We start from the raw sequence: 57,671 nt of genomic DNA, 5'->3' as shown, positions 1-57,671 counted from the left end.
GTGGCAACATCGAGTCGCCGTGCAATCGCAGAAGAATATCTCATCAATGCCAATGTGTATAAGTTCTTTGATGTCTTAGTCTGTGGCGATGAAGTTGAAAATGGTAAGCCACATCCTGAAATATTTATGCGTGCTGCCGCAAAGCTGAATTTAAATCCTGCTGATTGTTTGATGTTTGAAGACTCGGAAAATGGTGTGACTTCGGCCTTTGAGGCTGGCGGTATTACCGTACTGTTTAAAGATATTAAATCGCCCAATCAAAACATGCTGTCCAAAGCCAAATATTATTATGAATGTATGTATGACTGTTTGACGGAACTTGACCCGTTCACTGCGCATTTAGAGATGCCGCATGTGCAAGAGGCTTTTCCACAAACCCTTAATCAGCTCACTGTCGGTATTCATGGTTTTGGAGCGATTGGTGGTGGCTATTTAGCTCAAATTTTGTCGCATTGGGATGGTTATACTCGCCCGAAAAAAATCTATGCTTCGACACGTAACCCTTTATATCGCTCTGCGGTCAATGCATTTGGTACCTATTGTATTCGCTATGGTCAATTGTCTTATGACGAACGCATTGAAAACATGGCAGTCATTGATGCTGAAAATATTCAGCAGATGCAAGAGATGTACACAGAGTCGAGTTTGGTTGCCATCTGTTTGCCTGAAAAAGCGATTGCGGAAGAAGCCAATACCATTGCACAAGGCCTGTATGCACGACATATTGCACATGATGAGAAAGCCATCGAACCCCTAACGATGCTCATTATTTTGAACAAAGTCGGGGCAAAACATTTATTAATGACACATTTAAAACAGGCTTTAACTGAGCTTGCAGGGGCGGTCGTTGCTGAGAAAATCATGCAACAACACTATTTTTGCGATACCGTGGTCAACCGCATGGTATCTAAGTTGAGTGACCAAAATTTATATCGTCAGCTCCGTATAAAATATAATATTTTCAAACAATTTCAATTAGATGAAGTTGAAGTGGATGCTCAATTAGACTTAGAAGATGCGACGAAATTAAATCCTGATCAGGAGCGTCAAGCTACTTTATATGTTGAGGATATGCGACGCAATTTTCACCCAAGTCATATATTGCAAAGCATGGATTTAATTTTATTTAACGCAGAATCTGACATGCCGATCTATGTAGAAAATAACAGTCCTTTGTTAGAAAAAATGCGTCAAATGATTTTGGTCGATCATATTGAAGATATCCAGTTAATTAAAAATCGCTTATGGAATGGCGTGCATGCCATGTTGGCTTGGCAATCTGCACTGTTCAATCATCAAACCATAGGTGTGGCACTTGCAGATAATCGCGTTGATCAATTTATGCATGAACTCATTGGCGAGGTGCAGGCTGGTTTAGCACGATGCTTACCAAATCGTGCTTTTGATCTAACACGACTGGCAGAAAGCTTTATAAACTCTTGTGAACATGCGTATAAAGATCCATGTGCGCGTGTGGCACGAGATCCTTTACGTAAACTTGCAATTAATGAACGAGTGTTGGGCTCGTTGGCGACCAATGTGAAATATGGACTGGAGACAACACATCTACAACAAGGGATTGTCTATGGTTTGATGTATGCCGTGAGTGTAAATCAATGTACGATGGATCAGGCTATCAACTTTATCCAGTTGCAATTTTCAGAACTGAAAAAGACCAACGAGCTTGAACAACTGGAACGTATTGAACAGATTGAGGCCAATGTAATGATACAGTTGCAGCATTTTTCTGATCAGTCCACAGAGCAGTTTACATCTTGGAAAAACCATGCTGTAACGCAAGATCAGAAAGATACTGCGAAATTTGCCTAAAATATAATGCTTATCTGTGCGCAATGTATATTGAATCAAAATGCTGAGTATGACTCGGCATTTTTTTCTTACAAAGAAGCTTTAGATGAATGAATTTCAGCTTTAAATGAATATTACTAAATCAAAATTGGGCAAAGTCTGTTTTGATTCATGCTTTAATAAAGCAGATTGAATTTAAAGTGATTTATCTGTGTTTTTAAAACCCTCAATGCAAGTCGTACCGACGCTCAATCAGGATTATCCCGATTGGCATCAAGGTCGTCAGCACTATGCTTTGTGGTATATAGAAATACAGGATCCTGAATTATTGGCGTATCTCGCAGCACTTCGAGCGCAGTTTTCAGATCTTTTATACACGCCAAATACGCGCCAATTTCATATTACCGTGTTTATTTGTGGCTTTATTGAAGAGTTAAATAAAACCCAATTAATAGATCATTCTGAACAACGATGGAATGATAATTTCTCAGCAGATGAATTGGCACTGCACCGACAACAACTTCGACAGTTATCGCTATCTAATATTCGGTTACGTACAGGTCAGATCAATAGCTTTCAAAGCGCGCTGTTTATTGAAATTGTGGATTTAGATCGTAAGTTAGAGCATCTACGTCAAGCTTTTAATTTAAGTTCGAATGAAATTGCACCGATCGAATATTGTCCGCATATCACATTGGGCTTGTATAAACAGGCATGGAATAGCGATGATATTTTTGAAAGAATCCAACAAGTTGAACAGCACTGCTTTGATTTTGAAAGCGAGCAACTGACTTTTGGTCATTATCAGGCTCAAGTACTACAAGGGGCATTAAGTCCTTATTATCAACATCAGTTTAGACAAAATATAGAGATGGCACAGTCATGATTCATTTCATTTTGGGTGGGGCGCGTTCAGGTAAGAGCCGACTTGCAGAACAAAAAGCCAAAGAAAGTGCTCAAGCCGTGATCTATGTGGCTACAGCACAAGCCTATGATGATGAAATGCAGGAGCGAATTCAGCATCATCAAGCAGACCGACCTGAACATTGGGGGCTGATTGAAGAGCCTCTATATTTAGCCGACCGCTTAGTTGAAATAGACCAAGCTCATCAAACCATTCTTATCGATTGTTTAACGCTGTGGATGAGTAATTTATTGCTGCATGAACAAGCAGACTTTCAACAGCATCAATGCCAAAAATTACTTACGGTGCTGCCAAAATTAAAGTCAGACATTATTTTAGTCAGTAACGAAACTGGGCTGGGCGTTGTTCCTATGGGACAAATCAGTCGAAAATTCGTCGATGAATCTGGGCGCTTACATCAACAAATTGGTCAAATCGCTGACCATGTGGTGTTTTGTGTTGCAGGTTTTCCAATGATCTTAAAAGGAGATAAAGCATGAACTGGTGGCAAGAACCCTGTCAAAATCCAAGTATCGAAGCTAAGCAACAGGCGTCAAATCACCAGTTACAGCTAACTAAACCTACGGGCTCGCTTTCAGAACTTGAAAATGTTGCGGTGCAACTTGCATCATTACAAAATACAGATCAGCCTAATATGGATTTTCCATGGATCACCATCTTTGCAGGTGATCATGGTGTGATGGAAGAAAATATTTCGGCCTATCCTCAAGCTGTCACACGCCAAATGCTACAAAACTTCACGACCGGTGGTGCATGTATTAGTGTCATTGCACGTGAGTATCAAGCCAAACTACAAGTGATTGACTGTGGTTCGGTGGGTGAAGCCTATGAATATGCAGGGGTAGAGCGCCACTGTATTGCCGCAGGTACGGCAAATTTTGCTAAAACTGTTGCGATGACCGAATCACAATGTATTGAAGCGATGAATCTTGGCCGTAAAAGTGTTGAAGATGCTATCGCTGCAGGTGCGTCTATTTATGTCGCAGGGGAAATGGGCATTGGCAATACCTGTTCGGCTTCTGCTGTCGCATGTTTTTTATTTAATGAGCCGGCCGAAAAACTGACAGGTGTTGGTACAGGTATTCGTGCTGAACAATTGGCACATAAGAAACAAGTGATTGATCAAGCTTTAGCTTTACATCAGGACTATGTCGGCCAAGATGTCTTTAAAGCTCTATGTGCTGTAGGTGGTTTGGAAATTGCCGCGATGGTTGGAGCGTACATTCGCTGTGCGCAATTGGGTCTGGCAATGGTCGTGGATGGATTTATTAGTACGGTTTCTGCCTTGGTCGCTGTTCGTTTAAATCCTGCTGTACGTGAGTGGATGCTTTTTGGTCATCAATCGGCTGAATATGGGCACCAACGTTTACTCCAAGCCCTTGAAGCTGAACCACTCTTAAAGTTGAATTTACGTTTAGGTGAAGGCAGCGGTGCCGGTGCGGCCTTGGGTTTAATTCGTTTGGCATGTCGCTTACATAATAACATGGCGACTTTCGCACAAGCTGCTGTGATTGGTGAAAAAGTTTAAATGGAACATTTCCGTTTAGATATATTGCGTCATGGTGAGACTGAACTGAGCCATACCTTACGTGGCTCTACAGATGATGCTTTGACGCAAAAAGGTTGGCAGCAGATGCAGCAGACCATAGATGAAGCATTAGACGGTACGTATACATACGGTTTAGCGAGCTGGGATGTCATCATCACTTCTGACTTACAGCGTTGCCGTTTATTTGCTTTGGAACTGTCTCAACAGCTTGAACGTCCAATGTTTGAAAATGCGAAGTTTCAAGAAATGCATTTTGGTGACTGGGAAGCAGTATCAACCAAGCATATCTATGAAAACACCCCAGAGTTACTCGCACAGTTTTGGCAAAGTCCAAGTACATTTACGCCACCGAATGCAGAAAGTCTTCAGCAATTTCAACAACGGATATTAAGCGGTCTAGATGAGCTAGTTTTGCAGGCTCAACAGCATCATTGGGACCGCGTTTTATTGGTTTCCCATGGTGGTGTGATTAAATTATTAAAATGTATGGCACAGCAAAGTCATTTAGATGATTTATTAAAAATGACTGCCGAATTGGGACAATTAAATTCATTCATTGTGAAAAATCGTGCAAATATTCGTATTTTGGAGCAAAGTGAATGACACCTTTTTGGATTGCTCTCCAGTTTCTCACGACTTTCCCGATTCAACTCAAAGCGATGCCATCGAAACAGCAAAATGGACAGTCTTTGCTGTTTTATCCAGCGGTGGGATTGTTGATTGGCGGCATTCTTGCCTTGCTTGCTTTCACATTTCACAGCCTGCCGATCATCTTACTTAGCAGTATTTTGCTTGTGGTCTGGATTTGGCTCACAGGTGGTTTACATCTAGATGGTTTAGCAGATACGGCAGATGCGTGGGTCGGTGGCTTTGGTGATGCCGAGCGTACACTTAAAATCATGAAAGACCCTGCATGTGGGCCGATTGGTGTGTTGAGCCTCGTCGTGATTTGCTTACTCAAATGGTCGGCACTTTATGTTTTGCTACAACAGCAAATGTATTTGGCATTGATTGTATTTCCAGTATTAGGTCGTTTAGCCCCTTTATTTTTGTTTTTAACAACTCAGTATGTCCGTGAAAAAGGCTTAGGCTCATCGATAGCAGCAACTATTCCACGAAAGTCGGCATACATGATATTTACACTCTGCCTAAGTGCATGTTTGTATTTTAGCTGGCCTGGAGTTGTGAGTATATTTACGTTTATTTGTACTTTACTGTATTTACGATGGAAATTTATTCAGCGTATAGGTGGCGTGACGGGCGATACAATTGGTGCAGCGATTGAAATCACAGAGGTGTCGAGTCTTTTAGCGTTTGTCATAGCACTTCATTATGTAATTGCTTAGTTTTACAGTGAAATGACTTAACTCCTGATTTAAAAAAAGCCCAGCTAATGCACTGGGCTTTTTATTTTATCCTAATAGATAAATGACCAAATGAATAAGTGATGGCCCAAGCAATACCATAAAGACCCCAGCTAGTACCATGCTCAAGCAGGCTGCAACACCTTCTTCTTTATGACGTGATAACGCCTTACTTGTACCAAATCCATGTGCAGCATTGCCAAGAGCCGCACCTTGCGCAAAGCGTGAATGCAATTTAAGCCCAGCCAAAACTAGGTCAGCCAAAGCCACGCCGGCAATCCCAGTAATCATGGTAAATAGAATCACCAATTCGACTGAACCCCCAATATTCGAGGTAAGTTCCATGGCAAAGGGGGTAGAAATGGAACGTGCCATTAAGCTATAAGACGTTTCTTGGTCAAACTGAAACAACTGTGCCAAATAAAAAGCACTGATAATTCCTGCTAACATGCCAATCACGATGCCCAAACTAATACTCAGCGCATGCTGACGGATAATTTGTCGATATTCATAGATGGGAATAGCAAAGGCCACAGTTGCCGGGCCGAGCATCCATACAATCCATTGGCTTTCTTGCATATAGGTGTCATATGAAATATGAAAGCAAAGCATGAGTATAATCAGCACAAACGGGACGAATAGTGCAGGGGAAAGAACCATATACGGTAACTTACGATGTAGCTTTTTCGCCAAAATATAACCGACAAGGGTCAGGACGAAAAACAATACAGAGATGCTGTTCAACCCAAAATCGTTCATAAGGTTTTACCTGCTGTGTTGACATCATGATCTGTCGCAGTTTGGTGTTTCGCTTTAAGTTTTGCCTCGAGTTTAAAGCCCCAATAAACCGTAAATGCTGTAAACACCATGACACAGACGGTACCCAGTACCACGGCTAAAATTAACTGCCAGCCAGAGCTGAGTAATAAATCTTGATATTTAATTAATCCAACTACACAGGGGATAAAGAATAGAACCAGTTCAGCCAAAATAAAATCTGAGCCTTGTTTGATCCACTGCATTTTAAATAAACCACTCAACAATGCGGCTAAAAGGAGCAATAAACCAATCACGCCAGCAGAGATCGGCAAGTTAAACCAAGATTGAATGCAAGAGCCAATCCACCAGATCAATATCAATAAACTTAGCTGCGCTAAAGTTTTAAGAAACTGGGTAAATTTGGAAGTAGATTGTGGAAACGTATCCATGAGACGACAGTAGAATAGGAGATGACGCTATTTTAAAAGTGCATACCCTGTATAATTATGAATAATTAATTATTAATTATGCTTAAATGGAATAATAATGGACATTAAAAGCCTAAAAGTCTTTGTGACCATCGTACAAAAACAGAGTTTTAGTCATGCAGCAGAAGCGCTTTTTGTCACTCAGCCGACCATTAGTAAATTAATTCGTCAGTTAGAAGACGAGATCGGCGTGCCTTTATTTCATAAAGGAGAAGCAGGTCGAAAAAGGGAAGCACAGCTCACCTATATGGGAGAGCAGATTTATCAGCATGCCTTAGTGATATTGAATGAACAACAACGGATGCTTGATACCGTTACCCAAGTTCGTGCCTTAAAACAAGGTAAATTGACCCTAGGTTTACCGCCATTGGCATCAGTGTTGTTCAGTCAGTTAATCGCGCTGTTTCATAAAAAATACCCCAATATTGAACTGAGCTTTTTTGAGGTTGGGGCGACAGGTATAGAAAGTGCCATTTTAAAAAAACAGGTCGACGTCGGGATTATTTTGGGTCACTTGAAACCGGTGCTGAGTGGTATTCCAGTGATGGAGTCACCTTTGTGTCTATTGTCCAAAAAAAACTCACAGTGGCGTAAGCGAAAAACAGTATCGCTGATTGAATTAAAAGAAGAATCCTTTTTATTATATGATGATACCTTCACACTCAATGACATCATTATACAGGCGGCAAATTACGTCGGATTTGAGCCCAATGTAGTGTGTAAAAGTAGCCAGTGGGACTTCATCGCCAAAATGGTAGATTCAAATGTCGGGATTGCACTCCTGCCTAAAATTTATTGTGAACAACTTGATGCGGCAAAATACCATATGGCTGAATTAGAAAATCCAAACCTAGACTGGAAACTCAGTATGGCCTGGAATACCACTGTTGCCATGAGTCCCGCAACGCGTGCTTGGCTAGAAATAATTGAGGACAATAAAGACAAAATACATTTTTAGTTCATTCTCAGATCAATCCGATGAAATAAATGATTGGAAATGAAGGTCGATTTATGATTTGTATATCAAAGATTATTGAAAAGGATTTTGCAAAATCAACAGGCATGAATTAAATTGGGTGTTGGTCGTTATTTTTGATGGTTCATAAAATGAAATGGGATGATATTGGTCAACAACCGTGTTCAATCGCTCGTGCGCTTTCAGTGCTAGGGGATCGTTGGACCATGTTGATTATCCGTAATGCATTTATGGGCATTCGACGTTTTGATGACTTTCAACAAAATCTCGGTGTGACGCGTCATGTGTTATCCGACCGATTAAAGCGTTTGGTTGAAGAGGGTATTTTAACCAAAGTTGCTTATGTCGAGCGTCAGGAACGTTTTGAATATCGACTGACGCAAAAAGGCTTAGACTTGTATCCAATCCTTTTAGCTATGACCCATTGGGCCGATCAATATATGGATCAGGGCTTAGGATCACCTGTTGAATATGTCCATCAGGCATGTGGGCAAAAATTTAAACCGGTTTTAGTGTGCTCATGTTGTGCTGAACCGATCCAAGCCAAACAGGTCAAACCGATATTTACCCAAGCCTATTACATCGCTCTAAATCAATTAAAACCTGCATAAGCTGTTTTTATGGCTTTCTTCAAGATGCTGATTTGCATCTATTTAGCCAAATTAGCCTAAGCAGTATTTGGGTTGCTTTAAAATCACAAACAATTTGCAGGTTTAGGGATGCCCGCTAAACGACTTAAATGTCGAGCGACCAAACCGGTGTTAAATTTGTCTTGTAACACCGCATTATTAATATCAGCGCTCACCGTTTTCATTAAAAATTTAATGAGTGGGCGAGTTGCTGGCGAGTGACCAAACTGTTGATAAAACTGTCGCACAGCTTGTAAAACTTCAAAATGCCAAGGGCTTAACTCAAGTTCTAAACTTTTAGCCAGTTCTTGGGCAACAGCTTCATTCCAAATAGTGTAATCCACCAAATGGCCATCTTGGTCTAATTCAAGATTCATATTCGTTCCAAAAGAGAAGATTGTAGAAATGGATCGCTTTCACTCAAATTATTTGAGTGAAATACATCTTTTAAATCTGAGGCATAGATCAGCAAAAGCGGCATAGTCGATCACTTTCATATGACTATAATTCATACTTTTACCTAAAATTTCAGCATCATTTTCAAGTACATAACATGTGCCAAATTGCTGAATTTGTTCATCTGCAATATGTAAGACTGCTTCACCCATCAGGATGATTGCATCTTCAGGGTTGATTAAACTGGCTAACTGCTGGATGTGCTGTAGGGTATTGGCATAGCTGGCTTGGACTAAATACAGCGTAGAATTTGACATCATCATTCCTCTTTTTACCAATACAACACATGATCGAATTGTTGAATCAATTCGGTATTGAATTGAACAAATTCGAGTTCTTGTTCACTGTTGATCACAAAAGGATGCTGTGAATTTTTTTGTTCAATATAAATCGGGGTGAGATCATAAAACTCAAAGCTATCAACCATGTTGGATGCGAGTTTAAATGCATGCTTGAGCTGATTAAACTCTTGTTCTGCCTGAAGTAAGCTCAGCGCAGCATCTTTGAGCAACACTTTAACGTCACAGCCGAAGGTTGCAAGCACCATGGTTGCAGAAAGACTTTCATGTACTTGTAAGCTTGCAAGATTTGCATGAGTTAAAACAACCAGTACAGATTTCACGTAATTTTCCTTTTCAATGCTACAAATGCGCGGCAATCAAAATACTTAGAATTGCAATAAACGGTCAGCAGCTTGTACGGCATCGGCGAGTTCGCCTAGGCCCACAAGTTCAAATTGCTCAGCTAGATTATGTTGCTGAATATTGTGACGCTGTGCATTTTCCTGATCTGTGATCCCACGTGCGAGAGCTGCACTTACGCAAACAGGTAAACGAATGCCGAGTTTTTGCCATTCACTACTGAGTTTGCGTTGATCATCTGGCACCCATTGCAGGGCATTTGCGACATTTACACCATCTTGATAGAAAAAAACCCGAAAGTTTTCGCCTTTTTGCTTCAGCGCTTGGGCAAGACCCAAAGCATGCCAAGCCAATATCGAAGTGGGTGAGGAGGTAATTAGTAATAGAGTACTCATCGAAATTCACTAAATGAATAAACGGTCTAGATCGACAGTTTGTTCTGAGTTCAGAAGAAAAAGCTAGTATACAATGATTTACTAAATGATCTGAATATTTGCACAGTTTTGCTTATTTAGGCAGCACTGCCATTGCAAATTTTTCTTCAAATAGAACGATTGGTATAACATTGGGTTTAATTTGGATTCAGCCTCGAGCCATCACTTTTTCATAAATAAACTCTACGGTTACATACTGAAAAATCTTTATATGAATAAAACGCAATTTTTGATTTTACAGAGTGCTATGATCTTTTCATTTTTTAAACCATCTCATGAATATAGAGAAATTTAATTTAAGTTTATTTAATTCAATCAATGCTTCGGACAATGCTTTAGATTTCACTATTTCTTTTGCCATATTTATTGCCAATGATCTATTTTATATCGTGATTCTTTTGATGTTTTTGGCTTGGTTTAAAGGCAGTTTTGACACCAAAAAACAAATCGTTAAAGCCACTGTTTTTACAATTGTCGCTTTTCTTATCAGCCAAGTGATTTCGAGTTTCTTTTACTATCCTAGACCCTTTGTCTTGGACGTCGGACGCACGATTATAGAACATTCACCGAATGGATCCTTCCCGAGTGATCACATGCTGTTTTTTAGCACGATTGCATTTTCTTATATATTTTCAAAGCAAAAAACCGTCGGCTATGTATTTCTCGCATTCGCTTTTCTTGTGGCGTGGTCGAGAGTCTATTTAGGTGTGCATTATCCAATGGATATGGCGGGCGCGTTGATCATCGCTGTTTTGCTTAATTTTGTCGGACTGTCTTTATGGCGAAAATATGGGTTTTATTTGGTGAGCATGATCTTAAAAGTTTACGAGTTCCTATTCTCAGCCATGATCAAAAAAGGCTATATCCGCTAAATTAAGTTGCTTAGATATTTGCGATTTCAAACGTTTGCTGCTGTTATAGTTACATTGCCAACATCTTGCCAGATGAATATTTATGATGATTCATCTGGCGTTCACATCCAGATTCTATACCTCAAAAAATAGTCAGACTGCTCAATTCCATTTGCTCATTCGAGCAGGTGTTTTCTAGTTCGACTGTCCTACATCAAATATTTAGTAGTGCGAATTTTTTTAAATATCTTCTTCTAAAAGCGTTCACTCAAATACCACGTAATCTTGAGATTTCTTCAAAATTGATTGGCTAGCGAGGTCATTTGTCGTAAATCAAATACAGTTAATATTCATAACTGCAACATAGTCAAAATTCCAAAGCAGTAAGATAAAACTAGAATGCTCTTGCAGATTATTCGGCTCATGAAAAATGCTGAGGCGAAGTTTCAAAATTTAGATCTGTAGATAAGTTGGTGACGACACCAAGATGATGCCAAAGAGTTGTAAAAGCTTGATAACTATAAGGAGTATCTAAACAATGATTTTAGTGACTGGTGGTTTAGGCTTTATAGGTTCACATATAGCCTTGAGTTTAATGGCTCAAGGTCAAGAAGTCATTATTGTGGATAATTTATCCAATGCAAATTTACAAACACTTGAACGACTAGAATTTATTTCAGGCATGTATGTGCCTTTTGTCAAACTCGATATTCGCAATACTCCCGCACTCAATAAAGTATTTGAACAATATACCGTCGATGCTGTCATTCATACGGCAGGCTTTAAGTCATTGGAAGAATCCGTCCTTAAACCACTTGAATATTATAATGATAATGTCAGTTGTATCATGAGTTTGCTGCGTGCCATGCAGCGAACAGGTGTACGAACACTGATCCATTTATCAAGTTTGGCGGTATATGGTCAGTCTTCGGCAGATTTAACAGAAGACACAGAAATCAATTTTACTTATCCAAATCCCTATGTGAAATCTCAACAAATGGTGGAAGAAATTATACGGGATACCGCACGTACTGATAACGAGTGGAAAATTGCGATTTTGCGTTTAGGAAACGTCGCAGGTGCATTCGAACATGCAGTTTTAGGTGAGTTTGTTGCGCCATTGCCAAAAAATATCGTGCCGCTTGCGATGCAAGTCGGGGCTTTACAACGAGACTTTATTGAACTTCGCAAACAAGCCAAAACTGAAGATGGTACTGTGGAACGGAGTTTCTTGCATGTACTCGACTGCTGTAAGGCGGTGTGGCAATGTTTACAATGGTTGTCGCAGCAACAATTTACTTGCGAGGCCTTTAATATTTCAGGTGAGCTTGTTTCGATACAGCAACTGTTGGATACACTTTCAGAAGTGACACAGGCAGAGATTAAGACGGTCGAATCTACTTTTTACCCAAGCCATGAATATGACCAGCTTGGGGCAAGTACACAGAAAGCGAAAAGTACTTTTGATTGGCAGCCTGAACAAGATTTAAAGAAAATGCTAGAAGATGAATGGCGTTTCTATCAACAAACATTAAGAGGGAATTAACTCGTCTTGTATTCGGTAAATTTAATCGTCGTGCATGATTTTCTTTATAAAATCACGATAAAGATTATCAAATAAACCACTTATAATTGATAATGGTTATTATTTACAAATCTAAGCAAGTTACCTAAACTGTATTTATCAGCAGAATTTGATTCTGCACAGACGTTCAAGTTTATAGATAAGGATATGAGGTCATTTATGCAAACACGTATTGAACATGACACAATGGGCGATGTTGAAGTACCTAGCGATGCGATGTGGGGTGCACAAACACAGCGTAGTTTGCAAAACTTTAAAATTGGTGGTGAACGTTTACCACGTCCGATGATTCGTGCGATGGGGCTCGTTAAAAAATCAGCAGCGATTACTAACGCAGCATTGGGTCAAATCCCTCAAGAACTTTCTGGTTATATCGTCAATGCAGCCGAAGAAGTGATCTCAGGTCAATGGGATGCACAATTTCCACTGGTAGTTTGGCAAACTGGTTCAGGTACGCAAAGTAACATGAACTGTAATGAGGTAATTGCCAATATTGCCAATCAAAAACTAGGCAATCCATTGGGGTCACAAAAACCTGTCCATCCCAATGATCATGTCAATCGTGCTCAATCGACCAACGATTCATTCCCAACTGCAATCCATGTGGCTGCAAGCCTACAAATCAATGAGCTTTTAATTCCTGCTGTAACGAAACTGCGTAATACTTTAGAAGCGAAATCTAAAGAATTTAAAGATATTGTTAAAATTGGCCGTACACATTTACAGGATGCAACGCCTTTAACATTAGGCCAAGAGTTTAGCGGCTATGTTTCACAGCTCGATCATGGTTTGAAGCGTTTAAATCAAGCTTTAGAAGGACTGTATGAATTACCATTAGGTGGTACAGCGGTCGGCACAGGTCTGAATGCACATCCTGAATATGCTGTAAAAGCAGCAGCAGAACTTGCGAAACAAACGGGTCTGCCATTTGTCACTGCGCCCAATAAATTTGAAGCACTTGCAGGACGTGATGCTGCTGTATTTGCATCGGGGGCGTTAAAAACACTTGCTGTAAGTTTAAATAAAATCGCTAATGATGTGCGTTGGTTAGCCAGTGGCCCACGTTGTGGTTTTGGTGAGCTACGCATTCCAGAAAATGAGCCAGGCTCAAGCATCATGCCAGGTAAGGTCAATCCAACTCAAAGTGAAGCCATGACAATGGTGGTTGCTCAAGTACTTGGAAATGATACAACTATTAATGTTGCGGGGGCATCGGGTAACTTTGAATTAAACGTGTTTATGCCTGTTATTGCCTTTAACTTATTGCAATCTATTCAACTCCTCGGTGATGCATGTAATAGTTTTAATGACCACTGTGCAGTAGGCATTGAGCCAAACCGTGAAAAAATCGATCATTTCTTACATGATTCATTAATGTTAGTTACGGCACTCAATCCTGTAATTGGTTATGAAAATGCTGCGAAAGTTGCTAAAACTGCATATAAAGAAGGTAAAACTCTAAAACAAGTTGCGGTAGAACTCGGTTTAGTCACTGCAGAGCAATTTGATGAAGTGGTTCGTCCTGAGCAAATGGTTTCACCAAATACCAAATAAATTGTTTTGAGATCATTCATCTAGAGTGTTTGAAAATAAAAAGAGGGGCTGATTCATATTCAGCCTCTCTTTTTATTGGATATATGATTGAATTATTTTTCAACTAGTTATTGCCTAACACAGATTCTTTGGATTCATATTCATCTTGAAATGTATGTATAGAAACCAGACGATTTATTAAAAATAGGGGAACGAACAAAATGAAGAAAGGCCTGATGATGAAGCGAGTAATTCATTGGATTGGGCTTTGAATTCATTGGCACACTTGTTAAAATGCCTTTCTTTTTCTGTTTTCGTTGCTATTTGACATTTGTTTGAATAAATATTTGCAAGACAGTGTTTTATTTAAGGATTTCCCCCAATGCTCACCATCTATTTGACAGATGTCCAAAAGAACGTTCAATTTAAAGACTATCCGGGCGAGCATCCTGTTAAATTTGTATTGAATTTTAAAAAGATTTTTCCAAGCGTTATGGAGCTTTTGCTACCAGTTTTGCCTGAAAATGAAAATCTTGAAGAAATGAGCTGGGAATCGACAACGCCAGATTTTGAAAAATTTAAATTGCTACTCAGTGGTTGGGGCGTAATTGAACTACGTTTGAATGCTATTGCCCAATATAAAGACCGTGCTTATGCAGATAACTTGGTAAAAAAAGCACAGCAAAAGCGCAAAGAATATAAAAAAGTACAGTCAAAATTACAAACTGTTGAACTAGATTATCTATTCATGCACGAAGTTCATGGTTTGATTGATGCAGAGTTGGTTGAGTTAGGTGAAAAATTCTATCTACCGACGTTACGTGAGCTTTGGAAAAACCAAGTGTCAGCGAATGTGCTAGAAGCAAAATTCTAAACTTCATAAGGTTTTAGTCGAAAAATCCTCCGCTTAGGAGGATTTTTTATATGTACAGCAGAACTTCAGATTTACTTCGACAAGTGACTGTTTCATAGTGACCCATCAAGCAAGAGAAGCATTCCAACATTTGGAAAGTCGCGATACTTATTATTCCAAATGTATCTGATTCATCTACACATTATATTCTAAAGGACCATTTTATATGTCAAATCAGTTTATTGACCTGATTAGCAAACGTCGCACTATTTATGCTATTGGGGACAATGTAAGCCAAAGCACAGAATATTTAACTGATTTGATCCAAACAGCGATTAAACAAAGCCCGTCTTCATTTAATTCACAATCTTCTCGTGCTGTTATTTTATTTAATGGTGAAAGCGAAAAATTTTGGGGCTTAGTCGCTGACAAATTAAAATCTTATGCAAAAGATGAAGCAAGTGCTGCGAAGACGACAGCTAAAATGGCAAGTTTTGCAGCAGGTTTAGGTACAGTTCTGTTCTTTGAAGATTTGGATGTGGTCAGTGGCCTACAAGCACAGTTTCCTTCTTATGCAGAAAACTTTCCGATTTGGGCCGAACATTCAACTGCCATTGCCCAATTTGCGACTTGGACCGCATTGCACACCGAAGGTTTAGGCGCATCATTACAGCATTACAACCCAATTGTGGATGAACAAGCGCATGCTGAATGGGACATTCCTGCGCATTGGAAACTTCGTGCTCAATTGGTTTTTGGTTCAGTGGAAGGTGAAGCGAAAGAAAAAGGCTATATGGATGATGCCGCTCGTTTTAAAGTCTTCCAATAATTGCGGTGTATAGCACTCAATTTTGATAAATAAGGAACGAAATCTAAGTTCCTCTTTTTATAGCAGTTTTTATTGAAATAGAAAGGGTTGGACAAGATTTTCATTCGTGAAAACCTTGTCCAGATTAGCCCATTGAGGACTGAGCTAAACGGGTGACTAGAACCAACTTTCTTGCATGTTGAGGCAAGTATCATCAAGTTCTAGCAATAACTTGGCTTGGTGCTCTATTTCAGGTAATTCCCAGCGGATAAAATATTGCGCGGCTTGTAATTTACCTGCTAAGAATTGTTGATCTTCAGCTAAATCTGAATGTTCAAATTTCACAAGGGCTTGATTGGCCATTTCAAGCCATAGCCATGAAATGATGACTTTGCCCATCATGTCTAGATACAAGGCAGAATTACCCAGTGCCTGATCGACACGACCTTGTGCGAGGACTTGTCCCAAACTTTGTGTGGTTTTCTTCACCGTGTTTAAATGCGCTGAAAAAATTGCTGCAAGCGCTTCCGTTTTTGGATGTTGAGCTTGATCAATTGTATTTTGCATACGTTGTAATAACAGCATCAAACCTTTACTGTTGTGCTGCCAAAGCTTACGACCCAACAAATCCAAAGACTGAATGCCAAATGTGCCTTCATGGATCGGATTTAAGCGGTTGTCGCGATAGCATTGTTCAAGTGGATATTCACGGGTATAGCCCGCACCACCTAAAACTTGGATGGCTAAATCATTGGCTTTGGGTCCATAGGCAGAAGGGAATGATTTGACGACAGGGATAATCAAATCTAATAACAGCGCGCTGTTTTCATTGTTAGCGGCTTGATGTTCATCAATTAATCGTGCAGCAAATAAACATAACGCAAGTGCGCCTTCTACATAGGATTTTTGCGCCAAAAGCATCCGTTTAACATCTGTATGTTGAATAATATTGACAGGTTTTGAGGCAGGATTTTTATCTGATACTAAGCGACCTTGTGGACGGTTTTTGGCATATTCGAGTGACTCTAAATAGCCACGGTATCCAATCATGGCTGCACCTAAGCCGACACCGACTCGTGCTTCATTCATCATCTTAAACATATATTTAAGACCAGCACCTGCTTCACCAATCAGATAGCCTGTACATTGGTCTTTTTCACCAAAGCTCAGTACCGTCGATGTAGTACCTCGGTAGCCCATTTTATGTAATAAGCCGGCCAGTTGAACGTCATTGGCGCCTGCAAGTGAACCATCGCTCAGGGTTTTAAACTTCGGAACAATAAACAGAGATATACCTTTTACGCCCTGAGGTGCATCTTGGATGCGAGCAAGGACCAAATGGACGATATTTTCAGTGATGTCTTGGTCACCCCCTGAAATAAACATCTTTTGGCCTTTGATGAGGTAGGTACCATCGGCTTGCGGTATAGCTTTTGTGGTCAAATCACCTAAAGATGAACCCACATCAGGTTCAGTCATGGCCATCGTTCCTGCAAAGCGACCACTGAACATATGCGGTACAAACCTATCTTTTTGTTCAGTCGTACCGAAAGCTTGAATCACATTTGCAGCCGCAGCGGTTAGAAATGAATAAGCCACTGATGAAGGATTTGCTGACATGAAATAAGCATTTGCAGCCATGTTGATCAAAGTCGGAAGTTGCATACCGCCTGCATCATAATCATGCTGTGCACAAAGCAAGCCGGCATCTGCAAATTGCTTCCATGCCGTTTTGACTTCAGCAATGGTTTTAACCTGTTGACCATCAAACGTAGGTTCGTTTTGATCGGCTGTTGCGTTATGGGGTGCAAAAAAGTCTTGAGCAATACCTTGTGCAGTTTCTAGGATGCTTTTGAAGGTTTCAGCATCATGCTCAGCAAAACGTGGGTAATGCGTTAAGTCTTGCGCTTTAAACACGTCAAATAGCAAAAAATTTAAATCTTTGTCATTGATTAACTGCGCCATTGCTCAATCTCTAATCGGGTCGAATTTTATGCCTTAAGCCTAGCAGTTGATTTTTAGATATAGAATTGTCAATAATGACACTTAATAAGTCAAAAATGACATTTTGATAATTTGAACTTTAAATGAAGAAAATCATAATTTTAGCATTTGATGGTGCTTTGGCTTCCGCGATTACTGGGGTTGTTGATCTATTTGCAATGGCGGGTGTCAGTTGGAACCGGATCCAAAAACAGAATGTGCAGAGGCTATTTCAGGTTAAAATTGCCTCACAACATGGTCAAGCTGTGCAATGTATTAATGGCATCAAGCTTTATGCAGATTTAGCATTTTCTGAAATAACAGATGCAGATATCATCATTGTTCCAACGATAGGCGCGGCGATTTTAGATGTTTTAGCGCAAAATTCAGCACTAATCGAGTTATTAAAAACTCGGCAATTGCAAAGCGGACTGATCGCAGGAAATTGTACGGGTAATTTTTTTCTGGCAGAAGCAAGGCTTCTAGATGGCAAGCAGGCAACGACGCATTGGGGCTTTCAGCAAATGTTTCGTGAACGCTATCCTTTGGTAAGACTGAATGCAGATCAGCTCATTAGCCATGATCAAAATATATACTGTGCTGGAGGTGGCTTAGCATGGTTTGATTTGGGACTGCACCTGATAGAACGTTTTTATGGTTTTGAAACGGCAATCCACACGGCAAAATCATTTGTATTGGATTATCGTCGTGATAGTCAGTTGTCCTATTCATTATTGAAAATATCTAAACCGCATCAGGATGGTTTGGTGCAAAAAGTTCAAGATTGGTTGGAACAGCATTATCATGAAAATATTGTCTTAGATGAACTTGCGGCGCAGTTTAATGTCACAACGAGGACATTGATTCGTCATTTTAAAGCGGCTTTGGATATGCCTCCCAATCAGTACTTACAATCAATACGGATTGAAGCTGCACGAAAGCGTTTAGAAGAAACGGGACATGCTTTAGATCTGATTATGCGAGAGGTCGGCTATAGTGACCCAAGCTCATTTCGACGGTTATTTCAAAAAAAAACGGGGCTGAGCCCCTTAGAATATCGTCGACGTTTCAGCCGACGATTTGATGTTTAGTTATAGTTTAAGCGGTTCGAACGGTATAACGACCATGTAAAATGTAGTAGGCACCAATACATGCAAAGGCAGCAAATGCGCTATACAAATACAATTGTGAATAGCCAATATGGTCGAGCAATTTACCGATAAAGTATGGTCCAAAGCCTAAGCCTGCATCCAAAAAGATAAAGAAAGTCGAAGTGGCAAAGCCCATACGTTCAAGCGGAGCACTTTTTACTGCAACTGTTTGGCAGACCGACTGAATATTGCCATAACCGAGTCCAAGTAGGCCTGCACAAAGTAAAAGCATCCATGAACTCTGAGTGATGCTGAGTAATACCAATGCCACGCCCATAATCACAAAAGCAGGGTAGATCACTACATTTTCACCTTTACGGTCCATTAACGGGCCTGTAAATGGGCGAGAAATTAAAATCGCAATGGCATACATCAAAAAGAAAAACGAGGCTGTTTCAACCAAATCGATTTCTTTGGCGTAGAAGTTAATGAAAGATAAAACACCTGAATAGCAGATTGAAGCGAAAAGCATGATGAATGATATCGGTAATGCTTTAGGTTCTACAAATTGAGCAATCCAACTCGGTTTTTTGACGGCTTCAACAGTATCGAAGGGTTTATTGATTTTGGGTAAATCGGGCACTTGAATCAGCAAGGCAACCAATAGGCAGCTCAATGCGATAATCGTAGAAACGATAAAAATCGCGTGATAACCAATGTGTAACATCATCCAAATGGCAAGAAATGGCCCAATAGCTGTACCTAAAGTACTACTCATGCTGTAGTAGCCAATGCCTTCACCGCGACGTGTCGCTGGTAAGATTTGGGCAATTAAGGTACCCAGCACTGTTGATGCCATACCCATCATAAAGCCATGCATAAAGCGTATGAAAAGCAACATGCCGACGCCAAACTGAATGAAGTAAAAACCAGAAAAGACTAAAAAGCCAATTAAACCAACGATCAGTGTTGTTTTACGACCAAAACGTTCTAGGAACTTGCCCACCAATAAACGCCCGACCAATGTACCGACAATGAACAAGCCTGAAACTAAACCAGCTTGGGCTGTAGTCGCACCCAATTCAGCCACCGCATAGCCCACGATCACCACAACCAAGAGATAAAAGGTTAAAACCAATTGGAAGTTAATGGCGCTGACTAAAATAAAATTTCGAGTCCAAAGTGGTGCTTTATCTTGCATGATCATCACCTACAGTGTTTTGTTCAAGTTCTTGCATGACACGGTGTAAAATTTGAATGGAGTGTTGGATATCTTGGCTTGCTAATGGCGCGATCAGGCGCTGCTCAAAGGCATCTATGTCTTTTGCACATTGCTGAAATAACTCACGTCCAGTCTCGCTGAGCATCATTTTCTTTTGACGTTTATCGTCAGTTTGCACATGTGCCAAAATATCCATCTGAGCAAGAATTTTGACACGCTTAGTGATGGATGGCTTGGATACATTTAAATATTCCGCCATTTCAATAGATGTACAAGCAGTTTTTTCACGGATGACAAACATGACTTGCCAAAGTGAATAGTTCAATTGATAGGGCAATAAAATCGTGTTGATTTCATCACTCATCAGACGCGCACAGCGCAGAAGAGAAGAGCGGAAACCTAATGTGGAATTCATGATAGTTAACTAGGGTAACTAAATTGTCGCAACTTTACGCCTAATTTATTTTGAATTCAAGTGAACAACTCAAAGCATAAAAAACAGGTATAAAAAAACCTGTGCGCACACAGGTTTTCTTGCAAAACATTTCATTTAAAGCTTATCGTTCAATGCATATCGTTGAATTGATACCTTAAACAATACGTGTTTATTCTACAGAAGCTTCTGCAGCTGCAATTGCTGCATCTTCCGCTGAGCTGTCTGCATTTTCTGAAATTTCTACACTTTCACCATCTGCATAAGCAAGTTCTTCACCTTCTGATTCAGCTTGCTCTAAATAAGCCGCAAGTTGTTCATCCGTTAATTCAGGTTCACCTTCAGACATCATTGCTTGTTCTTGTAATTGTGCTTGTTCTAAATTGCTCATCATACTTTGCATATTGAACATCAATGGAATCATAACCAATAAATAAACAATCATCAGGATCAGATACAGTGACCCAATGACTTTCTCTGTTTGTTCAGTTGGACGCTTAATACCATATTTATTTTCACCTTCAGTGCCTTTTGCAGCCATCACATAAATGCTAAAGATGGTACCGACCAGAGGGATGAGAAAAATTAAGCAGAGCCAACCGCTTTTATTTAGATCATGTAAACGACGAATCGTAATGCAGATCATTGCGACAAACATTGCAACGATAGAAACGACAATCAGTGCGATCGCACTGAGTCCTAAGAATGAATTAAAAAGTGCTTCAATACTACGTTCTGCTGAATTGAAAAATGCAAAAAGTCCCAGTGCGACGCTGATGCCTAATAGGCAGGTATAAATCATACTAATGATAAATAACCACGCTAAATAGGACAGGCGGCCAAAACGTCCTTCAGGAGACAGTGGATGATCGGCTTTTTGAATTTGAGGCTGAATATTTTGATCTTGTTGAAACGGATTCAATTCGCTTGAAGTAAGTTCAGTCATTATTATTCCAATTTTAATTATCTAATTTATTTTCTATGCCCAAAAGGGCAGCAATATTGTATAGCGAAGTAAAAAAAGGTCAAATATTAGACATGGCTAAGTCGTCAAATATTCCTTAGCCATGCTGTAATGTGGTCTGTTATTTATGTAATTTACGATACTCTTTAGGGCGCATTGGACGACTGGCTTTCCACAAACCTTTCTTTTGTTTACGTGCTTTGCTTTGTAAATTCATCATATAGTGCAAATGCTTTTGGTCACGGATGTATTCTTCGTACACCCACGCAGCACCACGTTTTACCATTTCTTCATTCATGCATTTACGATAGCGATAAATAACCCCCACGCAGCGGCCATAACGGTCTACATCAGTGATTTTTACGCGAACAAATTTCTTGTAAACCATGGATTTGATCAGGCGGGCTGACTCTTTACCGTAGGCTTGTGTCGATTCTGGCGCATCCACATAAGCAAAGCGAAGTTTGGTTTTAGAACGTCTTAGATTCATCCGATAGCAGGTGAGGGTGTCGCCATCACTAATATCAGATACACGACAGAGGTAAGATTTTCCTTTCTTAAAAGGTTGGAAAAAATCCTTTAAGAAAATGGTGACTTTATAAAGAACATAGACTGTGATCAGGCACAGTACTGCACCTAAAGCCATGAGCCAATTCGCGGAGAGATTTGAAAGCATACACAATGATATGAACGAGGTCATATCGCATAAAAACAGGAGTTTAGATTTTATAAGAACTCATGATATATGGCTGTCGAACAAACCGACGGTCAGTTAAAAATACCTTAAATAATCAGCATTTGATCTATAAATATACAGCAAGTTTCATCACGCAAAACTCTATCTAAATACATGCAAATAGCCTAAGTAAAGTGGTGTCCTATTGAAAATAGCCTAAGCAAATATTTTAGAAATTTCGCTTCGCAAAAAAACATGCCGTGAATTTAATTCCAAATCATTATGCCAATACATCCCTAATTTAATTTTCGGCAAGTCTACAGGTACATCAAAAATATTCAGTTCGGGAGCAACCTGTAAATGCGTCAAAATATTTTGCGGAATCGTCAATATCGCCTTGGGTTGCTGTGCCAAAATTTGTAGCGCAGTAGAGTAATGCTGACAGCGTAAAAAAATCTCTCTAGAGTGTTTTTTACGATTTAAATAAATATCTTCAACTAATACACCTGCACGTCGGGAAGAAACCCCAATGTGAGGAGCAGAAAGATAAATAGATTCATCCATCTTGGAATGTTGACTACAAACCACGAATTGGTCTTCAACTAAAGTTTGAAAATTTATTTTTTCACCAAAGTTTTGCTCAAGATCAATCGCAAAATCGATTTGCTGTGCAGCAAGGTCAGCCACAATGGTTTTGCGGTCTAATTTAATACTGGAAAATTGGATCTGAAACTGTTGCTGTTGAAAGTGTTCAACTAACTTAGGAAAAATAATCGGTTCAATTTCATCATGTACGGCAATTTTTAAGCTCTGTACCATTGAAGGAGTAAATTGTTGTTTTTGGATAGAAATACTTTGAATCGCAATAAGCGCATTTTTAATTACGGGATAAATCTGTTCAGCAAATGGAGTCGGGAGCATTTTTGCCCCAGCACGTACAAATAAGTCATCTTGTAAATGTTGTCTTAAACGTTGAAGTGCATGACTCGCTGCAGACTGAGTAATACACAAAATTTGTGCTGCTTTTGAAATGCTTTTTTGTTCATAAACTGCGATATACAGTGGATATAAATTGATATCCATACGGTGGAAAACACCCATATCAATGACGGTGTTTTTATGAATACTATTCATGTTCATCTATTGAATTAAATCATTTTGTTCATATTAGATTTCAGGTTATGGTGTTGTAAAGCGTAAAGAACATAATATTTAAAGGATATTGTCATGTTTGAACTTTCAGCACGTGCACAAGATTATATTGAAAGAACAAAAAAATTTATTAAAGATGAAATTGAGCCTGTAGAAACTGAGTTTTGGGCAGAAGTTCATGAGTTGAACCAAGGTGGTGATTGGACCAAATGGCAATGGCCGGCACAGTTAGAGGTTTTAAAGGATAAAGCCAAAGCTGCAGGCTTATGGAATATGTTCTTACCTTGTCCTGAACTTGGGCAAGGCTTATCTGTACAAGAATATGCACACATCGCAGAACTTTCAGGCCGTAGCTTACTTGCACCCACGGTATTCAATTGTAATGCACCAGACAGCGGCAATATGGAAGTGATTTGGCGCTATGGTACGGAACAACAAAAGCAGCAGTGGTTAACACCATTACTAGAAGGCAAAATCCGTTCGGTGTTTTGCATGACAGAACCTGCTGTTGCTTCAAGTGATGCCACCAATATGGAAGCTACGGCTGTCGTTGAAGGCGACGAAATTGTATTGAATGGCCGTAAGTGGTGGTCTTCAGGTTTAGGTGATCCTAATGCTAAAATCATTATTTTTATGGCGCATACACCAGATGAAAGCAAAGACCGTCACCATCAGCATTCTATGGTTTTAGTTCCAGTAGATACGGATGGAGTCAAAATCGAACGTATGCTTCCGGTCTTTGGCGACTATGATGCGCCACATGGACATGGTGAAATTAGCTTCACAAATGTTCGTGTTCCAGTTGCAAACTTCATTGGCGGCGCAGGTCAAGGTTTTGAAATTGCACAAGGTCGTTTAGGCCCAGGCCGTATTCATCATTGTATGCGTTGTATTGGTGCTGCTGAAAAATCGCTAGAACTGATGATTGACCGCGGTATGAGCCGTACAGCTTTTGGTAAAGAAATTTTAAAACTCGGTGGCAATTTAGAACGCGTAGCAGAAGCACGTGTTGCGATTGATCAGGCACGTTTACTGACCCTTTATGCAGCATATAAAATGGATACTCAAGGGAATATGGCTGCATTAACCGAGATTTCTGCCATTAAAGTGGTCGCGCCGAGTGTCTTAGAAAAAGTCGTTGATATGGCGATTCAAATCCACGGTGGTGCTGGGGTTTCTCGAGATACACCGCTCACAGGTTTCTTTGCCCAAGCACGTTCACTGCGTCTAGCTGATGGCCCTGATGAAGTACATAAAGGCATGATTGCTAAATTAGAATTGGCTAAGCGCGGTTACAGCAGCCGTCGTAAAAAATAAACAAGTTGTAGTCACATATTTGGCATGGCAACCCCGAGTTGTCCATGCTATAAAACTATAGAAAATTATATTTTTATCATCATGATAGATTCAAGTTTAGGAAGAAAAGCATGTCAGTGATTGATGTAGGCGGTTCAGTTCGTGAGGGTGAAGAACTGGATGTACGTGCCGTAGGCAATTGGTTGATTGAACATGGCGTTGAAATAGAAGGGCCTGTTGAAGTCACTCAATATTCAGGTGGCGCATCAAATTGGACTTATCGCTTAAAATACGACAATGCTGATTTAATCTTACGTCGTCCACCGAAAGGTACCAAAGCCAAGTCTGCACATGATATGGCACGTGAATTTAACGTACAGAAAGCATTATCTGAATTTTATCCTGTACTCCCTGAAATGGTGGCGCTATGTCAGGATGAATCAGTTATTGGCTGTGATTTCTACGTGATGAAGCGCGTAGAAGGCATCATTCCACGTGCAAACTTACCCAAAGAATTAAATTTTGATGAAAGCCAAGTTCGAGCGTTGTGTACCAACGTCATCGATAAGTTAATTGAACTGCATCAAGTGCCTTATGAAGGCACCGCTTTAGAAAAAATAGGCAAGGGCGACGGATACTGTCGTCGTCAGGTGGAAGGTTGGGACGCACGCTATGAAAAAGCCAAAACCTTAAATGTTCCTTCTTTTAAATATGTCCGTAATTGGCTCAAAGACAATATTCCTGCTGACTCTAAAACCTGTGTAATTCATAACGATTGGCGTTTTGATAACGTGATATTAGATCCAAATGATCCTACCCAAGTGATTGGCGTATTGGATTGGGAAATGGCAACGCTTGGTGATCCATTGATGGACTTAGGCTCAGCTTTGGCGTATTGGGTTGAAAGTGGCGATAACACAATTTTTAAAGCCACACGCCGTCAGCCGACCAACTTGAAAGGCATGTTTAGCCGTAAAGAAGTCGTTGAATATTACTTAGAAAAAACTGGTCTTCAAACGGACAATTGGACCTTTTATGAAGTGTTCGGTATTTTCCGTTTAGCGGTAATTGCACAGCAAATTTATTATCGCTTTTACCACAAACAAACCAATAATCCTGCATTCAAAGATTTTTGGATCGTGATCCATGCTTTACATATTCGTGCATTAAAACTTATTGGTTTGCAAAAACTTGAAGCCAATGACGTGGCACAAAAATATATTGAAAAAATGAAGGATATTTTAGGGAAATGACCACGATATATTTAATTCGGCACGGTCAGGCTTCTTTTGGTGCGGAAAGCTATGACAAGCTTTCTCCCAACGGTGAGCTACAGGCTAAGGTGCTGGGACAGTATTTCGACCGTATTTTAAAAGAAAGTCCTTATGTGGTTGCGGGCTCCATGCAACGTCATCAACAAACAGCCAATCTTGCATTGGCTGAATGCTTTCCAGAAGCACAAGTTGATACAGATAACGCATGGAATGAATTTAATCATCAGCAAGTTTTTGCTCAGTATGAACCTCGATTTAACCAGCCGCATTTATTAAAAGAAGATGTATCTAAGCATGAAAACCCGCGTGCTTATTTATCTAAAATTTTTGAAGGTGCCATTGAACGTTGGACAGGCGGAGAATTTCATCATGAATACGATGAATCTTGGCCACATTTTAAAAATCGAGTCGAAACAGCGCTAGAAAAGTTATGCACTCAACTGGCTGAAACCAAACCGCGTTATGCCGTTGTGTTTAGTTCAGGTGGAGTGATCTCCGTTGCAGTCGGTAAAATTTTAGGGCTGAGTCCTGAAAAAACATTTGCACTTAATTGGGCCATTGCCAATACCAGTATGACAACACTGCGTTTGGTTGGAAATGAACCGCAATTACTCAGTTTAAATGAACATCATTTTATAAAAGCAGTTGATCCAAATTTATTGACTTGGATCTAAGATAAACAAAGGAATTATCATGGCTAAAACAATTTTAATTACAGGTGCAAGCTCAGGGATTGGTGCAGGAATGGCACGCGAGTTTGCACAAAAAGGCTACAACTTAGCCATTTGTGCACGTCGTTTAGAGCGTCTAGAAACGCTAAAAAATGAACTGGAAAGCCAATATGGCATCAAAGTGATTGCGAAAACCCTCGATGTCACAAATTACGATCAAGTGTTTGAAGTGTTCCGTGCCTTTAAAGCAGATTTTGGCAGTATTGACCGTGTTATTGTCAACGCAGGTGTCGGTGAAGGTCGTCGTATTGGTAAAGGTAATTTTGAAATTAACCGCGCCACAGTTGAAACTAACTTTATCTCTGCTTTGGCGCAATGCGAAGCTGCGGTTGAAATTTTCCGTAGCCAAAATGCAGGGCATTTGGTTGTGATTTCGTCGATGAGTGCTATGCGTGGTATGCCTAAACATTTAACGGCTTATGGTGCAAGTAAAGCAGGTGTTGCTGCTCTAGCTGAAGGTATTCGTGCAGAGCTGATTGATACCCCAATTAAAGTGACGACTATTTTCCCTGGTTATATTCGTACAGAGATCAATGAAGGTGCGAAAAAACTGCCATTTGAAGTCGATGAAAAAACGGGTTCACATCTTTTAGCAAAAGCCATTGAGAAAGCACCAGTTAAAGCTTATGTACCACAATGGCCTTGGTTGCCTTTAGGTCTTGCGATGAAAGTATTGCCGTTGAAGATCGTGAATAAATTGGGTTAAACCTTTATGTAATAATAAAGCTCCAATATTGGGGCTTTTTTATTCTCAAATGATATTCACAACCTTCTGAAGGTTAAAATGAATACAGAAAACCTGTGATGAAAAGACAGTAAAAGCAGCCGATTTTGCAAAGAAAAAATGGAGTAAATACTCAGATTATTTATAAATAAGATATTGAAAATAAATAAAATGTTGAATATTTGAACAGACGATGATTTGTTCTCAAAATAGCGATTTCCTTTTTTTTAATTTGCTTTAATGTACAACTGTTCATTAATTTTTAGGTTTGTACTATGTCTATGTCTTCCGATATGACAGATCAACAGCGAATTAACAAAGTCAGAACTGTCGTAACGAAAGCTGGTGAAGACTTACGTCAGCAATATCCCATTTTAAAACATCAAAACTTTATAGGCGCAGCCATCCTTATTTTTGCGCTACTGGGAATGTTGGGTTCAGCTTGGGCGTTTGCTGTTGGCATTTTACCGGCATGGGCTTGTGTGATTTTGGTGGCGATGTTTGCTTCACTGACACATGAATTAGAACATGACCTGATTCATTATATGTATTTTAAAAAGACGCCGTGGGCTCATCATCTCATGTTGGCCTTGGTTTGGTTAGCACGTCCCAATACCATTAGTCCTTGGGCACGTCGTCGTTTGCACCTCAACCACCATAAGCATTCAGGTTCAGAATATGACTTGGAAGAACGGGGCATTAGTAATGGCATGCCGTGGGGTTTACGTCGTATATTGGTCATGAGCGATCAATTGATGACGGTGTATTTGCGCCCATTTCAAATGTTTAAAATGATTAGTCAATTCATTGAAAAACAACCTGAAAAAGAACGTAAAACGGCATTGTTCTCTCAACTGACTGGATTTTTTCCTTTAAGTTTTGTTTATTACGGCATTTGGTATGTATTTGTCATTTATCATGTGGTGAATGGTATTGCTCCGATGTTAGGGCAAAGTATTAGTTGGTCAGTCAATTTAGTGAAGTTAATTCCAACGATTAATTTTCTAGCTGTGATTTGGATTATTCCGAACTTTATACGTTCTTTCTGCTTACAATTTATCAGCTCAAATATGCATTATTATGGTGATATTGACCCACGCGATGTCATTAAACAAACTCAGGTGTTAAATCCGTGGTGGTTGTTCCCAATGCAATTGTTTTGCTTTAACTTTGGTTCGACCCATGCCATCCACCATTTTGTGGTCAAAGAGCCGTTTTATATTCGTCACCTAACTGCAAAAACGGCACACCAAGTCATGCGTGAAGTTGGTGTACGTTTCAATGATTTTGGAACCTTTAAACGCATAAATCGCTGGAATTAAATCAGTACTAGCTTCAAAAAAATCCCTCAATTGAGGGATTTTTTATGATCTAAACGTTTATAAATTACTTTTGCGCAAAAAAATGTTTGAGCGCATCTTGTAAGGCAACTTGCCATACCGCGTAGGAATGTCCGCCGATATATGATTGGTAATGCACATCATGACCTTTATTTTTTAAGTCGGCTGCAACAATAGGCGAAGTCTCTAAAATACTCAGTTCATTATTATTGCGTGAGCTTTCATAAATATTGGCAGTAATAAACCAATGCTGTTTAGGTTGTGAGGTTTTATCACGAATGATTTTACTCATGCCATTGGGGAGGTCTGTCGCCGCATTTTGCCACCAAAATGATCCAGATAACGGTACGACATGACTAATTTGATTTGGATTTTCTAAGGCTAAATAAGCTGAACTTAAACCACCAAGGCTTGACCCGAGCAAAACCGTTTTTTTCGAATCGACTTTTGCAGGTGCATTTTTTTGAATCCAAGGCATCAATTCAGCACTAAAAAATGCTGAAAATTTTATATTTGGTGTTAATTCTTTAGGTCGTTCCTGATCGTTCGGTGGAGAAACAAAAATGGCTTGAATTGATGGCAATTGACCTAGTTCAACTAAAATGTCTAATGCCTTTGGAACATTCAGTAATTCATTATATTGCTGACCATCAAAAAATATAGCGGTGATATAGCTCTGGTTTTTCTTGGCTTTAGATTGGTAAATTTGGATTTTACGTGAGTTATTCAAAATTTTGCTATCTAGAGCAAACTCTTGTAATTTGGGCTGTTTAACATTTAGATATTGTTTTGGATCAATAAAAGGCGGGGCATCTTTAAGGGCCACAAAATTTTCATTACGCAAGCCTGATGTGTCATCACTTGCGAGATAAGTGTTTTTGTTGAAAGGATCGATGCGTTGTACCTGTATCACAGCACGGCGCTGTGTTCTTGATTCTTTAAGTTTTGGATTCAGATGCGGACAATAATTTGACAGATAACCTTCTAAGTTCGGTAAATCGACAGCAAAGCTATAACTGCCAATGTAACGATGATCAATAATCGATTCTTTAAACCAAATATCGGTATTTGGTAGGCGCGTCAGCCATTCATGGTCATTACTAGGGCCACCAATAAGGCGAACATTATGCTGCGCACCTTTCCATAAAAAAATTATACGGTCATGTTTTTCATCATGGTTTTCAATGATTGGTGTACCCATAGGCTCTACACGCTTCCAAAAATCTTCAAGTATTTGAGCATGTTGTTTTGGATTTTGATTTAACTGATGCTGTAGGTTTAATAATATTTGGCTTTGCGCTTTGACATCTTCACATGCAGCAGCATAGGGGAAATGTTTTTTTTCTGTTGTATCGGTTAAAGCGGGTGAATTTTGAGTTTGGGCAAAAGCAGAAGAAACAGCAACGCTCATAGAGCAAGCTAAAAAAAGTGGGGAAAGTTTTTTCATTGAAATAATAAAATAGGTAGGATGAAAACCAATAAATGATAATCATTATTAATATAAATAACTAGCAATATGCCACTTTTAACAAAAGAAAACGTAGAAAAATTACAATAGAGTCAATGCTTTGTTTCTTAAACTATTTAAAATAATGAAGACGACAAGCTTTAAATCATTACCCAAATATTATGCTACTCAAAGTATCAACACTGCTGCTGTTACCTGCGTTACTGATCCAAGGTTACCGTGTGAAAAAAAATACCCCACGTTTAGCAGAACCGATGGGAGAACGTTGTGGGATGAGTGGTAAGGGTAATCGACCATTATCGCTATTAATACTAGGTGATTCAGCAGCAGCAGGTGTCGGCGTCGAGCATCAGTCAGATGCGCTATTGGGACAATTGCTTAAAATTTTATCGCCTGATTATCAAGTTCACTTTTGCCTTGAAGCCACAACGGGGCATAACAGCCAGCAAATCATCAATGCTTTGGACAATGTCACTATGCAGAACTTTGATGTCGTGATCAGCTCTGTTGGTGTCAATGATGTCACAGCTTTAAAACAGCCAGACCAATGGTTGAAGCTCCAGCAGCGTTTATATCAAGCTGTCGAGGAAAGGTTTCATCCACAGCTATTGATCATTTCAGGTGTGCCACCAATGAATGAGTTTCCAGCTTTACCGTTTCCATTGTCATGGTTGTTTGGACAATATTCGCAAAAGATGAATGCGCTGTTAAAAAATTATGTTAATACTCAAGCGAATATGAGATTAATTCAATACGATTTACACGAGTATCGTGAAAAAAAATTAAAAATGGCCAAAGACGGCTTTCACCCGAGTAAAGAAATTTATCAGTTATGGGCTGAAAAAATAGCGAAACATATCACTGAACAATTTTCATAGATAATATATGATTCAATCACTTGGTGAAGTTACATCTATATGAGTAAAGATATTTCAGACGCAAATCCGCAAATCGAAACACATCCTTTAGCGCCATTTTTGCCATCAAATGGGAAACTCTTGATGCTAGGGAGTTTTCCTCCACCCAAAACACGCTGGAAGATGGATTTTTATTATCCAAATTTCCAAAATGACATGTGGAAAATCTTTGGCCTATGTTTTTTTCAGGATAAAAATCATTTTCTCAATGTAGAGAGCAAGACTTTTAAAGAACAGCTCATTCGAGATTTTTTAAATGAAAAAGGTATAGGCATTTTTGATACGGCCTATCAAGTGATTCGTTTGAAAGGCAATGCATCAGACAAGTTTTTACAGATCTATCAGCCAACCGACATTGCGAAGCTGCTTACACAGATGCCGAATTGCCACAGTATTATGACGACGGGAGACAAGGCGACTGATACTTTGATGCTCTCGATGCCAGAAAATACTGAAAAACCACACATTGGGCATGCTGTTCGTACCGAATTTGCAGGCAGAGATTTGACTTTATACCGTATGCCGTCATCATCTAGAGCTTATCCACTAGCATTGGAAAAAAAAGCCGAAGCCTACCAAAGCTTATTTAAAGATATAGGCTTCCTTTAAGTAAGTTTTCGAATTTATGAAATGCCTTGAATAAAATTTCTTATTTAAACAGGCAAACATTCAATGATTAAAACGTGGCATCTTAATAATGGATAAACATCAACTTCTTAGCCATCATATTCAACATAATCCCAAAGGTTTAATCGCGCTTTAATTTCTTTGCGAATATTCGGCAACATAGGCAGTAAAGTGCCATCGATCCATAAACTCAGTGCCTGGGATGAAACTTTTTTGTTTGCATCATCTAAAATTTGTGCGCCTTTCACGATCACCAAAGTTTCTTCGCTAGCTGCAGTTTCAATGCCTTTAAATAAAAGCTGTAATTCATGACCTGTATCTTGGATTAACCATTCCAACTCAATTTGTATATTGTGATTAGATTTAAGTACAGCTTGGCCTTCAATCATTTCATTGTCAGATAAGCAGTCATGCTCAACCCGCACTTTCGACAAAAACCATTCTTGATGACCAAGGTCAGAGAGCGTTGTAAAAGGCGTTAAAATATCACTTAAATTAAATTGGCGGCTTAAATCAAAAAATTGCATTAGAAAACTTTAGAGGGAGATAAAACAAAATAAGAGGTGGATGTTAAAGCATCATCAAGTGTGAGTAAAACCTTTGCTTTTATTGAGATATTTTATGTATAAATAGCATTCAATCTATCTAAATTAAGTCTAAGAAAAATGAATTGCGAAAATAATATTCACATAAATGATGTGCACAGCCCTATAGACTTAAAAGATACAATCGAAGCTAAACAATGGGCCGCTGAAGTGAATCTTAAACGACCGTGGTGTTATGACATCTTTCAAATGTATGTTGACTCTATTTTGGCTTTCAACCCGAATGCCCGTGTACTTGAACTGGGTTCAGGTCCAGGTTATTTGGCTGAATTTTTAATTAATCATTGTCCAAATATTCACTACACAGCATTTGATTTTTCCGAAGCTATGCATGACTTGGCAAAAGGAAAACTAAGTGTAGCGCAACGCTTAAAATGCAATTTTATAACAGGGGATTTCAAACAATCGGATTGGGAAAAATCTCTTCACTTCAATGAAAAAAGTACCTTTGATGTGATTATTATTCATCAGGCCTTACATGAATTGAGACATAAGGCGTATGCAGCAGAGTTTCATCGGACTGTAAAAACGTTGTTAAATACTCAAGGCGTGTATTTTGTATGTGATCATTTATATGCACCACATGCGCAGCAAAATCATGAGTTGTATATGTCAGTTGAGGAGCATTTAACAGCGCTTAAAGCAGCCAATTATGGGCAAGTGGAATTTCTTGGCGAAATCAATGGTTTGGTTATTTTCAAAAGCCAACACTCAAATGAATGAGACTGAATAAGAGCATTATTGAGTTGCTTGAAACTGCTTAAATCGTTCCTATTAGATCTTATTGATGAGAAAAACTTAGCTAATTAGCAGTACATTGTCATTACATCATCCATTCAATCGGGAGGTATGACACTGCTTTTATGCTAAATCTTTGGAATCGAGTTGTTTCAGGTTCATGAGTATAGGTTTTGATTTTTCCATTTTTTTGATGCTCTAACCAAATGATTTCGCCGTTCTTATCCAGTTTTAATTCATATGCAATTTGCGGTAAATACTGTTTTAATGCGGCAGAAATATCGTTTTGTAATCGATCAGATTTAACGACTAGGCCAACTTCTGAGTTTAAATTTGCGGAACGTGGATCAAAGTTAAACGATCCAATAAACACCATACCGTCAATATCGAAAAATTTTGCATGCAAACTAGAGGCATTTTTGCCTTTCGCAGGGATGATATTTCCAGTCATGACTTCATACCATGTGCGTTTAGAGCGTTCTATATAGGGTTTAAATTCATATATTTTCACGCCATTTTCGAGTAAGTCTTTGCGATATTTTTGATAAAAGGCATGAACGACAGCGACGTCATTGGCTAAAAATGAGTTGGTTAAAACACGAACTTCTACATTTTTATGTGCAAGGCCAGTCAGAAAGTCAGCCCCTTGTTGCGAAGGAACAAAATAAGCTGAAACCAATTCCATACGTTCCTTGGGCTGTCCCATCAAAGTAGAAAATTGGTTATAAATTAATTCTTGCTCTTTAGCCTCACCACGAATTTTATTCGGACTATCCGCAATGAAATGTGCTTCGGCCCAGTTTACCGGTCTAAGTTTAAGCTGTGCCGCCAGTTGTTGCTGAGCATAGTTAATGCGCTGCTGATCTTTAGTCAACGTTGCAGAATTTTCTTGGTATTGTTGTCTTAATTGACTTAATTCTTCTTTTGTACCTGCACCAATCCATTGCTGAACAGAATAACTTAAATCATCATTCCAAAAGTTCAAAAACACCTGATTGGCTTGTTGAATGGCTTCGCCATAGAAAAGGATGTCCAAATCTGTAAATTGAAAACTTTCACTGGCATCAAAATATTCATTACTGATGTTACGACCACCAGTTACGCCCATAAAACCATCGGCAATAATTAATTTATTATGCATACGATGGTTAATATGCTTTAAGCGAAATGCATAATCAATGACACGTAATTTTCTGAATTTATAGGGATTAAACAGTTTGATTGAAATGTTGGGATGAGCTGAAAGGGATTGTAAGGTCGGATCGAGTTTCGTCCCGTTTTGATCATCAATTAATAACCTTACTTTTACCCCACGGTCAGCGGCATGCAGTAATTCTTGAAACATCAGGTGTCCAATAGCATCATCTTCCCAAATGTAATATTGCAAATCGATGGTGTATTTTGCATTTCGAATCAAATGTAGGCGAGAAGCAATACTTAAGAAAGCATCATCTAAGGCTAAATAAGCCGTTTGTTTTTGTTTTAATTTTTCTAAATCTGTAGCTGACGTAATCCATTTGTCTGCATGCGATTGTATAGGGACATCTTTTTTTGACTGATTGCTAGGTAAGCTGCATCCAGTTAATAGGCTGATAGAAACAGTTAAACCGACAGTACAACTTATTTCACGTAATTGTATCATTCGAATAGCATTAATCATTCCTTGAAAAATTCATCATAACATCATGTTTTAAGGTTGTATCTAGGCTTAAAAAGAGGTTACTGTAACTCATCTGTTAATATAAGCCATACAGGATGTTTTTAGACATGAAATCACGTGCAGCCGTTGCTTTTGGACCGGGTCAGCCTTTAGAAATTGTTGAAATTGATGTGGCACCACCTAAAGCAGGTGAGGTTTTAGTCAAAATTAGCCATACAGGTGTGTGTCATACAGATGCATTTACATTATCAGGTGATGATCCTGAAGGCGTATTTCCAGCAATTTTAGGGCATGAAGGTGCAGGTGTTGTGGTTGAAGTCGGTGAAGGTGTGACTTCAGTGCAACCGGGTGATCATGTTATTCCGCTTTATACCGCAGAATGTGGTGAATGTTTATTCTGTAAATCGGGTAAAACGAATCTTTGTGTATCTGTACGAGCAACACAAGGGAAAGGTTTAATGCCGGATGGCACAACACGTTTTTCGTATAATGGTCAGCCGATTTATCACTATATGGGCTGTTCAACATTCTCAGAATATACAGTGGTTGCAGAAGTGTCTTTGGCAAAAATTAACCCTGAAGCGAACCATGAACATGTGTGTTTGTTGGGTTGCGGCGTAACAACAGGTTTAGGTGCAGTTAAAAACACCGCTAAAGTTCAGGAAGGTGACTCAGTTGCAGTCTTTGGTTTAGGCGGAATTGGTTTGGCTGTGGTACAAGGTGCTAAAAAAGCCAAAGCAGGTCGTATCATTGCCGTAGATACCAATCCTGACAAATTCAAACTGGCTGAAGAATTTGGCGCGACGGATTTTGTTAATCCAAAAGATTATGATCGTCCTGTACAGGAAGTGATTGTAGAAATGACGGGCTGGGGCGTCGACCATTCATTTGAATGTATTGGCAATACCAATGTGATGCGCTCTGCTTTGGAATGTGCTCACCGTGGTTGGGGGCAATCTGTGATTATTGGTGTGGCAGGTGCAGGTCAAGAAATTTCAACCCGTCCATTCCAATTGGTTACTGGTCGTACTTGGAAAGGCACTGCTTTCGGTGGTGTTAAAGGTCGTTCACAATTACCGGGTATGGTAGAAGAAGCCATGTCAGGTGAGATCAAACTTGAACCATTCGTGACCCATACTATGGGGCTGGATAAAATCAATGAAGCGTTTGATTTAATGCATGAAGGTAAATCAATTCGCTCTGTTGTGCATTTTGAAGACTAAACAATGATTTAAATATTATTGATTAAACGACTATTCATTTAAATATTAATGCGTTAAGTTTCACTGTTTTAAAAACTAGGCTCTGGCCTAGTTTTTTTTGTGTCGTTACAACAAATCAAATTTCAAATTTGGATTTGCATAAAGTGACAGATTGTTAGACATAAAATGATAAAAAATGCCAAATGATAGATTTTGTCCCGAATTCACATGGTGGGAAATTAGCACTAAACATAAGGTAAGCATAATTTAAAAACAAATGTATATTAATGCATTATCCGAGGCAAAAAATGACAACTACAAGTTACAAGCCTGAGTGGATTCGGGAAGATTTTATTGATTTTATTGCAGAAAAATTTGATGCAATTTGGGCCTACAAACGTGTTAAAGCACAATTGGTTAAATCACGTTGTGTGGGGATCGGGTTTTATGAACTGAGTTTTTTAGCGAATCACAACTTTAAAGCAGTAAATTATCGACCAGGCCAATGTGTTCTGGTGACAGTGGTCAAAGATGGTGTACGTCATCAACGTAGCTATAGCATCGTCGAAATCAATACATCTGGTCATGTAGTAATCGCAGTCAAACAACAAGGCAAAGTGTCCAACTGCTTAACTCAGTTAAAAACAGGTGAGGTTGTTGAATTATCGCAACCGCAAGGTGAGTTTGGCCTAAAGCTAAATTCGGATCGACCAATTTTACTGCTTGCTTCTGGTAGTGGTATTACCTCAATCATGGCTTTGTTTAAACAAGCAATTCAGCTTGGACGTCCGGTTGAGCTGATTTACTTCAATCGAGATGATGCTTACTTGGATGAATTGATTCAACTAGCGAAGCGATCGACGCATGCACATTTACATGCGATTAATACGCTGAAAACCAAATTGCATATCTCACCAGAGGTGCTAAATCACATGGTGCCCGATTTTAAACAGCGAGATTGCTATGCCTGTGGTGCAGCGGCAATGATGCAAAGCATTGAACAACTTTATCGTGAGTTCAAGCTTTCAGAGTATTTAAATACTGAATATTTTCAAATGATTGCTGATGATTCAGTACCTGCTCAACCTGTCACTTTTAGTTTAGCCCAGCAAGATTTTTTGGCAGAGGGTAATTTACTGGAAAGTGCTGAAAAAGCCGGTTTAAAACCTGCACATGGCTGTCGGATGGGTATTTGTAATACTTGTTCGTGTACGAAATTACAGGGTTCAGTGAAAAACTTACTCACTGGCGAAATTGATCATGCGAATAACACACAAATCAAGTTATGTGTCTCTCAGGCAATTTTACCTGTACGTATTCAACTCTAATCTAAGCCGCATAAAAACAAATCAGGGGCATCATCATGAATCAATCGATATATATTCGTCCGAATAGTAAGTCACGTTATTTATCACCCGAACAAACTGCTGAATTTGGCGAAAAAGTTGAGCAAATTCGACGTGAAATCATGCAGAGTGTGGGTGAAAAAGATGCAGTGTACATTTACAAAATTCGCAATTTTGTCCGTTATAGCGAGATCGCATCTCGTGGCATGTTGATGTTTGCAGGTTGGATTCCTCCAGTTTGGTTACTGGGTACGGGTTTATTGGGTATTTCTAAAATCGTAGAGAACATGGAACTCGGTCATAATGTGATGCATGGTCAGTTTGATTGGTTAAATGACCCAAGTTTAAATGGTGCTAATTATGATTGGGATACCATTGCCACGGGCCAAGACTGGAAATATACTCATAACTATGTTCATCACACCTATACCAATATTGTCGGCATGGACCATGATGTCGGCTATGGTTTGATCCGTGTGAGTGAATCGCAAAAGTGGGAGCCACGTTTCCTTTTTAATATTCCACTGGCTGCCCAACTCATGGTTTTCTTTGAGTGGTATGTCGGCATTCAACGTTTACATTTAGAAGATGTTATTGCGTATAAAACCAAAACTTGGAAAGATGTATGGCATGAAGCAGCCGATGTACGTCAGAAAATTAAGCGCCAAGTGATTAAAGATTATGTATTTTTTCCGCTTATTGCAGGTCCCAATGCGATTCCTGTATTTGCAGGCAATGCTGTAGCCAACGTAATTCGTAGCTTATGGGCTTCAGCTGTCATCTTTAATGGCCATTTTACTGAAGATGCAGAAAACTTCGAAATGGACAATACCGAAAATGAAACTCGAGCAGAGTGGTATCTCCGTCAAATTCGTGGCTCAAGTAATTTTAGTGGAACACAATGGTTACATATACTCAGTGGTAATTTGAGTCACCAAATTGAACACCATTTATTTCCAGATATGCCTGCGAATCGCTATGCAGAAGCCGCACCTAAAATTAAAGCACTTTGTGAGGAATATAGTATTCACTATAACGAAGCCAGTTTTATCAAACAGTTTGCTAGCGTTTGGGTTCGCCTCGCGAAATGCTCAGTGCCGAATGACTGGAGAGCCGAGCTCAAGGAACGCTCAGCATCACTTCAGCAGCGCCTTAAACAAAAAATCATGAAGAAAATCGGGCGTTAAAAAACAGTATTGTTTAGCAATATTGTCCTAAGAGATCTTAAATTAGAAGCTGAAGTTATGTATTAACATCAGAAACGCAATTTGATTCAAATAAAAGAACGATACACGGTAACGTCATCTGCAACTGTTTGAGACAGGACTACTTCTCATCAAAAATGCTTTTGCGATACTTTGAATAATTTGACGCTAGTGAACGAGTTTTGTCGGTGAGGTGCATTGCACTGCAAGATGGTTTCCTTGCGAAGCTTTGCTTCTCATTTTGACTAATGAGAAACATTGTTTCGTAAGAGCACCTCCAGCCGAAGGCTAATCTCTTTATCTAAACCCTAGATGTAAGACTCCGTCGAATAGACTGAAAAAGCATTTTAAAAATGCGAAATTACTTTTACGTGCGTAATATCAGTTAAATAAGAACGATTTATAAAGCAGTAAATTCGCCAAAGTAGCATTCATCTACTTTGGCTTTTTTAGATTTATCTAGCAAGCAAGTGCTATTCAACGAATTGCACGCTATTCTGAATGCCACAAGATTCTACAAAATATGCATCATGTGAAACGAGGATCACCGCACCTGTATAATGCTGGATGGCTTGAGCCAATAATACTCTAGACTCTATATCTAAGTGGTTTTCAGGTTCATCTAACAATAAAAGCTCAATATTCGGTGTTAAATAATTTAAGCCTAACAAGGTCACTTTTAAACGCTCACCACCACTTAAACAGTGAAATGGCAGTTCCGCTTTTTGACCACGGATTCTAAGTTGACCGAGTTGATTCCGCCATTCCGTTGATGAAACCTCACGATTAAACTTTGCCAAATTGTCCAAAACACTCAATTCAGGTGATAAATCACTCAAGTTTTGGTCTAAATACAGGGTATGCACAGACAAAAATAATTCATGGCTAGACTGTGATGTGACCTGACTCAGATACTTTAGAAATGTAGATTTACCAATACCATTTTTTCCTTTTAAATGAATTTTGTCACCTGCCTGTAAGGCCAAGGCGAAAGGCTGGTGCTGAGATGTTTTGCGATGAAAATGTTTAACTCTTAAGATTTCTCCTGTTTTTTCAGAGTGATGTTGAAAAACGAATTGCTGCTCTTTGACATACTCAAGTTGTTGCTGTGACTGAATCAGTTGAGATCTCTTTTCTTCCAATTGCTTCTGCTGTTGCGTTTGAACTGTCGCGAGGCTTTGACCAGCTTGTTCTTTTTTAAAATCAAGTAATACTTTGGCTTGGGAGCCTGACTTGCGTAGTGCATAACCTTGTTGTTCTCGTTTTTGCGCTTTCACCTGTGTTTCGTGTTGCTGTGATTTGAGTTGTTTTAACTCACGCTGATGCTGTATAGCATTACGCTGTAATGCTTTATTTTTCAGATCATTTTGTTGAACGTAGTCTTCATAGTTACCAGTAATATGACTGAGTCCAAACTCATTTAAAGCATAGATATGCTCTACTTGTTGCAGCAATTCTCGATCATGACTGACGACGAATGCACCCGCAGGATGGTTTTTTAAGCGATCGATGAGCCATAAGCGTGAGGATGCATCTAAATGGTTACTTGGTTCATCCAAAAGTAAATAATGGTCGGTTTTTAAAAATAATGTACACAAAGCCAATTTGGTTTTTTGACCTTCACTCAGCTGAGCGACTGGGAAATTTAAATCTGTCGGAAGTGACGCCTGCTTAAGTTGTTGCGGCCAAAGTGTAGGAAGGTGCCACTGGTTTTCAATCAGTTCAAAGTCTTCAAAACTGGCATTGCCTATTTCGATACGTTGAAATGCGTCATATAAATCTTCCACACCTAGTGCAGAAGCAATCGTGTCTGCTTCTAGTCGAGAAAATTGTGATAAATAGGCATGTGGTACATTCCATGAAATTTCCCCTTCATAGGGGAAATCTTTCAGATTTTGCGCATGTAAGATTTTAAGGATGCAGGACTTTCCTAAACCATTGCGACCAATACATGCCGACAGTTGTTGTTGATTGAGGTTAAATTTCAGGTTTTTAAAAAGTGTTTTGGATGGAAATTCCAAACTTAATTGGGTAATTGTACAAGCTGTTTGAGTCATAGATGCACCTTGCGATAGCAAAGATGCGCAATACAAATAACTAATTTTATTCTATAAAGAAGACAATATTTGAATATATGCAGTCGAAGTCATTAGCCATGTGTTTGCACATCAAAAAAATGGATTTGATGATGAAAAAAACAGGGCTTACTTCATTGGCAAATACTCAAATTAAAAAAAAATGGAAAAAAGCTTAAGAGAGCGTAATGTTGTGCAGTCTAATAAATGTTTATTTATTAATCAATACATCAAATTTTAAAAATAGGTCGCAGTAATTGGCAGTAGAGTTATTTAATACAACAAAATAGCAAAAAACTATTGTCAAACCGATGAATACAGCGTATTTTAATTTTCAGACAGATACTTTTTGATGAAATAAAGATGTTAAAGCAACCTTTAATCTCAAACGCATATTATTACTTCTGGCAGTTTAGATAATTGCCTGAACGCGTTCGGGCATGAAAAAGGTTGCCCACCAAGTTTATACCTGATCGGCAACCCTGATCAGGTTTTTTTATGTCTTGATTTTTATAATATTTTTGGAGAAATCTCATGTTTACAGTAAATAATTCATATTTTAGCAACGGTTATTGGTTTTACTTTAGTCAGTCTATGTCTAAAGCCTTGAAGTCCCAAAGTCCCATAACGCTCAGATAAAAGATCGGACTGTTTATACGTACAGTCCAAAGGAATAGAACCAATGAATGCGCTAAATACAGCTTTACAACAAACTCAAAATTCAGAAATTCAGAAATCTACACAGTCAAAAGAAACACTTTTGAGCTTGCCACATCAACTGAAACAACAATTACCCTTATCAGTTCATGCTGCAGAACAAATTGCTGCACATCGTGCAACGATTCAAAATATTTTGACGGGTCAAGACCCGCGTCTAATGATTATTACAGGTCCATGTTCAATCCATGATCCGATTGCTGCTTTGGAATATGCTGAAAAATTAAAACAATTACAGGCACAGGTTTCAGATCAAATTTTTCTTGTGATGCGCGCATACATTGAAAAACCACGAACTACAGTGGGCTGGAAAGGCTATATGTATGACCCAAGTTTAGATGGTTCATCTAATATGCAGTTGGGCTTAGAAAAATCACGTGAGCTGTACTTACAAATTATTGAAATGGGTTTGCCAATTGCCTCTGAAATTTTAAGCCCAATGGCGACGGGTTATTTTGATGACCTTTTGGCATGGGGTGCAATCGGTGCGCGTACCAGCGAATCACAAATTCATCGTGAAATCTCGAGTCATATGCCATACAGCATCGGTTTCAAAAACGGAACAGATGGCTCAATCCAAATTGCTCTAGATGCCATTCAATCTGCGTCCCATCCACACCAGTTCTTAGGTATGAGTCAAGCCGGCTTACCGTGTATTTTAGAATCCGTTGGCAACCCGCAAGCACATTTGATTTTACGTGGCTCCAATATAGGTCCAAATTATAGTTTGGCTGAAATAGACAAAATTCGTAGTAAAGTAAAAGGCGATTTACCGGCTTTAGTGATCGATTGTAGTCATGGCAATAGCCATAAAGACCCAATGAAGCAACCTGAAGTATTACGCACAATTGTAGCAGAGCGTGAGCATACCCAAGTGCGTGGCGTGATGTTGGAAAGTCATTTGGTGGACGGAAATCAAAAAATTAGTTGTGACATGACTTATGGTCAATCTGTAACAGATGGATGCTTAGGTTGGGACAAAACCATTGATTTGATTCAACAGGTTGCGAATGAGCTTCGTGCATCACAAATCAAACGTAGTGCTTAACAATCTAGAGCATATTCAGTCTGAATTGATGTAGCCCAAAGCCTTAGAATATTGATTGTTCTAAGGCTTTTATTTTGAAAAATCCTTTGTTGTTTACTGTGATATAAAAATTGAAAAATGGCATATTTCCTAAAATATATACTGATAATTCAGTATTTTATGTTTGAGTGAGTTACACTTTTTATGCACAATAATGTCTAAGCCCAATACAGCGCCAGAAATAATGACAATCTGTACGTGGGTGTTTGAAATTTTATATTGGGGAAGTTGATGTACACTGCTGAATTGCTGGAAGAAGCACGCCGTTTTATGTTCCACATGTTAACCAAAGTGGTTGAATATGGTGGTTCTGATTTATTTATTACGGCAGATTTTCCACCAAGTATTAAACATCAAGGCATGATGAAACCCTTTGGGCAGCAAGAACTTGATGCTGAGAAAACAAAGCTTTTCGCCTATAGTTTGATGAATGAGAAGCAGCGCAAAGAGTTTGAAACAGAACTAGAATGTAACTTTGCGATTAGTGTGCCAAACGTTTCGCGTTTTCGTGTCAATGTATTTCAGCAACAGTTACATGTGGGTATGGTCATTCGTACCATTACGGCAGAAATTCCAAATTTTGAAAAGCTTAAATTACCGGCTTCGCTTAAGCACGTGATTATGGAAAAACGTGGTTTAGTTTTAGTGGTTGGAGGTACAGGTTCAGGAAAATCAACCTCTTTAGCGGCGCTGATTGATTATCGAAATGAAAACAGCGCAGGGCATATCATCACTGTTGAAGACCCAGTGGAATATGTGCATAAGCATAAAAAATCAATGATTACGCATCGTGAAGTCGGTGTAGACAGTCATTCGTGGCATAACGCTTTAAAAAATACCTTGCGACAAGCACCAGACGTGATTTTAATTGGTGAAATTCGTGACACCGAGACTATGGAACATGCAATTGCCTTTGCTGAAACAGGACATTTATGTTTAGGTACGCTACATTCAAATAACGCCAATCAAACCCTAGATCGAATCATTAACTTCTTCCCAGAAGAGCGAAGAAATCAATTGCTTATGGATTTATCGAGCAATATGAAAGCGATTGTTTCGCAGCGTTTAATCCGGACTGAAGATGGTAAAGGACGCCGTGCAGCCGTTGAAATTATGTTAAACACACCGCTCATTTCAGATTTGATTTTGAAAGGTGAGTTTCATGAACTAAAAGCGATCATGGCAAAATCTCGAGAACTTGGGATGCAAACTTTCGACCAAGCTTTATTTGATTTATATAATGACGGCGCTATTTCTTATGAAGAAGCTTTAAGAAATGCCGATTCAACTAATGAATTACGTTTGCAAATTAAACTGAAAAGTTCACGTGCAAATGGTACTTCAGCGGCTGCGCAATCCTTTAGTATGGTTGAAGAAAAGAAAGAAGAACCTGAAAGTACCGAAGCTTCGGAAGAAATATAAGCTGCATATTCATGCAAATGTTATATAAGCCAATTCAGCCATCATATTGAAATAAAAAAATCAGCCTGATGGCTGATTTTTTAGATATTAAAAATATTTACAGACCAGCTTCGTATTGTTCGCTGGTCAATAAAGCATCTACATCAGCCATATTGTCTGGTTTAATTTTATAAATCCAACCTTTGCTATAAGGTGCATCATTTACAAAATCAGGATCATCTTCAAGGTCCGGATTGACTTCAACAACCACACCAGAAACTGGAGCATGAATATCAGAAGCAGTTTTTACCGACTCAACCACACCCGCTTGTTCGCCAGCTGTGATATGTTGACCCACATCTGGTGCTTCAACATAAACTAAATCACCCAATGCGTCTTGTGCATGATCAGAAATGCCTGTAACAACAAGGTCACCTTCAATTCGCACCCATTCATGTGTACTTGCGTACTTTAAATCTGAAGGATGATTCATTGATAACTCCTTAAATCCATTAAATTCATTTTTGGCATGAGTTATACATGCTTTTTACGTAAAACAAAAGACTTATAAGTACGGATCTTTACGCCAATTGCTTGGGCTACGACCACTCCAGCGTTTAAATGCACGGCTGAAATTGGCAACATCGCTATAGCCCAATTCATCAGCAATTTGCTCTAAGGTAAAGTCAGTCCGTGATAGAAGCGAAGTAGCATGGCGGTAGCGAACTTCGTCGACCAAAGTTGAAAATGAAGTCCCTTCAGCAGCAAGTTGGCGTTTAAGGGTTCGATCGGACATGTGTAGCCGTTCAGCAACACTTTCGATACTTAAATAGTGCTGCTCGGAGTTGGTTAAAATGTCACGAACGCGCATGGCAATACGGTGACGTTCGCCCAAAGCGGAGAGTTCAGCTTCACATTGATTAATCGCGATTTGACTGGCAATCGGGTCTGCATGGACCAATTTATTGGTTAAATATTGCTTATCAAAACTGAGTAAAAGGTGTGGCTGATCAAATCTAAATTGGTGCCGTGGATATTTGGCAATAAACCGCTCAAAACCTTCAGGTTGAGGGAAATCAAAATCAATTTCACCAGCAGAATAATCCACACCGGTAATTGCTTTGCCCATGCTGATCATGCCAAAAATTAAGGCAATTGAAATCTCAGTACGTAAAGGCTCTATCGTAACGTCGGTTTGTAGTTGAACAGTCGCTTTGGTTCCAAAAGTCGAGAAAAAAAGCTGTAAAAAGGGCATGCGTAACTGAATAAAACGGTTTGCCAAGACTAAGGCATCGGTTATGTCCTTCGCCGTCATGATGGCATAGCCAATAAAACCATGAATCGAGATGCGCATTTGGTTGCCTAAATGAAAACCTAATGTTGGCTCACCAGTTAAACGTAGTGCGTGCTCTACCAATTGATTGGCGATGGGTGTTGGAATACGGAAATCTGGTTCAGCCAATTGTTCGCTGTTTAATCCGAAGGGACTAAATAATGTTTCTGCAGTGTAGCCCCATCGAGAGACCACATCTAAAAGGAGCAATCCATACACTCCGGGAATACCCTGATCCTGACGGGAATTAATTGTTTTCATAGCGTTCCGTTGCAATGCGGGTTTTTCTTCTGTTCTAAGGTTATATTGGCATGATTCTGTGTTGTATCCCACAAAAATTGTTGGACAAACTGACTAGGCTCAACTATTTATAGCGGCCTACCTTAGCGTTGTAAAGTAGGCCATTAAGGATTAATTCGCTTTAAATTCTTTGGAAAAGACCACAATTTTGGTCGTAGACATATAAAGAACGTCATTATGCTGATTGAGCGCTTGAGTGACATAGGTCACAATGCCGCGGTCTGTCTTACTTTTCGACGGAGTAATTGCAGATATTTCAACTTCTACACGAATTTTATCCCCCGGACGTGTTGGGCGCGGCCAACGTAGACTTGATTCAGAGCCAATTAAGCCATAAGCCACAGGGAAACATTCAGTCCATAAGCGCATCGTTACAGCAGCGGTATGCCAACCACTTGCCGCTAATCCTTGAAAGATCGGGTGCTGTTGGGCTTTGACTTCATCTGTATGAAATTCCTGAGGATCATAAGCGTTGGCAAATTGCTTGATTTCTTCAACAGTCATTTCATATTCACGACTACTAAAGTGATCACCAACTTTAAGGTCTTCCAGATACAGCATTTTCATCTTCCTTTGATTCTACTTTATGTTGTTCTATTAAAAATCCACCGGTTTGACGCTGCCACAAGTGTGCATAAATACCATTCAAAGCAACTAGCTCTTCGTGGGTGCCTTGCTCAGCAATACGTCCTTGATCCAAGACAATCAATCGATCCATTTGCGCAATGGTTGAAAGTCGATGCGCAATGGCAATCACAGTTTTGCCTTGCATCAAATCATCTAAACTCGATTGAATCGCAGCTTCGACTTCTGAATCGAGCGCACTTGTGGCTTCATCTAAAATTAAAATCGGTGCGTCTTTTAAAAATACTCGAGCAATCGCAATACGTTGACGCTGACCGCCAGATAATTTAACACCACGTTCACCGACAAATGCTTCATAGCCACGTTGACCACGTAAATCGATCAATTGAGGAATGAATTCATCAGCTTTCGCTTTGCGTACTGCATCATACATTTCTTCATCAGTCGCATTCGGACGGCCATATTTAATATTTTCTTCAACCGTGCGATGCAATAACGAGGTGTCTTGGGTCACCAAAGCAATATTTTTTCTCAAGCTATCTTGGGTAATATCTTCTATATTTTGTCCATCAATCGAAATACGACCATGGTTGATATCGTAAAAGTGGAGTAAAAGTTGAATTAATGTCGATTTTCCGGCACCCGAACGTCCGACAATACCGATTTTTTCGCCTGGTCGAATAGTTAAATTAAATTGATCGATGACATTTTTATCATTATAAGCAAAACTGACGTCCTCAAATTTAATTTCGCCTTGCGGTACTTTTAAGTCGGTTGCATCAGCTTTGTCTTGAATATGAATCGGACGGCCCATGGTTTTCATCCCATCTTGAATGGTCCCGACATTTTCAAATAGGGCAGACGTTTGCCACATCATAAACTCGGAAATACTACTGAGTTTTAAAATCATGGCGGTCGCTGCTGCAATGACCCCAAGCTCAGCTTGACCATCCATCCAGAGCCAAACGGCTGTTCCAAGTACGCCACCATATAAAACAATGATCAGCAAATTCGTCGCGATGTTGTATTTTGCAGCAAGTCGCATTTGCTTATACACCGTCACCATAAATTCTTTCATTGAGGCTTTGGCATATTGGCTTTCACGGCCTGCATGGGCAAACAATTTCACCGTTTGAATATTGGTGTAGGCATCGGTGACACGACCAGTCATTACTGCGCGTGCATTGGCTTGTTCATTTGAAATTTTGCTTAATTTTGGGATGAAATAGCATGCAGAACCAATAAATAAAGCCAGCCAAAGTAATAACGGAATAATTAACAGTGGCGATATAGCACCTAAAATCACGGTGATAGAAATCAGGTAAATGAAGACATAGGCCAACATGTCACCAAGAATAATCCAAAACTCACGTACAGCCAGTGAAGTTTGCATGACTTTGGCAGATAAACGACCTGCAAAGTCGTTGTGGAAGAAATCTAAACTTTGTTTCAGTAATAAGTTATGAAATCTCCAACGTAGGCGCATTGGAAAGGTGCTATATAGAATCTGATGTTTAATAATGGTTTGAAGGCAAGAAAAGAAGATATTTGCCAATAAAATAAAGCTTAAAATGGTCAGATTCGTCTGGTGCTGCTGTAAAAAGGTTTCAGGTTGAGACTTACTGATCCAATTGACTAAATCGCCAATTTTGGAATAAAGCAGTGCTTCAAAACTCGCTACACCTGCTGTACAGAGTACCAATAACAATAGGTATTTTTTTACACCCGTCGCAGCTTGCCATACAAAGGGGAAAAATTTTGTCGGCAATGGTTTATTCAAGTCCTGTTCAGGATAAGCGTCAACTAAATTTTCAAACCATTTAAGCATGCAGATAACCTGAGAATTTTGCTGTAATTAATCTTTCTTTCTTCAGCTCTAAGTGTAATAGATTCGCTGGTTTTTCTCCATTTTGATTTGTTTATTTACTTAAAAGCTTGGCTGCAAAAGTTCATAGAATTAAAATGTACAACCCGATTACGACCTTGGCGTTTTGCTTCGTATAGAGCAATATCGGCCTGTTTAATTAACTGATCAAGTTTGGCGTGGTCAGGGTCAATTTTGGAAACACCAATGGAGATCGAAAATTTCAGCAATTGACCATCTATATAAAACTGGTATTGTTCCATTTTATGTCTTAACCGTTCAGCAATTTTTAATGCATCTTCTGGGACGGTATAAGGCAAAAGTACAATAAATTCTTCACCCCCGAAACGCGCCAATATATCGTAAAAACGCATTTCTTTCCGTGCAATTTCAGCAATTTGGCATAACACTTGATCGCCGACATCATGTCCGTATTGATCATTAATCGCTTTAAAATGATCGACATCAAAAATCAAAAGACTGGTACAGACCGTCATTGGGGTTTCTTGGATTTTTTTATTTGCAGCTTGTACAAATTGGCGACGATTGCTTAACTGGGTTAATTCATCCGTATGGGCAATTTTGCGCAGGGTATGAAAGTTCCAGTCATCTAGCAGCGCTCTTAGAAACGTTTTACGAGAGTTGAGCGTAGAGTTCCAGCAGATATACATACTGAACAGCAGCACAGGAACGTACACCAATAAAAATATTGTAAAATCACCAAAATCATTAATGCGCCATGCGCCAAAAAGGATCGCTGCCGTGATCATGGCTGAGGTCATAATCGAAGGGCGAAAATGCACATGAATACTTAAATTACCCAATACGATCAAAATAATGGCAGCATATTGATAACTATGCACCAGTTCATTTTTCGACTGAAGTAATATCTCAAACCAGAGAATGGCTGAAAGGCAAGTGGCGAGTGGTAAAATCAAATCGAGCAATTTAATCTGTCTGATATATTTAAACAGAACATAATTCAGACCAAATGCAGCAATAATGGCAATGATACGAATCACACCTGACAGTACTTCTATGTCAGGCAGAACATAGCGATCTGCCCAAAAATAGATTAAAAATGCCAATTGAGCGAAATAGTTGACCTGCTTTAAATAGTCTTTCTGGTTGTAGTACAAAAATTTGTAATAAGCATTTTTAAACTGTGCCGGAATACGTGCAATCGGGTCGGATAAAGCACGCTCAATACGGACACGATTCTCTAGGTCACATGCTTCTGCCTGTATAAGCGTATGTTTGGCAGAAGTGCGATTCATCGATTCTATGAGTAATTGTGATTCGTTTTTAACTGATTTCTGAGAAGGTTGATTGAGGCCTTCCATGATCAAGTTCCTATTTTAGAAGCGTTTTTATGCAACTGTTAACAAATAGTATCTAAAAATGTCTACATTTGTATAGTATTTGTTCTGATTTTTTAATTATATTTAGTTGTTTCGGATGAATTATATTTTTAAGGAATTGAGCGATTAGCGCATTTATCTGATTCGCTTTTATTCCTTGTATCGCATGATCTAAAGTAATTGCGGAAGTAGAGAGGGGTAACCGATAGCCCCATGTATATTCAAAAGCCATTGTGACTTTTTAAATTTGCAGAATTTCTTCTTTGAATATACATGGGGAGAGGAAAGTTTAGCTTTTAACTTTTATCGGCATTTGGTTGAACGAGGGCTTTAAAATCGGCACTAGAAGGGGCTTGATAGATTTTAAGTCCAAACTCAGGTGTGATTGCGATCAGATGGTCAAAGATATCCGATTGAATCGCTTCATAATCTTTCCATGCAATAGTTTTACTAAAAGCATAAATCTCTAAAGGAATGCCTTCACTCGTGGGTTGTAACTGACGCACCAAAATCGTTTGGTGTTGGGCAATGCCTGAATGCTGTTGTAAATAAAATTCTACATAGGCACGAAAGGTCCCAAGATTGGTTAAACGGCGCTGATTATATTGCGACTGATTGGAAAGTTGCTGATTAAACTGAGCAAGCTCTTCATGCTTATGATCAAGATATTGATCTAATAATAAAAATTCTTTGAGTTTATTTTGCTCATCCTGAGTCATGAAATGAATAGAGCTTTGATCGATATAAAGTGAGCGTTTGATGCGGCGTACACCGGACTGAGCCATACCACGCCAGTTTTTAAAGGTATCAGTCACCAGTTTATTGGTTGGAATCGTGGTAAAGGTCTTATCAAAGTTCTGTACAGTAATGGTATGTAATGACATATCAATGACATCGCCATCCGCATTGAGCGAGGGCATTTCAATCCAGTCACCAATTCGCACCATATCATAAGAAGAAATTTGTACCGAAGCGACCAGTGACAAAATGGTATTTTGGAAGACCAACATCAGTACAGCCGCCATAGCACCGAAGCCTGCGAGTAATGTAAATACATCTTTTTTCAGAAAAGTACCTAAGATCATTAGGCCACAAACCAAAAAGATGATCAATTTGACCAACTGCAAATAGCCTTTAATTGGTTTGTTTCTAGATTTTGGATTACGTTGATAAATCAGATTAAAAATATTTAGTAATTCAGAAATGGCTAAAGCAATGGTCAGGAAGATAAAGGCCTGACAAGCCATTTGAACGATTGAGATAAACTTCACAGATAAATGTGGGACTGTGGTTATGCCATTTAAGATTACAATTGCTGGAACAATGTTGGCAAAGCGTTTAATCACACTATGTTCTGACAAAATTTGACTGTGGCTAAAGGCCATTTTAGACACGAGCTTACGAATACCACGCACCACAATTTGCTTGGCGATAAAATTTGCAATAATGGCAAAAATAATAATGAGACTGAGCGAAGTCAGCATTTCTAGCCACGGATATTGATCTGACCAATCTTGAATATTTTTAATGAACTGAATTTTTTCCAAAATCATCCTACTCTTATTGATGTAAATGAAAGGGTTAATGATCAAACTATTGTAATTATGATGATTATATAAGCAATTTTATACTCGTAAACTTTACGGAGTTACGACATGTATAGTCCATAATGTTACTTATTGGGTGCTAAGAAATGATTTTTTGAAGGTATAACCGATATTTATGGACTGAAAAAGATTAATGTTGATAAAAAAAAGCCCCCGAATCGGGAGCTTCATTGGCGATTTGAAGTGCTTACCACATTAAATCATCAGGAATTACATAAGCTGCATACGGATCTTCTTCATCCGTGGTTTGTTCATTGACTTCAGAGTTATTCACAATAATAAAGCCTTCCATTTTCGCATTAATACGGTCGGCTAATTCTTTTGGTAAAAAAGCATAGTTGCTATTTTCACGTGCAATAACAAGACTGCCAGCAACCAGGGCATTATAAATTTGCTGATTGATATAAAGCTTTTTAATCTTGGCATCATCGATAAATTGATAGGTCGATTCGCCATCGGTATCACGAATTTTATGCTGATTAATCATTTGCATGATGGCAGCTTTTAATTCTTTTTCTTGCAAAACGGCTTTACGATCTTGCTCTAAAGCATGATCTTTGGCCATTTTCTGCTGCTGATCTTGCTCAATTTTCGCCTTGATTTCAGCATCTTTACTTTCACCAGTACGTTTTTCATGTACGGCTTGTTTAGACAATTTTTTTGCCTTTTTATTATCGACCAGACCTGCTTTAAGCAGTTGCGCCTGTAATGCATTTTTAACCATAGTACGTTCCAACTAATCGTGTATATGTCGATAATGAAAATAGATGATCCAATATACTGCGCTCATAACTACACTGAGTGCGGCAGGAATTAGGAATGCGTTTAATTTTAAATAAGGATAAAGCCAACTGGCAAGTATGCCACCGACGATAAATCCCGCTAAAATTAATAAATGTAAGACCACACGTTTAGACTCAACCGAAAGTCCACGAGCTTTATAACCCAAAGCCAAACCTAAGTCCGTCAAAACACCAGAGAGGTGTGTGGTACGAATAATGGTGCCTTTATAGTGGCTGACCATTGCATTTTGTACACCCATCGCCACGCATGCCCAAAGCAAAGCATAACGTGGAAAATAGGGTAATAGCAGCCAACACAGGACAATAAAAAAAGCCACCAAGCTTAATGGGACGCCATAACGTCGGGTTAAGCTAAAGTGACTATTTCCAAGAATAAGCCCACTATAAAATGAGCCAATCACATAACAGAGCAACACTAAAATCAAATAAATAATCGTAGCTGGCTGCCATGCAATGAAGGCCATGGCTAACATACTGACATTACCCGTCATGTGAGATACCGACTGGTGCAAGATCGTCACCAGCCCGAGTACATTAATCATTCCTGCATTCACTGCGAGAAAAAAAGCACCCAGTTGTATCCAAAGCGGTAAAGTTTGAAAAGGCATGGCCTCGCCTTAAAAAGTATCCAATATCAGGATATTATCTTAAACCACGGTCTACTGCAGCTGTAAATAATACGTCAGTCGAAGAGTTTAAAGCTGTTTCAGTTGAATCTTGAAGTACACTAATGACCATACCAATGGCAACAACTTGCATCGCGATATCGCTTGAAATACCAAACAGGCCACAAGCCACTGGAATAAGCAGCAATGAACCACCAGCAACACCTGAAGCACCACATGCAGAAACGGTAGCAACGACTGATAAAATCAACATGGTGCTGAAATCAACAGAAATGCCCAAAGTATGAACTGCTGCTAGAGTGAGGACTGTAATTGTGACTGATGCACCTGCCATATTGACAGTTGCACCTAAAGGAATTGCTACACTTGCAGTTGATTCGGGGACACCAAGACGCTTTGCAAGGTCTAGGTTAACTGGGATGTTTGCAGCAGAACTACGCGTAAAGAATGCAGTGATACCACTTTCACGTAAACATTGGAAAACCAATGGGAACGGATTTGAGCGGGTCATAAATGCCACCATTAGTGGATTGATGACCAAGGCAACAAAGAACATGGTACCGAGTAAGACCGCAAGTAAGTGTGCATAGCTGATCAGTGTTTTCAAACCTGAGTCGGCAAATGTAACAGCAACCAAACCAAAGATACCGACAGGTGCAAAGTTAATCACTAAACGGATTACTTTATTCACCGCATCAGCAGCATCGGATAAGAAAACTTTAGTGGTATCTGATGCATGGCGAAATGCAATACCCAAGGCAACAGCCCAAGCTAAAATTCCAATGAAATTTGCTTCTGAAATGGCTGTAACAGGGTTTGCGACAAAACTTAATAATAAGTTTTTCAATATTTCAGCAAGACTGCCTGGCGGAACAAGATTTTCTGCAGCAACATCCAAAATTAATGTAATTGGGAATAAAAGGCTTGCTACTACTGAACTTAAAGCAGCAAGGAACATACCAATAGCGTACATCAACATAATCGGTTTAATGTAAGAATTACTGCTGCCCACTTTGAAATTTGCAATGGATGACAGTACAAGTACAAAGACCAGTATCGGTGCTACGGATTTCAATGCCTTAATGAATAAATCACCAAGCAAACTTAAATAGGGTGCAACGCCTGGAGCAACAAAAGCAACCAATACACCTAAAATAATGGCGATAATAATTCGGGTTACTAAACTCAAGCGTGTAAATGCTGAAAACATAGGAGAGCCTTGTCAGAATTACAATGACAAAATGATGAAAATTAGCCCTGTATTTTATACGAAAATGTGGAATGCTTAAAAAATAATTTAATTTAAAAATAAACCTTTGTTTTTTATAATATATTTTTGTGTATTAAAATATAAACCCTTCAAAACTCACTGTTTATCAAATTCGCATTGATTAAACAGTGAGCTAATAGGCCTTTAAATTTGGTACTCAGAACTGGCTGTCGCAAGCTCTGTAACGGCTTGATAGTGGGTGAGAAAAATTTGACCACTCAAATGCGTGAGTAATTTTGAGTGCTGCAATTTGTCCATGACAGGGCCTTTGACCTCGGAAAAATGCAGTCGAATATCTAATTTTGATAATTCAGCATTTAAATCTTCCAACATTTCCAAGGCACTGAGGTCAATTGAGCTGACGCTTGAGCAATTGATAACAACATGCTCTAGGTCAATATTTTGATTGACTTCATTGATCAGGAAACCTTTAAGCGTATTGGCATTTAAAAACGAGATATTTTCATCTATACGGAGCGAGAGAATATGTGGTGCGGTATAGACATGATGGCGCTGTACATTGCGGAAGTGCTGTGTGCCCTCGACTAAACCGATCACCGCAATATGTGGACGACTGATGCGCCATAACAACAGAATAAAGGTAGAAATGATGCCAATAATGAGACCTGTAGAAATATCGATACACACCACACCGAAAAAGGTCACCCACATCGCAATCCCGTCAGCTTTTGAATAACGCCATGTATCCACAAAAGGTTTAAAGTCGACTAATTTCCAAATGGAAACAATAATTGTGGCCGCCAAGATCACTAAAGGTAAGTCTTGGAAAAAACCAGTGAAGTAGAGACTGACAACGATAATCAGCAATGACGACAACACACCTGCCATCGGGGTTTTTGCACCTGCATCTGCATTAACCACTGTACGAGATAAGCTACCCGTCACTGGAAAGGCAGAGCTAACCCCAGCGCTTAGATTGGCTAAACCTAAAGCGATCAACTCTTGATTACTATTGAGTTGGCTTCGTTGTTGTAAGGCAGTAGCTTGGGCAATAGACAGTGACTCAACAAAACTGATCATGGCAATCATTGTTGCACCGGGCAGTAAGGTTTGTACCAGTTCCCAGTTCCAATGTGGAAAGCTTAAGGGTGGAAAACCTGAAGGAATTTCACCGACGGTTTTAATGCCGACATTTTGCAGGTCAAATAACATCACCGATGCAATTGAGATCACCACTAGTATCAATGGAAGTGCTTTACTTAGAAAGGCGGTAGAGCCGAATCGAGATTGGATCGATTGAGTGGCCAATATTTTTGGCACATAGATTAAAAACAGTATGGCCAGCACACCAAAGATGAGTGAAGCAAAGTGAGTTAAACTCAGGTATTCCCACAGACTTAAAACAAACTCAGGGATGTTATTGGCTTTTAGCGGGACATCGACGAGAAACTTAAACTGACCCAGTGCAATGAGCAGAGCCGAAGCAATAATGAAGCTTTTAATGACAGGATGACTGATCAACTGAATTAAAAAACCAAAACGTAGTACACCTAGCATCAGAGAAATCAGTCCGACCATTAAGGCCAAAAGTGTAGCGGCTTCAATATAAACAGGCGAACCGATTTCAAATAGTGGATTGAGCGTGGCGAAGGTCATCATCGAAATGATTGCCACAGGGCCTATCGATAAGGTTGAGCTTCCACCAATGAGGGCGTAGACAATCATCGGTAAAATACTGGCATATAAACCCATGATTGGAGGTAAACCTGCCAGCATGGAATAGGCCATACCTTGAGGAACCAACATGGCAATCACGATCAGCGAAGCAAGTACATCAGATTTAAATTTCACGGGGCTGTAGTGCTGTAACCACTGCCAAGCTGGAAATTTCTGTAAGATATGAGGTTTTAAATCTGACATAAACTTATCTAAATCACAATTTCATATATATTATGCATAAAAAATGCTAAGAAGTCTTGTGCAATAAATTTTGAGCGTACAACATTGCAGGAAATTTAAGGGGATATATAAGAAACCATCATTCTAAATGAATTAATAAAAAGTATGAGCTGATTTAAAGCTTTGGATATTCGATATAAATATAGATATTGAAATTTTGAAGAAGTCTGGAGGGTAAATTTAGATATTGAATTGCTGTCCATTGCGATAATTCATCTATAGTGGTGCAAGAACAGCATGTCTGGCTTGAAATTTTAAAATAACTGAGTGTTATTTATAAGATTGGTTGCAATACAATTGGTAAAGAGTATTGAGAACTTGAACTAAATTTGCATCTTTAATTGAATAATAAATTTGCTTACCATCACGACGCGTGGTCACAACATCACTTTTACGTAACATCATTAATTGTTGTGAGAGGGTTGGCTGTTTAATATCAGTGATTTCTTCAATCTGAGACACATTCAATTCTTGCTGTGCTAGATGACATAAAATTAGTAGACGATCCGTATTTGCCAGCGACTTTAAAACGCCCACGACTAATTCGGCAGAATCACGCATAGTAGTGATTTCCAGATCGGTATTCATTGGATATGTCCATACGATTAACAACAGCTCAAGTATACGGATATCACGGCTTAATACATTGAATAAATAAGACAATTTCTATGGTTTTTTATGAAATCAAATATCATTAATTTTTATAAGTTTAAATTTAGTTAATCAGTTAAATTTATTGCTTGATTTTAGTGCAAGCTTTCACAAAATGCACATAAATATAAGACATTAGCTTAAAAAATCATGCACACTTTGAAAATAATTGTATCATCTAAAGATCGTATTCAATAAATACATAAGGGATAAATAGTCATGACAACAGATTCAGCTTTTCCAGCAACGAGTAATTTAGGTATCGCGGTATATAGTAATAATGCTGAAGCGATTGGTAATACACCTTTAGTTCGTATTAATCGTGCGATTCAGTCAGATGCAACGGTCTTGGCTAAAGTTGAAAGCCGTAACCCAGCATTTTCAGTGAAATGTCGTGTAGGTGCAGCTCTCATTGCAGATGCAGAAGAAAAAGGTTTATTAAAACCGGGTATGCATATTGTAGAACCTACAAGTGGCAATACAGGCATTGCTTTGGCATTTGTTGCAGCAGCGAAAGGTTATGCAATTACATTAACCATGCCAGCAAGTATGAGTATCGAACGCCGTAAGGTGTTGAAATCTTTTGGTGCAAATCTCGTATTGACTGAACCTGCTAAAGGCATGAAAGGTGCAGTCGAAGAAGCACAGCGCCTCGTTGCCGAACATCCTGAAACGTATTATTTACCACAACAGTTTGAAAACCCTGCAAACCCTAAAATTCATGAATTGACCACTGGCCCAGAAATTTGGGAAGCAACTGGTGGTAAAGTGGATATTTTAGTATCGGGTGTAGGTACAGGTGGTACGATTTCTGGCATTTCAAGTTATTTTGAAAAAGTGAAAAATCAGCCGCTTTATTCTGTTGCGGTAGAACCGGCTGAATCTCCGATTATCGCCCAAGCGAAAAAAGGCGAAACACTGACTCCTGGGCCGCATAAAATTCAGGGGATTGGCGCTAACTTTATTCCGGGTAACTTAGATCTAGACCTTGTTGATGAAGTGATCGGTATTGAAAGTGCTGAAGCAATTGAGTGGGCGCGTAAAACGGCTACTCATGACGGTATTTTAGTGGGTATCTCTAGTGGCGCGGCAATGGCAGCTGCGGCAAAACTTGCTGCACGTCCTGAGAATGTAGGCAAAACCATTGTGGTCATTTTACCGGATGGTGGTGAACGTTACCTTTCTTCCGTTTTATTTGAAGATATTAGTGCTGACTAATATGTCTGACATGAAAAAAAGCCCATTCATTTGAATGGGCTTTTTTATTGATGATTTTGCTATTTGTACGTGTCTTAAGACGCGTCTTGATCATCGTTTTTGGGATTTTGTTGTTTAATTTTTCGTTTAGGTGGTTCATGTCCTAACTTTCGAGCGATGTATTTAAACAGGAAGCCTAAGAGTATGCATATCGTGACAGCAGGGATAACCACTTGAGTGAGCCAAACATCAATATGATCCGGACTCCAACTTAAAATTAAAAATAAAAAAGCACACAAATATGCGCAGTTAAAGCAAATGTTCGACAGTTTGTACATGCGAAAGAGAGTAATTCGTTTGGTGGTCACGAATCTCTATCTTACTGAATAATGAGGAAATGTGTAGTTTTAATATCAGAAAAATAAACTAATTGAATAGGGTCTGTTGACATTTGTTGATTAAAAAAATAGCGAGATAGTAAAATTAAATCGCCAAACCCAATTTTACACTCGCTATGCCTCGAACAATGCTAAATGATCAACACTGGTCCAAGTTACTTG

Annotated in this window: 55 protein-coding genes (1 of these 55 running past the window's edge); 28 read left to right on the top strand and 27 right to left on the bottom strand. The window is 39.2% G+C overall.

What is annotated here, in order from left to right:
- The 6 genes from mtlD to FTU38_RS07985 form a co-directional block, all read left to right on the top strand.
- Positions 1-1,830, top strand: the 3' portion of a protein-coding gene (gene mtlD / locus FTU38_RS08010; protein WP_180110940.1) for a bifunctional mannitol-1-phosphate dehydrogenase/phosphatase. Its footprint begins 342 nt before the window's first position; only the last 1,830 of its 2,172 coding nucleotides appear in the window; its start codon lies off the left edge, out of view; the stop codon is at positions 1,828-1,830.
- A 190-nt stretch (positions 1,831-2,020) separates the two neighbouring features.
- Positions 2,021-2,695, top strand: a complete 675-nt coding sequence (locus FTU38_RS08005; RefSeq protein ID WP_373683976.1) for a 2'-5' RNA ligase family protein — start codon at positions 2,021-2,023, stop codon at positions 2,693-2,695.
- Positions 2,692-3,213: a bifunctional adenosylcobinamide kinase/adenosylcobinamide-phosphate guanylyltransferase gene (gene cobU, locus FTU38_RS08000; RefSeq protein WP_180110939.1), complete on the top strand. Its 522-nt coding sequence runs from the start codon at positions 2,692-2,694 to the stop codon at positions 3,211-3,213. Before FTU38_RS08005 ends, cobU begins: the two co-directional genes overlap by 4 nt.
- A complete protein-coding gene (gene cobT, locus FTU38_RS07995) occupies positions 3,210-4,262 on the top strand; it encodes a nicotinate-nucleotide--dimethylbenzimidazole phosphoribosyltransferase (protein WP_180110938.1) in 1,053 nt (350 codons plus the stop codon). The genes cobU and cobT overlap by 4 nt, the downstream gene beginning before the upstream one ends.
- Positions 4,263-4,886 (top strand): histidine phosphatase family protein, encoded by a 624-nt coding sequence (locus FTU38_RS07990; RefSeq protein ID WP_180106050.1) that lies wholly within the window; start codon positions 4,263-4,265, stop codon positions 4,884-4,886.
- Positions 4,883-5,629: an adenosylcobinamide-GDP ribazoletransferase gene (locus FTU38_RS07985; RefSeq protein ID WP_180110937.1), complete on the top strand. Its 747-nt coding sequence runs from the start codon at positions 4,883-4,885 to the stop codon at positions 5,627-5,629. The genes FTU38_RS07990 and FTU38_RS07985 overlap by 4 nt, the downstream gene beginning before the upstream one ends.
- A 66-nt stretch (positions 5,630-5,695) precedes the next feature.
- Here the strand turns inward: FTU38_RS07985 and FTU38_RS07980 are convergent, their stop codons facing one another.
- Together FTU38_RS07980 and FTU38_RS07975 are read right to left on the bottom strand one after the other, a co-directional pair.
- Positions 5,696-6,406, bottom strand: coding sequence for an LrgB family protein (locus tag FTU38_RS07980; RefSeq protein WP_171262654.1), 711 nt, complete (start codon positions 6,404-6,406; stop codon positions 5,696-5,698).
- Positions 6,403-6,855, bottom strand: coding sequence for a CidA/LrgA family protein (locus FTU38_RS07975; RefSeq protein WP_180022109.1), 453 nt, complete (start codon positions 6,853-6,855; stop codon positions 6,403-6,405). The genes FTU38_RS07980 and FTU38_RS07975 overlap by 4 nt, the downstream gene beginning before the upstream one ends.
- A 97-nt stretch (positions 6,856-6,952) precedes the next feature.
- On the opposite strand from FTU38_RS07975, the gene FTU38_RS07970 reads away from it, so the two are divergent.
- Together FTU38_RS07970 and FTU38_RS07965 are read left to right on the top strand one after the other, a co-directional pair.
- Positions 6,953-7,852: a LysR family transcriptional regulator gene (locus tag FTU38_RS07970; protein ID WP_180007851.1), complete on the top strand. Its 900-nt coding sequence runs from the start codon at positions 6,953-6,955 to the stop codon at positions 7,850-7,852.
- A 149-nt stretch (positions 7,853-8,001) separates the two neighbouring features.
- A complete protein-coding gene (locus FTU38_RS07965; protein WP_078191046.1) occupies positions 8,002-8,481 on the top strand; it encodes a helix-turn-helix domain-containing protein in 480 nt (159 codons plus the stop codon).
- Positions 8,482-8,564: 83 nt separating this feature from the next.
- Here the strand turns inward: FTU38_RS07965 and FTU38_RS07960 are convergent, their stop codons facing one another.
- From FTU38_RS07960 to tusD, 4 genes are read right to left on the bottom strand one after another with little or no spacing between them, the layout of a single operon-like run.
- Complete coding sequence (locus tag FTU38_RS07960) at positions 8,565-8,876, bottom strand: TusE/DsrC/DsvC family sulfur relay protein (RefSeq protein ID WP_111884335.1); 312 nt, start codon at positions 8,874-8,876, stop codon at positions 8,565-8,567.
- A gap of 48 nt (positions 8,877-8,924) precedes the next feature.
- Positions 8,925-9,212: a DsrH/TusB family sulfur metabolism protein gene (locus FTU38_RS07955; protein WP_078190986.1), complete on the bottom strand. Its 288-nt coding sequence runs from the start codon at positions 9,210-9,212 to the stop codon at positions 8,925-8,927.
- Positions 9,213-9,226: 14 nt separating this feature from the next.
- A complete protein-coding gene (locus FTU38_RS07950) occupies positions 9,227-9,577 on the bottom strand; it encodes a hypothetical protein (RefSeq protein WP_180022111.1) in 351 nt (116 codons plus the stop codon).
- A gap of 45 nt (positions 9,578-9,622) precedes the next feature.
- On the bottom strand, positions 9,623-9,991 hold the full coding sequence (gene tusD / locus FTU38_RS07945; protein ID WP_078190984.1) for a sulfurtransferase complex subunit TusD: 369 nt from the start codon (positions 9,989-9,991) through the stop codon (positions 9,623-9,625).
- A 314-nt stretch (positions 9,992-10,305) separates the two neighbouring features.
- Between tusD and FTU38_RS07940 the strand changes: the two genes are divergently transcribed.
- The 5 genes from FTU38_RS07940 to FTU38_RS07920 all read left to right on the top strand — a co-directional run bounded on the left by FTU38_RS07940 (position 10,306) and on the right by FTU38_RS07920 (position 15,681).
- On the top strand, positions 10,306-10,902 hold the full coding sequence (locus FTU38_RS07940; protein WP_180110936.1) for a phosphatase PAP2 family protein: 597 nt from the start codon (positions 10,306-10,308) through the stop codon (positions 10,900-10,902).
- Between the two features lie 517 nt (positions 10,903-11,419).
- On the top strand, positions 11,420-12,427 hold the full coding sequence (locus FTU38_RS07935; RefSeq protein WP_180110935.1) for an SDR family NAD(P)-dependent oxidoreductase: 1,008 nt from the start codon (positions 11,420-11,422) through the stop codon (positions 12,425-12,427).
- Positions 12,428-12,625: 198 nt separating this feature from the next.
- On the top strand, positions 12,626-14,020 hold the full coding sequence (gene fumC / locus FTU38_RS07930) for a class II fumarate hydratase (RefSeq protein WP_180110934.1): 1,395 nt from the start codon (positions 12,626-12,628) through the stop codon (positions 14,018-14,020).
- Between the two features lie 361 nt (positions 14,021-14,381).
- Positions 14,382-14,873, top strand: coding sequence for a hypothetical protein (locus FTU38_RS07925; RefSeq protein WP_180110933.1), 492 nt, complete (start codon positions 14,382-14,384; stop codon positions 14,871-14,873).
- A gap of 205 nt (positions 14,874-15,078) precedes the next feature.
- Positions 15,079-15,681 (top strand): nitroreductase family protein, encoded by a 603-nt coding sequence (locus FTU38_RS07920; protein WP_180003737.1) that lies wholly within the window; start codon positions 15,079-15,081, stop codon positions 15,679-15,681.
- Between the two features lie 156 nt (positions 15,682-15,837).
- On the opposite strand, the gene FTU38_RS07915 is transcribed toward FTU38_RS07920, so the two are convergent.
- A complete protein-coding gene (locus FTU38_RS07915; protein WP_180110932.1) occupies positions 15,838-17,625 on the bottom strand; it encodes an acyl-CoA dehydrogenase in 1,788 nt (595 codons plus the stop codon).
- A 122-nt stretch (positions 17,626-17,747) separates the two neighbouring features.
- Here FTU38_RS07915 and FTU38_RS07910 point away from each other — a divergent pair, with 122 nt between their 5' ends.
- Positions 17,748-18,734: a GlxA family transcriptional regulator gene (locus tag FTU38_RS07910; RefSeq protein ID WP_180110931.1), complete on the top strand. Its 987-nt coding sequence runs from the start codon at positions 17,748-17,750 to the stop codon at positions 18,732-18,734.
- A 7-nt stretch (positions 18,735-18,741) separates the two neighbouring features.
- Here FTU38_RS07910 and FTU38_RS07905 read toward each other — a convergent pair whose 3' ends face one another.
- From FTU38_RS07905 to FTU38_RS07885, 5 genes are all read right to left on the bottom strand, one after another.
- The gene (locus FTU38_RS07905) at positions 18,742-19,941 is read right to left on the bottom strand and encodes an MFS transporter (protein WP_180110930.1); all 1,200 of its coding nucleotides are present in this window, start codon (positions 19,939-19,941) and stop codon (positions 18,742-18,744) included.
- Complete coding sequence (locus FTU38_RS07900; protein ID WP_180054836.1) at positions 19,925-20,371, bottom strand: MarR family winged helix-turn-helix transcriptional regulator; 447 nt, start codon at positions 20,369-20,371, stop codon at positions 19,925-19,927. The genes FTU38_RS07905 and FTU38_RS07900 overlap by 17 nt, the downstream gene beginning before the upstream one ends.
- 190 nt (positions 20,372-20,561) lie before the next feature.
- Positions 20,562-21,335, bottom strand: coding sequence for a DUF805 domain-containing protein (locus FTU38_RS07895; RefSeq protein WP_180021740.1), 774 nt, complete (start codon positions 21,333-21,335; stop codon positions 20,562-20,564).
- 139 nt (positions 21,336-21,474) lie between these two features.
- Positions 21,475-22,029 (bottom strand): thermonuclease family protein, encoded by a 555-nt coding sequence (locus FTU38_RS07890; RefSeq protein WP_078193824.1) that lies wholly within the window; start codon positions 22,027-22,029, stop codon positions 21,475-21,477.
- A 216-nt stretch (positions 22,030-22,245) separates the two neighbouring features.
- Entirely contained in the window at positions 22,246-23,163 is a 918-nt protein-coding gene (locus tag FTU38_RS07885) for a LysR family transcriptional regulator (RefSeq protein WP_168377547.1), read from the bottom strand.
- Positions 23,164-23,256: 93 nt separating this feature from the next.
- Here FTU38_RS07885 and FTU38_RS07880 point away from each other — a divergent pair, with 93 nt between their 5' ends.
- From FTU38_RS07880 to FTU38_RS07860, 5 genes are all read left to right on the top strand, one after another.
- The gene (locus tag FTU38_RS07880; protein WP_180110929.1) at positions 23,257-24,498 is read left to right on the top strand and encodes an acyl-CoA dehydrogenase family protein; all 1,242 of its coding nucleotides are present in this window, start codon (positions 23,257-23,259) and stop codon (positions 24,496-24,498) included.
- 110 nt (positions 24,499-24,608) lie between these two features.
- On the top strand, positions 24,609-25,730 hold the full coding sequence (locus FTU38_RS07875) for a phosphotransferase family protein (protein ID WP_180110928.1): 1,122 nt from the start codon (positions 24,609-24,611) through the stop codon (positions 25,728-25,730).
- The gene (locus FTU38_RS07870) at positions 25,727-26,425 is read left to right on the top strand and encodes a histidine phosphatase family protein (RefSeq protein WP_111884351.1); all 699 of its coding nucleotides are present in this window, start codon (positions 25,727-25,729) and stop codon (positions 26,423-26,425) included. The genes FTU38_RS07875 and FTU38_RS07870 overlap by 4 nt, the downstream gene beginning before the upstream one ends.
- 19 nt (positions 26,426-26,444) lie before the next feature.
- The gene (locus FTU38_RS07865) at positions 26,445-27,188 is read left to right on the top strand and encodes an SDR family oxidoreductase (protein WP_078193819.1); all 744 of its coding nucleotides are present in this window, start codon (positions 26,445-26,447) and stop codon (positions 27,186-27,188) included.
- Positions 27,189-27,481: 293 nt separating this feature from the next.
- Positions 27,482-28,528: a fatty acid desaturase gene (locus FTU38_RS07860; protein ID WP_180110927.1), complete on the top strand. Its 1,047-nt coding sequence runs from the start codon at positions 27,482-27,484 to the stop codon at positions 28,526-28,528.
- A 64-nt stretch (positions 28,529-28,592) separates the two neighbouring features.
- On the opposite strand, the gene FTU38_RS07855 is transcribed toward FTU38_RS07860, so the two are convergent.
- A complete protein-coding gene (locus FTU38_RS07855; protein WP_180003714.1) occupies positions 28,593-29,957 on the bottom strand; it encodes an alpha/beta fold hydrolase in 1,365 nt (454 codons plus the stop codon).
- A 218-nt stretch (positions 29,958-30,175) separates the two neighbouring features.
- On the opposite strand from FTU38_RS07855, the gene FTU38_RS07850 reads away from it, so the two are divergent.
- A complete protein-coding gene (locus FTU38_RS07850) occupies positions 30,176-30,892 on the top strand; it encodes an SGNH/GDSL hydrolase family protein (RefSeq protein WP_180003712.1) in 717 nt (238 codons plus the stop codon).
- Positions 30,893-30,931: 39 nt separating this feature from the next.
- On the top strand, positions 30,932-31,540 hold the full coding sequence (locus FTU38_RS07845; protein WP_180003710.1) for a uracil-DNA glycosylase family protein: 609 nt from the start codon (positions 30,932-30,934) through the stop codon (positions 31,538-31,540).
- A 107-nt stretch (positions 31,541-31,647) separates the two neighbouring features.
- Here the strand turns inward: FTU38_RS07845 and FTU38_RS07840 are convergent, their stop codons facing one another.
- On the bottom strand, positions 31,648-32,085 hold the full coding sequence (locus FTU38_RS07840) for a hypothetical protein (RefSeq protein WP_180003708.1): 438 nt from the start codon (positions 32,083-32,085) through the stop codon (positions 31,648-31,650).
- A 138-nt stretch (positions 32,086-32,223) separates the two neighbouring features.
- Here FTU38_RS07840 and FTU38_RS07835 point away from each other — a divergent pair, with 138 nt between their 5' ends.
- Positions 32,224-32,886, top strand: a complete 663-nt coding sequence (locus tag FTU38_RS07835; RefSeq protein ID WP_218953892.1) for a class I SAM-dependent methyltransferase — start codon at positions 32,224-32,226, stop codon at positions 32,884-32,886.
- A 100-nt stretch (positions 32,887-32,986) separates the two neighbouring features.
- Here the strand turns inward: FTU38_RS07835 and FTU38_RS07830 are convergent, their stop codons facing one another.
- Positions 32,987-34,543 carry a phospholipase D family protein gene (locus tag FTU38_RS07830; protein WP_180003706.1) on the bottom strand — a complete coding sequence of 519 codons (1,557 nt, stop codon included), beginning with the start codon at positions 34,541-34,543 and terminating at the stop codon, positions 32,987-32,989.
- A gap of 125 nt (positions 34,544-34,668) precedes the next feature.
- Between FTU38_RS07830 and FTU38_RS07825 the strand changes: the two genes are divergently transcribed.
- From FTU38_RS07825 to FTU38_RS07815, 3 genes are all read left to right on the top strand, one after another.
- The gene (locus tag FTU38_RS07825; RefSeq protein ID WP_078193885.1) at positions 34,669-35,784 is read left to right on the top strand and encodes an S-(hydroxymethyl)glutathione dehydrogenase/class III alcohol dehydrogenase; all 1,116 of its coding nucleotides are present in this window, start codon (positions 34,669-34,671) and stop codon (positions 35,782-35,784) included.
- 287 nt (positions 35,785-36,071) lie between these two features.
- Positions 36,072-37,091 carry a flavin reductase family protein gene (locus FTU38_RS07820; protein ID WP_180110926.1) on the top strand — a complete coding sequence of 340 codons (1,020 nt, stop codon included), beginning with the start codon at positions 36,072-36,074 and terminating at the stop codon, positions 37,089-37,091.
- Positions 37,092-37,126: 35 nt separating this feature from the next.
- Positions 37,127-38,296 (top strand): acyl-CoA desaturase, encoded by a 1,170-nt coding sequence (locus FTU38_RS07815; RefSeq protein WP_180003702.1) that lies wholly within the window; start codon positions 37,127-37,129, stop codon positions 38,294-38,296.
- A gap of 491 nt (positions 38,297-38,787) precedes the next feature.
- Here FTU38_RS07815 and FTU38_RS07810 read toward each other — a convergent pair whose 3' ends face one another.
- Complete coding sequence (locus FTU38_RS07810; RefSeq protein ID WP_180110925.1) at positions 38,788-40,371, bottom strand: ATP-binding cassette domain-containing protein; 1,584 nt, start codon at positions 40,369-40,371, stop codon at positions 38,788-38,790.
- A gap of 700 nt (positions 40,372-41,071) precedes the next feature.
- On the opposite strand from FTU38_RS07810, the gene FTU38_RS07805 reads away from it, so the two are divergent.
- Both FTU38_RS07805 and FTU38_RS07800 read left to right on the top strand, forming a co-directional pair.
- A complete protein-coding gene (locus tag FTU38_RS07805) occupies positions 41,072-42,154 on the top strand; it encodes a 3-deoxy-7-phosphoheptulonate synthase (RefSeq protein WP_180003700.1) in 1,083 nt (360 codons plus the stop codon).
- A gap of 270 nt (positions 42,155-42,424) precedes the next feature.
- On the top strand, positions 42,425-43,615 hold the full coding sequence (locus FTU38_RS07800; protein ID WP_078190956.1) for a PilT/PilU family type 4a pilus ATPase: 1,191 nt from the start codon (positions 42,425-42,427) through the stop codon (positions 43,613-43,615).
- A 97-nt stretch (positions 43,616-43,712) separates the two neighbouring features.
- On the opposite strand, the gene gcvH is transcribed toward FTU38_RS07800, so the two are convergent.
- The 11 genes from gcvH to FTU38_RS07745 form a co-directional block, all read right to left on the bottom strand.
- A complete protein-coding gene (gene gcvH / locus FTU38_RS07795; protein ID WP_078193810.1) occupies positions 43,713-44,087 on the bottom strand; it encodes a glycine cleavage system protein GcvH in 375 nt (124 codons plus the stop codon).
- A gap of 72 nt (positions 44,088-44,159) precedes the next feature.
- The gene (locus FTU38_RS07790; RefSeq protein ID WP_078190954.1) at positions 44,160-45,188 is read right to left on the bottom strand and encodes an AraC family transcriptional regulator; all 1,029 of its coding nucleotides are present in this window, start codon (positions 45,186-45,188) and stop codon (positions 44,160-44,162) included.
- Positions 45,189-45,338: 150 nt separating this feature from the next.
- Positions 45,339-45,788 carry a MaoC family dehydratase gene (locus FTU38_RS07785; RefSeq protein ID WP_180027119.1) on the bottom strand — a complete coding sequence of 150 codons (450 nt, stop codon included), beginning with the start codon at positions 45,786-45,788 and terminating at the stop codon, positions 45,339-45,341.
- Positions 45,766-47,640: an ABC transporter ATP-binding protein gene (locus tag FTU38_RS07780; protein WP_180109878.1), complete on the bottom strand. Its 1,875-nt coding sequence runs from the start codon at positions 47,638-47,640 to the stop codon at positions 45,766-45,768. The genes FTU38_RS07785 and FTU38_RS07780 overlap by 23 nt, the downstream gene beginning before the upstream one ends.
- Positions 47,641-47,735: 95 nt before the next feature.
- Positions 47,736-49,019: a GGDEF domain-containing protein gene (locus tag FTU38_RS07775; RefSeq protein WP_257225696.1), complete on the bottom strand. Its 1,284-nt coding sequence runs from the start codon at positions 49,017-49,019 to the stop codon at positions 47,736-47,738.
- A 314-nt stretch (positions 49,020-49,333) separates the two neighbouring features.
- Entirely contained in the window at positions 49,334-50,590 is a 1,257-nt protein-coding gene (locus FTU38_RS07770) for a mechanosensitive ion channel family protein (RefSeq protein WP_373683975.1), read from the bottom strand.
- A 241-nt stretch (positions 50,591-50,831) separates the two neighbouring features.
- A complete protein-coding gene (locus tag FTU38_RS07765; protein WP_168377529.1) occupies positions 50,832-51,368 on the bottom strand; it encodes a DUF2058 domain-containing protein in 537 nt (178 codons plus the stop codon).
- A 12-nt stretch (positions 51,369-51,380) separates the two neighbouring features.
- Entirely contained in the window at positions 51,381-52,055 is a 675-nt protein-coding gene (locus FTU38_RS07760; protein WP_180110924.1) for a YoaK family protein, read from the bottom strand.
- 34 nt (positions 52,056-52,089) lie between these two features.
- Entirely contained in the window at positions 52,090-53,283 is a 1,194-nt protein-coding gene (gene sstT, locus FTU38_RS07755) for a serine/threonine transporter SstT (RefSeq protein WP_180003690.1), read from the bottom strand.
- 204 nt (positions 53,284-53,487) lie between these two features.
- Complete coding sequence (locus FTU38_RS07750; RefSeq protein ID WP_180110923.1) at positions 53,488-55,224, bottom strand: SulP family inorganic anion transporter; 1,737 nt, start codon at positions 55,222-55,224, stop codon at positions 53,488-53,490.
- 309 nt (positions 55,225-55,533) lie between these two features.
- Positions 55,534-55,851: a helix-turn-helix transcriptional regulator gene (locus tag FTU38_RS07745; RefSeq protein ID WP_078193801.1), complete on the bottom strand. Its 318-nt coding sequence runs from the start codon at positions 55,849-55,851 to the stop codon at positions 55,534-55,536.
- A 282-nt stretch (positions 55,852-56,133) separates the two neighbouring features.
- Here FTU38_RS07745 and cysK point away from each other — a divergent pair, with 282 nt between their 5' ends.
- Positions 56,134-57,132, top strand: a complete 999-nt coding sequence (gene cysK / locus FTU38_RS07740) for a cysteine synthase A (RefSeq protein ID WP_180003686.1) — start codon at positions 56,134-56,136, stop codon at positions 57,130-57,132.
- Positions 57,133-57,671: the final 539 nt, after the last annotated feature.

The sequence above is a fragment of the Acinetobacter sp. YH12098 genome, assembly GCF_013419235.1.
In the GTDB taxonomy this organism is placed as follows: Bacteria; Pseudomonadota; Gammaproteobacteria; order Pseudomonadales; family Moraxellaceae; genus Acinetobacter; species Acinetobacter amyesii.
This window is presented reverse-complemented; position numbering and strand designations above follow the sequence as displayed.

What these genes read in the sequence shown, in the direction of transcription:
- FTU38_RS07865 (WP_078193819.1), top strand. Translation starts at nt 26,445, where the DNA reads ATGGCTAAAACAATTTTAATTACAGGTGCAAGCTCAGGGATTGGTGCA.
- FTU38_RS07990 (WP_180106050.1), top strand. Translation starts at nt 4,263, where the DNA reads ATGGAACATTTCCGTTTAGATATATTGCGTCATGGTGAGACTGAACTG.
- FTU38_RS07940 (WP_180110936.1), top strand. Translation starts at nt 10,306, where the DNA reads ATGAATATAGAGAAATTTAATTTAAGTTTATTTAATTCAATCAATGCT.
- FTU38_RS07810 (WP_180110925.1), bottom strand. Translation starts at nt 40,371, where the DNA reads ATGACTCAAACAGCTTGTACAATTACCCAATTAAGTTTGGAATTTCCA.
- FTU38_RS07830 (WP_180003706.1), bottom strand. Translation starts at nt 34,543, where the DNA reads ATGATACAATTACGTGAAATAAGTTGTACTGTCGGTTTAACTGTTTCT.
- FTU38_RS07820 (WP_180110926.1), top strand. Translation starts at nt 36,072, where the DNA reads ATGACAACTACAAGTTACAAGCCTGAGTGGATTCGGGAAGATTTTATT.
- FTU38_RS07970 (WP_180007851.1), top strand. Translation starts at nt 6,953, where the DNA reads ATGGACATTAAAAGCCTAAAAGTCTTTGTGACCATCGTACAAAAACAG.
- FTU38_RS07775 (WP_257225696.1), bottom strand. Translation starts at nt 49,019, where the DNA reads ATGGAAGGCCTCAATCAACCTTCTCAGAAATCAGTTAAAAACGAATCA.
- fumC (WP_180110934.1), top strand. Translation starts at nt 12,626, where the DNA reads ATGCAAACACGTATTGAACATGACACAATGGGCGATGTTGAAGTACCT.
- FTU38_RS07765 (WP_168377529.1), bottom strand. Translation starts at nt 51,368, where the DNA reads ATGGTTAAAAATGCATTACAGGCGCAACTGCTTAAAGCAGGTCTGGTC.
- FTU38_RS07900 (WP_180054836.1), bottom strand. Translation starts at nt 20,371, where the DNA reads ATGAATTCCACATTAGGTTTCCGCTCTTCTCTTCTGCGCTGTGCGCGT.
- FTU38_RS07800 (WP_078190956.1), top strand. Translation starts at nt 42,425, where the DNA reads ATGTACACTGCTGAATTGCTGGAAGAAGCACGCCGTTTTATGTTCCAC.
- FTU38_RS07780 (WP_180109878.1), bottom strand. Translation starts at nt 47,640, where the DNA reads ATGCTTAAATGGTTTGAAAATTTAGTTGACGCTTATCCTGAACAGGAC.
- FTU38_RS07750 (WP_180110923.1), bottom strand. Translation starts at nt 55,224, where the DNA reads ATGTCAGATTTAAAACCTCATATCTTACAGAAATTTCCAGCTTGGCAG.
- FTU38_RS07980 (WP_171262654.1), bottom strand. Translation starts at nt 6,406, where the DNA reads ATGAACGATTTTGGGTTGAACAGCATCTCTGTATTGTTTTTCGTCCTG.
- FTU38_RS07835 (WP_218953892.1), top strand. Translation starts at nt 32,224, where the DNA reads ATGAATTGCGAAAATAATATTCACATAAATGATGTGCACAGCCCTATA.
- cysK (WP_180003686.1), top strand. Translation starts at nt 56,134, where the DNA reads ATGACAACAGATTCAGCTTTTCCAGCAACGAGTAATTTAGGTATCGCG.
- FTU38_RS07905 (WP_180110930.1), bottom strand. Translation starts at nt 19,941, where the DNA reads ATGATCATGCAAGATAAAGCACCACTTTGGACTCGAAATTTTATTTTA.
- cobU (WP_180110939.1), top strand. Translation starts at nt 2,692, where the DNA reads ATGATTCATTTCATTTTGGGTGGGGCGCGTTCAGGTAAGAGCCGACTT.
- FTU38_RS07815 (WP_180003702.1), top strand. Translation starts at nt 37,127, where the DNA reads ATGAATCAATCGATATATATTCGTCCGAATAGTAAGTCACGTTATTTA.
- FTU38_RS07870 (WP_111884351.1), top strand. Translation starts at nt 25,727, where the DNA reads ATGACCACGATATATTTAATTCGGCACGGTCAGGCTTCTTTTGGTGCG.
- FTU38_RS07855 (WP_180003714.1), bottom strand. Translation starts at nt 29,957, where the DNA reads ATGAGCGTTGCTGTTTCTTCTGCTTTTGCCCAAACTCAAAATTCACCC.
- sstT (WP_180003690.1), bottom strand. Translation starts at nt 53,283, where the DNA reads ATGTTTTCAGCATTTACACGCTTGAGTTTAGTAACCCGAATTATTATC.
- FTU38_RS07875 (WP_180110928.1), top strand. Translation starts at nt 24,609, where the DNA reads ATGTCAGTGATTGATGTAGGCGGTTCAGTTCGTGAGGGTGAAGAACTG.
- FTU38_RS07885 (WP_168377547.1), bottom strand. Translation starts at nt 23,163, where the DNA reads ATGAATAGTATTCATAAAAACACCGTCATTGATATGGGTGTTTTCCAC.
- FTU38_RS07790 (WP_078190954.1), bottom strand. Translation starts at nt 45,188, where the DNA reads ATGAAAACAATTAATTCCCGTCAGGATCAGGGTATTCCCGGAGTGTAT.
- FTU38_RS07845 (WP_180003710.1), top strand. Translation starts at nt 30,932, where the DNA reads ATGAGTAAAGATATTTCAGACGCAAATCCGCAAATCGAAACACATCCT.
- FTU38_RS07985 (WP_180110937.1), top strand. Translation starts at nt 4,883, where the DNA reads ATGACACCTTTTTGGATTGCTCTCCAGTTTCTCACGACTTTCCCGATT.
- FTU38_RS07910 (WP_180110931.1), top strand. Translation starts at nt 17,748, where the DNA reads ATGAAGAAAATCATAATTTTAGCATTTGATGGTGCTTTGGCTTCCGCG.
- FTU38_RS07850 (WP_180003712.1), top strand. Translation starts at nt 30,176, where the DNA reads ATGCTACTCAAAGTATCAACACTGCTGCTGTTACCTGCGTTACTGATC.
- FTU38_RS07825 (WP_078193885.1), top strand. Translation starts at nt 34,669, where the DNA reads ATGAAATCACGTGCAGCCGTTGCTTTTGGACCGGGTCAGCCTTTAGAA.
- FTU38_RS07895 (WP_180021740.1), bottom strand. Translation starts at nt 21,335, where the DNA reads ATGACTGAACTTACTTCAAGCGAATTGAATCCGTTTCAACAAGATCAA.
- FTU38_RS07745 (WP_078193801.1), bottom strand. Translation starts at nt 55,851, where the DNA reads ATGAATACCGATCTGGAAATCACTACTATGCGTGATTCTGCCGAATTA.
- FTU38_RS07890 (WP_078193824.1), bottom strand. Translation starts at nt 22,029, where the DNA reads ATGCTTTCAAATCTCTCCGCGAATTGGCTCATGGCTTTAGGTGCAGTA.
- FTU38_RS07965 (WP_078191046.1), top strand. Translation starts at nt 8,002, where the DNA reads ATGAAATGGGATGATATTGGTCAACAACCGTGTTCAATCGCTCGTGCG.
- FTU38_RS07860 (WP_180110927.1), top strand. Translation starts at nt 27,482, where the DNA reads ATGTCTATGTCTTCCGATATGACAGATCAACAGCGAATTAACAAAGTC.
- FTU38_RS07955 (WP_078190986.1), bottom strand. Translation starts at nt 9,212, where the DNA reads ATGTCAAATTCTACGCTGTATTTAGTCCAAGCCAGCTATGCCAATACC.
- FTU38_RS07975 (WP_180022109.1), bottom strand. Translation starts at nt 6,855, where the DNA reads ATGGATACGTTTCCACAATCTACTTCCAAATTTACCCAGTTTCTTAAA.
- cobT (WP_180110938.1), top strand. Translation starts at nt 3,210, where the DNA reads ATGAACTGGTGGCAAGAACCCTGTCAAAATCCAAGTATCGAAGCTAAG.
- FTU38_RS07915 (WP_180110932.1), bottom strand. Translation starts at nt 17,625, where the DNA reads ATGGCGCAGTTAATCAATGACAAAGATTTAAATTTTTTGCTATTTGAC.
- FTU38_RS07840 (WP_180003708.1), bottom strand. Translation starts at nt 32,085, where the DNA reads ATGCAATTTTTTGATTTAAGCCGCCAATTTAATTTAAGTGATATTTTA.
- FTU38_RS07760 (WP_180110924.1), bottom strand. Translation starts at nt 52,055, where the DNA reads ATGCCTTTTCAAACTTTACCGCTTTGGATACAACTGGGTGCTTTTTTT.
- FTU38_RS07960 (WP_111884335.1), bottom strand. Translation starts at nt 8,876, where the DNA reads ATGAATCTTGAATTAGACCAAGATGGCCATTTGGTGGATTACACTATT.
- FTU38_RS07785 (WP_180027119.1), bottom strand. Translation starts at nt 45,788, where the DNA reads ATGCTGTATCTGGAAGACCTTAAAGTTGGTGATCACTTTAGTAGTCGT.
- FTU38_RS07805 (WP_180003700.1), top strand. Translation starts at nt 41,072, where the DNA reads ATGAATGCGCTAAATACAGCTTTACAACAAACTCAAAATTCAGAAATT.
- FTU38_RS07770 (WP_373683975.1), bottom strand. Translation starts at nt 50,590, where the DNA reads ATGATTTTGGAAAAAATTCAGTTCATTAAAAATATTCAAGATTGGTCA.
- gcvH (WP_078193810.1), bottom strand. Translation starts at nt 44,087, where the DNA reads ATGAATCATCCTTCAGATTTAAAGTACGCAAGTACACATGAATGGGTG.
- FTU38_RS07920 (WP_180003737.1), top strand. Translation starts at nt 15,079, where the DNA reads ATGTCAAATCAGTTTATTGACCTGATTAGCAAACGTCGCACTATTTAT.
- FTU38_RS07925 (WP_180110933.1), top strand. Translation starts at nt 14,382, where the DNA reads ATGCTCACCATCTATTTGACAGATGTCCAAAAGAACGTTCAATTTAAA.
- FTU38_RS07935 (WP_180110935.1), top strand. Translation starts at nt 11,420, where the DNA reads ATGATTTTAGTGACTGGTGGTTTAGGCTTTATAGGTTCACATATAGCC.
- FTU38_RS07880 (WP_180110929.1), top strand. Translation starts at nt 23,257, where the DNA reads ATGTTTGAACTTTCAGCACGTGCACAAGATTATATTGAAAGAACAAAA.
- tusD (WP_078190984.1), bottom strand. Translation starts at nt 9,991, where the DNA reads ATGAGTACTCTATTACTAATTACCTCCTCACCCACTTCGATATTGGCT.